General features: G+C 58.6%; 40 protein-coding genes, 2 tRNA genes and 3 pseudogenes (2 of these 45 cut by a window edge). 17 read left to right on the top strand and 28 right to left on the bottom strand.

Annotated features, from left to right (window positions below):
• Positions 1–38: the 5' end (the start) of a putative Ig domain-containing protein gene (locus AC1RZR_RS24730; protein WP_481826276.1), read on the bottom strand. 4522 nt of this gene lie to the left of the window's left edge; only the first 38 of its 4560 coding nucleotides appear in the window; the start codon lies at positions 36–38; the stop codon falls past the left edge of the window.
• Between the two features lie 471 nt (positions 39–509).
• On the opposite strand from AC1RZR_RS24730, the gene AC1RZR_RS24725 reads away from it, so the two are divergent.
• From AC1RZR_RS24725 to AC1RZR_RS24710, 4 genes are all read left to right on the top strand, one after another.
• A complete protein-coding gene (locus AC1RZR_RS24725; RefSeq protein WP_477275458.1) occupies positions 510–1040 on the top strand; it encodes a phage tail protein in 531 nt (176 codons plus the stop codon).
• A 90-nt stretch (positions 1041–1130) separates the two neighbouring features.
• Positions 1131–1631: a phage tail protein gene (locus AC1RZR_RS24720; RefSeq protein WP_477275456.1), complete on the top strand. Its 501-nt coding sequence runs from the start codon at positions 1131–1133 to the stop codon at positions 1629–1631.
• Positions 1632–1691: 60 nt separating this feature from the next.
• Positions 1692–2225: a phage tail protein gene (locus tag AC1RZR_RS24715; protein ID WP_477275453.1), complete on the top strand. Its 534-nt coding sequence runs from the start codon at positions 1692–1694 to the stop codon at positions 2223–2225.
• A gap of 23 nt (positions 2226–2248) precedes the next feature.
• A complete protein-coding gene (locus AC1RZR_RS24710; protein WP_481826275.1) occupies positions 2249–2764 on the top strand; it encodes a GNAT family N-acetyltransferase in 516 nt (171 codons plus the stop codon).
• Positions 2765–2811: 47 nt separating this feature from the next.
• On the opposite strand, the gene AC1RZR_RS24705 is transcribed toward AC1RZR_RS24710, so the two are convergent.
• The 6 genes from AC1RZR_RS24705 to AC1RZR_RS24680 all read right to left on the bottom strand — a co-directional run bounded on the left by AC1RZR_RS24705 (position 2812) and on the right by AC1RZR_RS24680 (position 7012).
• Positions 2812–3105, bottom strand: a complete 294-nt coding sequence (locus AC1RZR_RS24705) for a DUF6916 family protein (protein WP_477275449.1) — start codon at positions 3103–3105, stop codon at positions 2812–2814.
• Positions 3106–3683: 578 nt separating this feature from the next.
• Positions 3684–4019, bottom strand: coding sequence for a hypothetical protein (locus AC1RZR_RS24700; protein WP_481826274.1), 336 nt, complete (start codon positions 4017–4019; stop codon positions 3684–3686).
• Positions 4020–4284: 265 nt separating this feature from the next.
• The gene (locus tag AC1RZR_RS24695) at positions 4285–5010 is read right to left on the bottom strand and encodes an NAD(P)H-binding protein (protein ID WP_481826273.1); all 726 of its coding nucleotides are present in this window, start codon (positions 5008–5010) and stop codon (positions 4285–4287) included.
• Between the two features lie 113 nt (positions 5011–5123).
• Positions 5124–5522, bottom strand: a complete 399-nt coding sequence (locus AC1RZR_RS24690; protein WP_481826272.1) for a nuclear transport factor 2 family protein — start codon at positions 5520–5522, stop codon at positions 5124–5126.
• Between the two features lies 1 nt (position 5523).
• Positions 5524–6420 carry an MBL fold metallo-hydrolase gene (locus tag AC1RZR_RS24685; RefSeq protein ID WP_481826271.1) on the bottom strand — a complete coding sequence of 299 codons (897 nt, stop codon included), beginning with the start codon at positions 6418–6420 and terminating at the stop codon, positions 5524–5526.
• Positions 6421–6520: 100 nt separating this feature from the next.
• Positions 6521–7012: a GlcG/HbpS family heme-binding protein gene (locus tag AC1RZR_RS24680; RefSeq protein WP_481826270.1), complete on the bottom strand. Its 492-nt coding sequence runs from the start codon at positions 7010–7012 to the stop codon at positions 6521–6523.
• Positions 7013–7166: 154 nt separating this feature from the next.
• Between AC1RZR_RS24680 and AC1RZR_RS24675 the strand changes: the two genes are divergently transcribed.
• Positions 7167–8084 (top strand): LysR family transcriptional regulator, encoded by a 918-nt coding sequence (locus tag AC1RZR_RS24675; RefSeq protein ID WP_481826269.1) that lies wholly within the window; start codon positions 7167–7169, stop codon positions 8082–8084.
• A 496-nt stretch (positions 8085–8580) separates the two neighbouring features.
• Here the strand turns inward: AC1RZR_RS24675 and AC1RZR_RS24670 are convergent, their stop codons facing one another.
• From AC1RZR_RS24670 to AC1RZR_RS24650, 5 genes are all read right to left on the bottom strand, one after another.
• The gene (locus AC1RZR_RS24670; protein WP_477275435.1) at positions 8581–8787 is read right to left on the bottom strand and encodes a hypothetical protein; all 207 of its coding nucleotides are present in this window, start codon (positions 8785–8787) and stop codon (positions 8581–8583) included.
• 105 nt (positions 8788–8892) lie between these two features.
• Positions 8893–9051 (bottom strand): hypothetical protein, encoded by a 159-nt coding sequence (locus tag AC1RZR_RS24665; RefSeq protein WP_477275433.1) that lies wholly within the window; start codon positions 9049–9051, stop codon positions 8893–8895.
• A 381-nt stretch (positions 9052–9432) separates the two neighbouring features.
• Entirely contained in the window at positions 9433–9729 is a 297-nt protein-coding gene (locus AC1RZR_RS24660) for a hypothetical protein (protein ID WP_481826268.1), read from the bottom strand.
• Between the two features lie 428 nt (positions 9730–10157).
• Positions 10158–11225: a cyclic nucleotide-gated potassium channel gene (locus AC1RZR_RS24655; protein WP_481826267.1), complete on the bottom strand. Its 1068-nt coding sequence runs from the start codon at positions 11223–11225 to the stop codon at positions 10158–10160.
• A gap of 216 nt (positions 11226–11441) precedes the next feature.
• Entirely contained in the window at positions 11442–11849 is a 408-nt protein-coding gene (locus tag AC1RZR_RS24650; RefSeq protein ID WP_477275427.1) for a nuclear transport factor 2 family protein, read from the bottom strand.
• Positions 11850–11990: 141 nt separating this feature from the next.
• Between AC1RZR_RS24650 and AC1RZR_RS24645 the strand changes: the two are divergent.
• Together AC1RZR_RS24645 and AC1RZR_RS24640 are read left to right on the top strand one after the other, a co-directional pair.
• Positions 11991–12092 (top strand): annotated as a pseudogene (locus AC1RZR_RS24645) (ATP-dependent DNA ligase); the annotation flags it as partial.
• 341 nt (positions 12093–12433) lie between these two features.
• Entirely contained in the window at positions 12434–12703 is a 270-nt protein-coding gene (locus tag AC1RZR_RS24640) for a hypothetical protein (protein WP_481826266.1), read from the top strand.
• A 63-nt stretch (positions 12704–12766) separates the two neighbouring features.
• On the opposite strand, the gene AC1RZR_RS24635 is transcribed toward AC1RZR_RS24640, so the two are convergent.
• Both AC1RZR_RS24635 and AC1RZR_RS24630 read right to left on the bottom strand, forming a co-directional pair.
• The gene (locus tag AC1RZR_RS24635) at positions 12767–12994 is read right to left on the bottom strand and encodes a hypothetical protein (protein WP_477275423.1); all 228 of its coding nucleotides are present in this window, start codon (positions 12992–12994) and stop codon (positions 12767–12769) included.
• A gap of 248 nt (positions 12995–13242) precedes the next feature.
• On the bottom strand, positions 13243–13710 hold the full coding sequence (locus AC1RZR_RS24630) for a hypothetical protein (protein WP_481826265.1): 468 nt from the start codon (positions 13708–13710) through the stop codon (positions 13243–13245).
• A gap of 196 nt (positions 13711–13906) precedes the next feature.
• Between AC1RZR_RS24630 and AC1RZR_RS24625 the strand changes: the two genes are divergently transcribed.
• Positions 13907–14128: a hypothetical protein gene (locus tag AC1RZR_RS24625; RefSeq protein ID WP_481826264.1), complete on the top strand. Its 222-nt coding sequence runs from the start codon at positions 13907–13909 to the stop codon at positions 14126–14128.
• Here AC1RZR_RS24625 and AC1RZR_RS24620 read toward each other — a convergent pair.
• Positions 14117–14193: transfer RNA gene (locus AC1RZR_RS24620), tRNA-Asp, on the bottom strand. The genes AC1RZR_RS24625 and AC1RZR_RS24620 overlap by 12 nt on opposite strands.
• 217 nt (positions 14194–14410) lie before the next feature.
• Here AC1RZR_RS24620 and AC1RZR_RS24615 point away from each other — a divergent pair.
• A tRNA-Val gene (locus AC1RZR_RS24615) sits at positions 14411–14486 on the top strand.
• Positions 14487–14571: 85 nt separating this feature from the next.
• Here AC1RZR_RS24615 and AC1RZR_RS24610 read toward each other — a convergent pair.
• From AC1RZR_RS24610 to AC1RZR_RS24600, 3 genes are all read right to left on the bottom strand, one after another.
• Entirely contained in the window at positions 14572–15330 is a 759-nt protein-coding gene (locus tag AC1RZR_RS24610) for a tyrosine-type recombinase/integrase (protein ID WP_481826263.1), read from the bottom strand.
• Positions 15287–15688 (bottom strand): helix-turn-helix domain-containing protein, encoded by a 402-nt coding sequence (locus tag AC1RZR_RS24605; protein ID WP_481829112.1) that lies wholly within the window; start codon positions 15686–15688, stop codon positions 15287–15289. The genes AC1RZR_RS24610 and AC1RZR_RS24605 overlap by 44 nt, the downstream gene beginning before the upstream one ends.
• Before the next feature lie 1166 nt (positions 15689–16854).
• Complete coding sequence (locus AC1RZR_RS24600) at positions 16855–17172, bottom strand: hypothetical protein (protein WP_481826262.1); 318 nt, start codon at positions 17170–17172, stop codon at positions 16855–16857.
• Between the two features lie 1428 nt (positions 17173–18600).
• On the opposite strand from AC1RZR_RS24600, the gene tnpA reads away from it, so the two are divergent.
• The 4 genes from tnpA (at position 18601) to AC1RZR_RS24580 (ending at position 21243) form a co-directional block, all read left to right on the top strand.
• On the top strand, positions 18601–18939 hold the full coding sequence (tnpA, locus tag AC1RZR_RS24595) for an IS66-like element accessory protein TnpA (protein ID WP_481826261.1): 339 nt from the start codon (positions 18601–18603) through the stop codon (positions 18937–18939).
• Positions 18940–18956: 17 nt separating this feature from the next.
• A complete protein-coding gene (gene tnpB, locus AC1RZR_RS24590; protein ID WP_352619655.1) occupies positions 18957–19283 on the top strand; it encodes an IS66 family insertion sequence element accessory protein TnpB in 327 nt (108 codons plus the stop codon).
• Between the two features lie 66 nt (positions 19284–19349).
• Positions 19350–21020, top strand: coding sequence for an IS66 family transposase (gene tnpC, locus AC1RZR_RS24585; protein ID WP_481826260.1), 1671 nt, complete (start codon positions 19350–19352; stop codon positions 21018–21020).
• 1 nt (position 21021) lies between these two features.
• Positions 21022–21243, top strand: coding sequence for a hypothetical protein (locus tag AC1RZR_RS24580; protein ID WP_481826259.1), 222 nt, complete (start codon positions 21022–21024; stop codon positions 21241–21243).
• 119 nt (positions 21244–21362) lie between these two features.
• On the opposite strand, the gene AC1RZR_RS24575 is transcribed toward AC1RZR_RS24580, so the two are convergent.
• From AC1RZR_RS24575 to AC1RZR_RS24565, 3 genes are all read right to left on the bottom strand, one after another.
• Positions 21363–21545, bottom strand: coding sequence for a hypothetical protein (locus AC1RZR_RS24575; protein ID WP_481826258.1), 183 nt, complete (start codon positions 21543–21545; stop codon positions 21363–21365).
• Positions 21546–21649: 104 nt separating this feature from the next.
• The gene (locus tag AC1RZR_RS24570) at positions 21650–22501 is read right to left on the bottom strand and encodes a helix-turn-helix transcriptional regulator (RefSeq protein WP_481826257.1); all 852 of its coding nucleotides are present in this window, start codon (positions 22499–22501) and stop codon (positions 21650–21652) included.
• A gap of 17 nt (positions 22502–22518) precedes the next feature.
• The gene (locus tag AC1RZR_RS24565; RefSeq protein WP_481826256.1) at positions 22519–22785 is read right to left on the bottom strand and encodes a hypothetical protein; all 267 of its coding nucleotides are present in this window, start codon (positions 22783–22785) and stop codon (positions 22519–22521) included.
• A gap of 400 nt (positions 22786–23185) precedes the next feature.
• Between AC1RZR_RS24565 and AC1RZR_RS24560 the strand changes: the two genes are divergently transcribed.
• On the top strand, positions 23186–31918 hold the full coding sequence (locus tag AC1RZR_RS24560; protein WP_481826255.1) for a LamG-like jellyroll fold domain-containing protein: 8733 nt from the start codon (positions 23186–23188) through the stop codon (positions 31916–31918).
• Between the two features lie 90 nt (positions 31919–32008).
• Here the strand turns inward: AC1RZR_RS24560 and AC1RZR_RS24555 are convergent.
• From AC1RZR_RS24555 to AC1RZR_RS24540, 4 genes and pseudogenes are all read right to left on the bottom strand, one after another.
• Positions 32009–32205: pseudogene (locus AC1RZR_RS24555) on the bottom strand (IS66 family transposase); the annotation flags it as partial.
• Positions 32206–34816: 2611 nt separating this feature from the next.
• Positions 34817–35050, bottom strand: a complete 234-nt coding sequence (locus AC1RZR_RS24550; RefSeq protein WP_481826254.1) for a hypothetical protein — start codon at positions 35048–35050, stop codon at positions 34817–34819.
• A 1-nt stretch (position 35051) separates the two neighbouring features.
• Positions 35052–35204 (bottom strand): annotated as a pseudogene (locus AC1RZR_RS24545) (SMR family transporter); the annotation flags it as partial.
• Positions 35205–35244: 40 nt separating this feature from the next.
• Positions 35245–36426, bottom strand: coding sequence for a helix-turn-helix transcriptional regulator (locus AC1RZR_RS24540; RefSeq protein ID WP_481826253.1), 1182 nt, complete (start codon positions 36424–36426; stop codon positions 35245–35247).
• Between the two features lie 398 nt (positions 36427–36824).
• Here AC1RZR_RS24540 and AC1RZR_RS24535 point away from each other — a divergent pair, with 398 nt between their 5' ends.
• From AC1RZR_RS24535 to AC1RZR_RS24520, 3 genes are all read left to right on the top strand, one after another.
• A complete protein-coding gene (locus tag AC1RZR_RS24535; RefSeq protein ID WP_481826252.1) occupies positions 36825–51041 on the top strand; it encodes a cadherin-like domain-containing protein in 14217 nt (4738 codons plus the stop codon).
• A gap of 52 nt (positions 51042–51093) precedes the next feature.
• On the top strand, positions 51094–52476 hold the full coding sequence (locus tag AC1RZR_RS24525; RefSeq protein ID WP_488657412.1) for a DUF8370 family protein: 1383 nt from the start codon (positions 51094–51096) through the stop codon (positions 52474–52476).
• A gap of 84 nt (positions 52477–52560) precedes the next feature.
• On the top strand, positions 52561–53601 hold the full coding sequence (locus AC1RZR_RS24520) for a hypothetical protein (protein WP_481826249.1): 1041 nt from the start codon (positions 52561–52563) through the stop codon (positions 53599–53601).
• Positions 53602–53697: 96 nt separating this feature from the next.
• On the opposite strand, the gene AC1RZR_RS24515 is transcribed toward AC1RZR_RS24520, so the two are convergent.
• The 3 genes from AC1RZR_RS24515 to AC1RZR_RS24505 form a co-directional block, all read right to left on the bottom strand.
• Positions 53698–54225 carry a hypothetical protein gene (locus tag AC1RZR_RS24515; protein WP_481826248.1) on the bottom strand — a complete coding sequence of 176 codons (528 nt, stop codon included), beginning with the start codon at positions 54223–54225 and terminating at the stop codon, positions 53698–53700.
• A 695-nt stretch (positions 54226–54920) separates the two neighbouring features.
• A complete protein-coding gene (locus tag AC1RZR_RS24510) occupies positions 54921–55148 on the bottom strand; it encodes a hypothetical protein (protein WP_481826247.1) in 228 nt (75 codons plus the stop codon).
• A 290-nt stretch (positions 55149–55438) separates the two neighbouring features.
• Positions 55439–57671 carry the 3' portion of a beta strand repeat-containing protein gene (locus AC1RZR_RS24505; protein WP_481826246.1) on the bottom strand. 41 nt of this gene lie beyond the right edge of the window, so 2233 of the gene's 2274 nt are visible here — the last part of the coding sequence; its start codon lies beyond the right edge, outside the window; the stop codon is at positions 55439–55441.

Here is a 57671-nt window from a genome sequence, read left to right as displayed (position 1 = left end):
TTGTCGATGGTGACGGTGCCGTGTGCGGGCTGCACCACTTGGCTCTGCGGGTTTGTTCCGAAAGGATCGCATGATGACGCGTCGATCTGGTGGGATCCGCCAGATGCCACGGTAAACGTTATCGGGGCGGGGCAGCCTACGGATGGCGCGGCCTGCGCCCGGGATGGCGCCAAGGCAGTCATGCCAACAAATGCGAGCATCGCAACCCATAGCAGGAACCTGCTGGCAAGCGCGTCCGAACCCCCGGCGCAATACTTTACAGTCCGACTCAATGCACGCCCCCATGCCGCCAATCGATACGCTTTAGTGCCGAAGCGAAAAATATCGACCAATCAAATCTTTAATCTGTCTAAGAATCCGGGTACGATCACCTTCTTTGGATTCGAAATCAAGTAAATCATACAGTCTTCACCATGTCTACCTCAGGTAGAAGACTCCACTTGCAGAATCCATGGTTTATGAGCAATGATGAATTCAACGAACTACCTGTCGAATATTAGGGGAGTCTAATGGCGGAAGTTTTTCTCGGCCAGATCATGATGACGGGGTTCGGGTTCGCGCCAAAGGGCTTCGCCCTTTGCAACGGCTCGATAATCGCCATCGCTCAGAACCAGGCGCTGTTTTCGCTGCTCGGCACCACTTACGGTGGCAATGGCACCACGACCTTTGGCCTACCCAATCTGCAGAGCCGCACCCCGGTCGGATTTGGCCCATCCGCTGATCCGAACTGGAACCCGTCCCCCTATCAGTGGGGTGAAACGGGCGGCGTTGAAAACGTCACGCTGCTTTCTCAGCAACTGCCTGCCCACAACCATGTGGGTAACGCGACCACGGCAGCGGGTGCGGTGCGCAATCCCAGCAGTGCGCTCTATGGCACCACCACAAACGCCATCTATACCGCGCCGAATGGCCGCGTGGTTCCCTTGGCGGCTCCCACCGTCACCTATGTCGGCGGCAACCAGCCGCACCCGAACATACAGCCTTACGAGACCATCAACTACAACATCGCGATGAGCGGGATTTTTCCGTCACGCAGTTGACGCCGCCAGCCACCACCCAGACCACTGCACGCCAAATCACTGCCCGGAGGAGGTCCATCGATGAGCACGCCCTTTGTCGGAGAGATCCGCATGTTCGGTTTTTCGCGCGTGCCGAATGGTTGGTTCGCCTGCGACGGGAGGCTGTATCCCATCTCGGAATATGAGGTGTTGTTTACACTGATCGGCACCACCTATGGCGGCGATGGCCAGTCTACGTTCGCCGTGCCCAGTCTTTCCAGTCGTGTGCCCATCCATCAGGGCACCGGGCCGGGCCTTTCGAGCTATGTCCTGGGCCAGGCGGCCGGCAGCGAGAACGTCACATTGCTCCCTCAGCAGATGCCGCAGCACAACCATTCGATGACCGCGACCCCGGCGAGCGCCGATGGCAAATCGGTCAACACGACGGTCGAACTTGCTGCCGTCTCAAACGACACAATGTATGTGACCGACATTGCCGGCGCGACGCCTTATATCACCGCTCCACAATCGACGCAGACTGTCGGCGGGAACACGGCTCACGAAAACACGATGCCGACGCTGACAGTGCAGTTCTGCATTGCCTGGGCGGGAATTTACCCATCGCAGGGCTGAGCCCTGCGCTCGGGATTTTTATGGAAACCGGTTCGCCATCCAGATCGCAAGGACACTCCAATGACTGAACCCTTCCTCGGTGAGATACAGGTCTTCGGCTTCAACTTTGCTCCCAACGGGTGGGCGTCCTGCAATGGCGCCGTTGTTCCGATCCAGCAGTATTCGGCGCTGTTCTCGTTGCTTGGCGTCAACTTTGGCGGAAATGGCACCACCACCTTTCAGCTGCCCAATTTTGCCAACCGTGCCGGCTGCAATCAGGGCCAGGGTCCGGGTCTCTCAAGTCGCTTCATCGGTGAGACGTTTGGTGCAAGCAGCGAGACGCTGACGGTGGCGCAAATGCCGGCGCACATGCATCAGTTCACAATATACAATCAGCCGGATCTGGCCAAGAAATCGGGCTCGCCTTCTGCCGGCAACTCATTGAGCCCGCCGGGAAGCACCAGTCCTTTTGTGGCCAATGCGCAGCCGAACGCTCAATTCCCGCCAACCATGCTCGGCTCCACCGGGAGCAGTCAGCCGCATGAGAATCGTCAGCCTTATCTCGCGCTGAATTACAGTATAGCGATGGTGGGGGTCTATCCGTCCTTCGGTTGATGATACCCATCGAAGCAGAAGGGTTGCCGGCATTTCCAGCCGGCGAAAACTCACGGTTGAATTTTTCACGTGGCGCATCCCGCCGCGCGACGCTCACGGACATTCCGTTTCTGCGCCGGCTTTACTGGTCATTCCGCATGGAGGAAATGGAACCGGTGCCTTGGCTGCAGGAGATGAAGCGGGCGTTCATCGACGGGCAATTCAATCATCAGCATCGCCACTATATCAGCGTGTTTTCACACGCCGATTTCCTGATCCTTCAGGCCAAGGGTGAGCCGATCGGCAGACTCTATGTCGATACCACCGCACAGCGTTGGCATATTATCGATATAGGTTTCCTGCCGCAGTGGCGCGATCGCGGCCGAGGGATCGCACTGCTGAAGGCAATTCAATTTCAGGCGCAATGCCACGCAGCATCGAGCGTCTTCCTACATGTCGAGCGGCGCAACGTCCGCGCTCAGGCGCTCTACCACCGCCTTCAGTTTCGGCAAGTCGAGTCCAGCGATACCCATATCGGGATGCAGTGGTCTACGGCCTGAGCGCCTTCCGCCTGCTCGGCTCCTATATCCAACCCCGGCCGAAGCGCTCAGTTGAAGATCGCCTGATAAACGATGCCTTCCTTGTCCTTGGCGACAGGGACGAGGAATATTTCGAGGCTGCCCAAGGTCGCATTCTTCAACTTGTAGAGCTTTTGCGGCAGCACGATCGGCGAGCCGCTTCGAAACATCAGGGAAAAGGGCGATCGCTTCATGCCGGGAAAGCCGGTCTCCGGCAGTGGTCTGGCCTCCGACAGCGTCAGCGCCATCGAGCTCTGCCCCATGTCGATGTCGAACGCACTGCCGACACAGCTGGCGAAATGATTCAGCGTCACAAGTCCCATAAGTCCTCCGCTTCACCTCAAATCGCGTGCGCACGCGCATGGCTCCGATCACGCGTTCCACCAGAAAGTCTAGCCAGATGTGTTCTCTCGGATAGCGCCCAGCACGGACTCTTGATATCACCTTTTTGCAGACCACGAAATTCTTCCGAACCGAGAAGACTTGCAGACCCGATCGGAGCACTGAGCGTCGACTGTTCAGCAAAGCAACGTCGAGGGGAGCTGGTCTTTCACAGGATCGGCAACAAGCGAATAAGCCGGATCACATGCGAAAGCGCGACCGAGACCGCACAGAGGCACTACGCCTCGTTGATGACCCTCTGCCTTCGCTTCGGGATCAAGCTGTGCCTCTCGCTCGCAACAGAGAGGCGAACCCGTGAACTCACGGACATAGGCATTCCGCAGTGCTATCTTTCCAAGATGTGCGAGGAGGAATTGCCGTGAAGGTCAGTTATGGGCGGTGCCGATCTCCGGTGGTGAAAGTGGCCTGACCGCTAGACCCAAACCCTACTCGCCATAGGGTTTGACGTTGGAAACCAAGGGTATCGCTGACGCTACCCAGCACTTCGGCCTCATTAGCTTCAGCCAGCCAACGTCAAAAGGCCGCTCATTAACTTCGTCCTATCCTTGCCGATCATCAGCACGCCGCTGTCGGGGGCCAGCAGTGCCGAGAATGGCAACATGGCAGCGCCGATCGGCGAAGCCTCGGAGCCGAATTGTCCAGAGACGATTTCCGGCGCGACGATGCCGATGGCGCTGATCCGGTTGAACTGCGTCTGCACCCTTGCCAGCAGTTCGAGATGGATCGGCCGCGGCAGGATGCTGTCGAGAACGATCGCTTCGATGTCGATGACGGAGGTGATGGCGATGATCGCCTCGACAAGCGCGTTCGCACAATCGTCGATCCATTCGAACAACGGCTCGCGCGCCCCCGGCGGCAGGGGATCCAGTTCCGCACCCGATTGATCTCGATGCCGCGCGACTTGAGATGATTGACCAGCACATAAATCGACGCGCGATGTAGCAGGCTCTGATAGCGGGCCGGCTTGGCTGCCACCGAATCGAGGCTTGAAGGCGAGACCGGCAATGGGCCGAGCGCAGCGCTGTTGCCGTGTGGTCCGGTATGGACCTTGCCGCTCTCGCTGGGCCTCACCATTGTCCGCAGCGGCACAAGCCGGCTGATCAGCATATCCCGTCGAATTGTGTAGCTATTTCCCGTTCATCGCTGGCTCCGCCCGGCTCTCCGAATACGTCACAAACCTTTCCCGGGGCGGCCGCCAGTTCCGAGGCGACGATCAGGACGCGTGCGAAGTCAGCCCGTGCAATCTTGTATCGGAAATCAAGTCCGTGGGTCGGCGCCGTAACCCGGATGCGTTGCCGCCCACCCGGTTCATCAGTCAGGATGGCACCTCTGCATATCGTGTACTCGAGACCGCAAGTTTTCAGATATTGCTCGCGATCCAACTGGTTTTTCTGCAGGTTTCCCTTGAGGGTGTTGAGTATCGCGCCTGCCAGCGAGGGTCGATCAGCTCCCATTCCTGACAGCAGGACGATGCGCCCGCTGAATCCGTTCTTGCGTGCCGCCTCGACGACGTTGACGAGGCCCTGATAGGTCACATCCCGATTCTTGCTCACGGAACCAAAAAACGATCGCCCGCCAATGCCGCCGGTAATGTCGGCCGCAAAGAAGATGGCACGGCAATCGGCGTCCAGGGCCGCAAGAAGCGAACTCGGAACCGTCACGTCGCCGCCGACCACTTGTGCCCGATCGCCCAAAAGCTGCCGCGCCTTGTCGGGGTCGCGAGCGACGACACGCACAGGGTCTCCCCGTTGCAGCAACTGGGTGGCAATCTGCAAGCCGGTCCCGCGGGTTGCGCCAACGACACAAAATACACTGCTTTTGGGCAACGATGCCTCCTAAACAGGCGCGGCTAGGTTACCACCGCTCGGATCTGGCGCAATCGCTTGCGCCAGATCCGAGCCAGAGGTCTCGAACTTTTGCAGTAGTGGGAGCAGCCACTTCAAGCGTCCGGGGTTAGCGCCTGCTGGACCAGGAATGTGTCCACGTACTGCGTCATGCGCGCGATCTTGCCACCTCTCACCTCGTAGAGATGGGCAAAGGCGGCGTGCATCGACTTGCCCGTCGCCTTGTAGGTGCCGGAGTAAACTCCGAAGGCGGCGACACGGTCGCCGTCTTCGAGATAGGTGTGAACGTCGGCACGGTAGCCGATCCATTCCGTGGCCAGGCGCCGGAAGACGCCGGCGATGATAGCTTCCGCGCCGACATAGGTCCCGGCGTATGGGAAACCTTCGGCTTCGGTCCACCGTGCATCGGGGGCGAGAGCGGCCAGCAGGTTGCGGCCGTTGTCCTCCGACGCTCCTTCATAGGTGGCGCGGATCAGATCGAGATTGGCGCCCATCTCAGCCCCACTTCATTTCGCCGGTGGCAACCTTGGAGCCGATGTCGAGCGCGACCCCCATGCCGAGGCCGGGGAAGCGGGATTCCATGGCGCTCTTGAGCGCGGCCGCGTCCTTGGCCTTGGCCAGCTCTTCCTCGAAAGCAATGAGATAGGCCTTGGTGTGCTCGACGCCCGAGAGGTCGGTAGGGGACTGCGGCGTCATGTGGCCGGCAACCACGATCGCCGGCTTGCGGGCCGCGATCTTCTCGAGATTGGCAATCCATGCCGCGCGCAGTTCCTTGGTCGGCGTGTCGGCGGTCCAGACATGCACGCCCGCAAAGATCATCACGCCGCCGAACACCGCGTTCAGCGACGGCACGAACAGATAGCGCCGGTTGGCGAGGCCTTCGGCACTGACGATCTCAATGGTCTCGCCGTCGATGGTGAGCGTCTTGTCGTCGAAGACCTCCGGGATGACGACATCGGCGAGCGTCTGCGGACCGTTCTCCTTGAGCTGCGGCCCCCATACGGCGAGCTTCTTGTCGACACTGGCTTTGATGGCGGCCACCGTCTCGGAGGCGGCGATCACACGTGCATCGGGGAAAGCGTCCTTGATCGGCTTGAGGCCGAAGTAATAGTCCGGGTCGGACTGGCTGACATAGATGGTGGTGAGCTTCTTGCCCGTCGCCTTGATCGCGTCGGCCAGGGCCTTGCCATCGGGGAATGTGAAGCCGCCGTCGATCAGCACGGCTTCAGTGGCCCCTGAGACCAGTACGGGGGCTCGGAAGAAGCCATTTTCCCCGGCGGGAAAATGTTTCCAGGAAAGTCCTGCGGCAGCATGGCCAAGCCCTGCGGGAGCAAAGACGGCAGCGACACCGGCGGCGAGGGTCGTTTTCATGATGGTTCTCCTGGTAAACATGGATGTCTCCTTGGTGTTGGTTAAGCACGCGAGTTCAGGTGTGATGGTTCGTGTTCCCGCCGAGCTCGGGAAGCCTTTGGTCGGATGGCACATTGGCCCTCTAGGGGAGCAGGCCTTTTGCTCCGGCATTAACAACCGCGCCGTCATCCGGCAGCATGCCGCCGCTGGCGCCGATCGCTCCGACGACCTTGTTGTCGACGATCAGAGGCACGCCGCCTTCGACCGGAAAGGCGCCCGGCACCCCAAGCAAACGGATCTGGTTTTGCGTGACGATCAGATCCTGGATGGCCTTGGTCGGTGACTTGATTCCGTTGGCGGCCTTGGCCTTTCCGATCGCCGCTTCGATCGTGCCGATGCCGGCCTGATAGGCGCGTTCCAGATAGACAAGGTTGCTCCCGGAATCGACGATCGCAATGGTCATGTCGAGATTGCGCTTGCGCATCTCCGTCGTGGCGGCTTGTGCCGCCTGCTTGGCCTGCTCGATGCTGATAGGAGCGCCATATTGCACGTTCTGGGCAAAGCCGGGAGTGGCCACTCCGGTCAGCAGAAACGACAGGGCAAGAATTACGCAGGGGATCAGTGTGATTGTCATCTCAAGGCCCTGTGTTGGTCGGGGGTAACGCGAGCGAACGTTTCGACGGGCGAAAATATGTCACGCGCGGATCGATTGATAAGACCAACAAAACAGACATAATGTATGCTGCTTACATACAATAAGGTGGGAGCCGAGCTGCTATGGGCTATGCATGAATCTCAACCGACTGGCCTACTTCGCGGCGGTCGTCGATGCCGGCTCCTTCACGCGTGCCGCCGAGCGGCTGGGCATCACCAAGGCGGTTGTGAGCCAGCAGGTAGCGCGGCTGGAGCGCGATGTGGGAACGACGCTGCTGATCCGCACAACGCGGCGGGTCCAACCGACAGAGGCGGGCTGGGCATTGCATGCCCGTTGCCTGCTGATCCTGCGCGAGGCGGAGGATGCCTTTGGCGAGCTTGAGCAGGCCGCCGCCGAGCCGGCTGGCACCCTGCGGATCGCAGCACCGAACGACTACGGCACGTGTGCGGTCGTCCCGGTGGTGACCGCCTTCAGCGCGCGTTACCCCGCCTGTCGCGTGGAATTGGCACTTGGTGACGAGATGATCGACCTCGTTTCCGGCAGGATGGACGTAGCGATCCGCGTCGGCTGGCTTGCCGATTCCAGCCTCCAGGCGCGACGGATCGGTACCTTCCGGCAACTCTTGGTATGCGGCGCGGGCTTCGCTGGGCAGATGACGGCTACCGAACCAGAAGGTCTTGCCCGGCTGCCCTTCGTCGCCAACACGGCGCTGCGTGAGCCGCTGCTGTGGCAATTTTCGCGTGGCGACCTCGAACATCACGCCGTGCATATGCAGGCAACAATCTCGATCAATGCCACACCGGCAGTGCTGTTGGCCGTCCGCACTGGCGGTGGCCTGTCGGTTCTGCCGGATTTCCTGGTGAGCGACGACCTCGCCACGGGGCGGCTCGTCCACGTGTTGCCCGAATGGCGGCTTCCCTCAGGGGGAATCTATACAGTCTATCCCGCCGCACGGTTCCGCCCGCCTAAGGTAACCACTTTCGTCGAGATGCTCATTGCGGCTGAGCGGCAGAAGGGTTCAGACCCGCAGGGTCGGGCACGCGCGCCCTAGCGGGCTGTTTAAGAATCCCTTTGCAGACAATGGATCATCGTTGCAGATCTGTGGCGAGATCCTTTCTCAACAGCCTGCTAACTTCACCGGTTCGGCCAAAGTAAGATATGCGAGCGCCCGCTTTTGCCCATCGACATCTAGAAGCCGACCTTCCGCTTCCGGCCCAAATCGTGCCGTTGTGCGCGTCTATTCGTCATATTAGGCGCCGAACTATGCGGGCTTTTCTGGCCAGGCGGGGCAGGGCGCTACGCAAAACAAATTGAATTTCGATCAGCTTCATCGCCGTTTGCTAGCCACCTGCTGCAGCGAAGCGGATCGAAGCGCGGGGACAATCGCAGGGCCTATGCAGGTGCCGACGAGAACACGGTGCGTGGGCTCGGCGATACCGGTGTGACGCCGGCCTGGCGATCCTGCTGGTCAAACTTCATCGGCGGTCTTCTGGCGGCGGAATGAGATCGGCCGAACAAAGGCGCGAGGCCGCCGCCGGACTGGGTGTTCAACTGGGGGGATCAATCCTCACCAAGTGGTCTGCGGCCTCGACCAGACACCGCATCTTGCCGCACAGGCCTACATTCTCGGCCAGCATTTCTGCTGTGCGTTCGAGTGCGATCTCGGCCCGAATGATGCGCTGCCTGGCATTGGCAACTTCCGACGTTAAAATATCGGCCGCCATCCCGTGGCCGTGGGGTTCCATGGTGTCCATCCGTTTCTAACACCTGGGTGGCGAAATCGTTCCCTGATGGCCGAGTCTTGCCTCGTGGCGCATCGTCTGGCAGGAGGTCACCCCTACAAATCCAGCCCGTAAAGTTTAGCCGGCCAAAGCGTATCCAATCGCGATGCCAAGGCCGATGGCGAGGCCGCCAGCGAGCTTGCAGGCCAGATCGAGGGCGAAGGCGCGGACGGAACCCCAGACATCGGTGCGGGGCTCTCTCAGGGCGTGGGAAAGGTCGTCAAAGATCGCTTCCATGCCCAAGATTCTAGATCGGATTCAGCTAAATGGGAATCCCTTCAACGATGGCGTTATCGCACCAGTGCTTAGCGATTGCTAATTCAAGGCGGAGACCATTCTCGCGCGACCGCCTTCAAGCGCGATGCCAAAAAAGGCACTGGGCCGAATGATGGACAAATGTGCCGTGGTCGTCTGGGGTCGCGTACTCAATCCTTAAAGTACGCGTGGCGAAATCGTCTTCGGCGTATAGGAACCGATAGCCGAAATACGGGTGAACGATCCCGACTTGACCCTGACTGTCATCGTGACTGCCGATTCGCACGCCGCCACCATGCTCAAGCGCACATCGGCGTGAGCAGATAGACGCCATTACGAATAGTGCTGCCAGGCAAACGCGGTTCATCGCCTGGCGCTGCGGGATCTCTCGATAAGCCTGACCATATCGATTTCGACCGTCACCAGCGGCCCCAGGTCGATTGTCACTGTCTCGCCATCGATCCGGGTGACCTCGCCAGCAAGCTCGATCTGATCTCCCCGCTGCACCTTGGTACGGATCGAAAGCGCAAAGTCATAGCTCCGTATCGACTGCGGGCAATCATAGTTCGCGACTGACACGCTGACGCGCTCGTCATCAATCCGCCTGCGCACCGTGGCCGTGACCGCCACCAGATCTCCAACGCCAATTGCCAAGGTCATGCAGCGTACCGGCCCACTCTTGGTGGGTTGTTCCTGCCGCACTGATTAATCTATCGGCATATTAGCAACTGCGCAATTACGTCTATCGGCGGTACCACCGGCAAGAACGCGCGCTAGTGGGCGTGAGAGCACGAGCCTTGCGAAGCAGTAAAAGCCGGCGGGCATTTAGTTTTAGATGCAACTAATGTTTTGAAGCCACGTTTTCACGTTGGCCAGCTAAAGTCCCTACTGGCCACAACCGGCCTCCGGACTGGTAACAGCGTCTGCTTTTTGAGGCGCAAAGCCGCCAATCAACAGTATTTCTGCGCCGTAGCCGCCAATTCTGCGTCTGCGGCTTGCCAGGAATCGATGTGGGCGGGCGAGGCTGCTCTTGTCCGCTTGATTTCATCGGTCCTCGATGCTCCCCATGCAGCTTGCTGACAGTACGGTTAAGCCATCGGTGCCGCGCCGCGCCGCTCGAGCGCGGTCTTGCGGATGATTTCCGCGATCTCCGGGCTGCTGCTGCACAGCATCTGGAAATCCGCCGCATGCAGCGATAGGAGCGAGACCGCCGTTGCGGCGCTGACGGTCGCCGAACGCGGTTCGCCGCTGATCAGCGCCATCTCGCCAAAGAAGGCGCCAGGGCCAAGCTCCACCGGGGTCGGCGTCGCGACGCTAACGCGCCCCTCCACGACGAAGAACATCTGATCACCGGGCTCGCCATTGCGGCAGATCACGGCGCCTGCCGGCACAGTGCGAGGTCTTAGCGCGCGCACGATCTCAACTAGTACGGCCGGGCCGAGCTTCTGAAACAACGGTACGGCCGCGACCAATTGCCAATTACGGACGAATTCCCCGCGACGGACTTCTTGATAGAAGCCCGTGGCAAGAATGCCGGCCCACAGCGCGAAGATGCCGATGCCACTCATCATGACCACCCCGGCGAGAACACGGCCGGCGAAGCTTTGCGGAATAGCATCGCCATAGCCGGTGGTGGACAGCGTGACCACCGCCCACCACATTGCCTGGGGGATGCTGCCGAACTCTTCCGGTTGGATGTCGCGCTCAATGACATAGGCCGCAAGCGCGACACCGAACAGAACGACGCCGAAGAGCGTGGTGACGCCGATCAGGTTGCGCGCTTCGTTGGCCAGCACCCTGCCCAGCACCGGGAAGAAAGTCGAGTCGCGCAGCGGTTTCAGCAGCCAGACAGCACAGTAGAGGCTCCGGTCGGGCGTGCGGACGAGCAGAAATGCGGCGAGTGGAACCAAAACCGCGAGCACATCAATGGCGATTGCCGGCGTCCTGTTCCGTACGTCTCCAGCCCGGCGCTTGAGCAGCGTCGCGGCCATCTGCAGAAGATAGGCGCTCCAAATGACAGCGAGCAGGGCAGCCAGAGCCAGTCTGCTTCGTCCGGACATGTTCGGTGTCGTGAGCGCTGCCACCGCCAGAAGCCCAGGCGCAGCCAGCACCGCGTTGAGCGGGGCGTAGATTCTTAGGAAAGGCAGTACCGACATTCTATGCCCACGAGCGGCTACTACCATCCAGAATAGGATGCCTTCACGGCAAGCGCAAAGGTGCTTACCGCCGCTGCGATGCGCACCGAGACCGAAAGGCGGACCGGCCGCGCGCCGGCGTGCCTTACACCAAGGATTCTTTGGTCGACGACTTTGCCGATCTGCGCACGCTGCTTGATAGGCGCCGGCTAAACTCGGCGCCGCCCGACACTAGGCTTAACCCCAAAATGTGTCCCAGGCGTAGAGGTCGTGGATAAACTCCCGGCCGTCTATCACCTTGCCGTTCTTGATTTCGTAGACGATGCAAGTGAGTACATCCAGCCGTTTGCCGTTCCGCTCCCCGGTATCACGATGGACGGCGACGACTGATCCGTCCTCGCTCTCCGTTACGTGCAAAAGATGGGATTTAAACGTCCCGTGAGTTTCGCTGCCCATCCGGCCGAAGTAGCCAAAAATCTGTTCGTGGCCCTTGTAGTCTCCGGCGAGCGAACTCTTCCCCGGACTATGCCACGTGCAGGACACGTCGTTCGTTTGCTTGAGAGTGTCCATGTCTCCTGCTTCGAACGCCGCATAACCGCGCCGTACGAGGTCGGCGTTCTGATTTCTAGGCATCACGTCTGTCATAACTTCCTCCCTAAACGGCGAACGGGGTAGGTTTGCCGACTGGCAAATTATAGGCCGTTCATTCGAATATTCAATTTTGCTAAAATACTTCGGAACTAAGATCAGGCGCCACGCCTTGAATCGCGTTCCGTGAGTCTGTGCATGCGCTTGAAGTTTGTCCTGCCCTTGATGCCGACCCTCGTGGAGAAGCCTCCCGAGGGCGACGGTTGGATTCACGAGGTCAAGTTCGACGGCTACCGTTCGCATGGCGGCGACATCAACGACGAGGCGCAAGGCGGTCAGCTTGGCGAAACATGGGAGGATAGCGAGCCATCGCTTGGCTGGACGAACCATATTGACCAGCGATTGAGCATGAAGGTCGCATCTGTGTGGTTCGAAGACGGCGAGCAAGACGCAGGGGAGATGGCAGAGCACCGGACCACTACTGAGGGAGAGAGGAAAACTTTTCCACTCTAGCCCGCCGCCTCATGGTGGCGGGCTCTATTTACTGGCACTGTTCGCCGTCGTTGCGGGCAAAATGTGGTTTGACGTTACGTTAACTAGGCGCAATATTTCGGATTGTTGTGCAGCGTGAGGGCGTTTCAATGAAACTCGTTGTCTTTGGCGTAGCAATGGTATTGGCCGCCACCGGAGCAGCTGTTGCGAAAGAGAAGAAAAAGGTGGCCACCGCTCAGGCTGCAACCTCGTGTTCTGCAGCTCATATGAAGGCTGGCAGAAAGCCGACCTCGAAACTCGATTGCAAATCGACAGGCACACTGGTTGCGCGACCGTCAAATGGGGCCGCAAACTTCCTGGATCATTACAATCCGCGCTTAGGATATGACACCAGTCCGTGGTTTTCGAACTGGCAATAATTTGACGGCGGCTTCGGCTTCCGGGCCTTTCTCCGCTGCCTCAAGGTGGCGGGCTTTTCTATTTTATTTGGCAGGCGCCAGAACTCTCGCCGCCACCCGTTCGAGGCAATGTTGGGGGATATCGGGCCAGGTGGCCGTGGTGCATTCCTTGTCGGTGACAACTACAACGGCTTTCACGACCGGTTGCACGTTTGCAGCCTGGGTAGGGGTGGAAAGCAACGTCTGGGCAATGAGAGCCGATATCACGGCGATTTGGGCAAGCACGGCAGCGAAGGGGATGTTCTTGAGCATATTGCGGTAACGCAACCCCACTGCAATCGTTCCATGCTCCTCACCGTGGCGGGGGCTTCCATTTATCTTGTGGCAGAAAAGTCACGCAGCTTGAATATGCAGACCTTCAACCGGAGCGAGCTTATTATCCAGCCAAGCGAAGCGTACCGTTTTTCACCGGGCAAAGGGGGACGCCCGACTCCTCCCGAACTAGTGCCCGCTACCCTCACGGTGGCGGGCTTATCATTGCGTGCTCCAATACGCTCCTGTCACTCCCCGCCTGCAGCAGCGTATTTTTTCGATACTAAATCGCCGTCCTTAAGTTTCTTAACGGTAGTCGTAACATACCCGCTCTTCAGATCCGGTTTTGATCCATCATAGTGGACAGACCAAAGGTCCCAAATCTTTTTTCCAGAACGCCAAAATTTGTTGCAGTCAGTGTAAGTTTTCGGATCACCCTTTGCCTTGTTCTTGGCGCAAATCTCATTGCCACTTACGCTCCAAGTGCCCTTAAAGGTTGCCGTTATCTTAGGTTTACCAAAGATTCCTTTGGTTGTGCCGTCAGGCGCATAGTATTCGCTAGAGACGTCATAAATCCCGGTCTTGCCTGAATATATCGCCTTGACCTCGTCCGCTGTTAATTCGACAGCGTCCTTTGGCAGTTTGCCTGCCCACGCAGCCCCCCAAACAACACTCGTCAAAATGCCCCCGAGCAAAATAATTGGAAATGCACGCATAGAAACCTCCCTCTATCTTTGCGTTGGCGCTACTAATTTAGCATCCTTCTTGGAAGCGAATCGAGGCGCGAAATCGCGGACGGGATGCAACCGCCCCGGCACCGCTGCCTCACGGTGGCGGGCCTTGTCACTTCACCGCTGCCCAGGAACCTTCGACGCGGCTGACCGTTGATTTTCACAAAAGACGACAGGTCGCATGAGCATCCTCTGGACCGCCATCACCGTTTGGCTTCTCGGCTCTCTCCCAGCCTCCATAGTCGTCGGCAAATGCCTCAAGAGGCTCGATGCGCCTCACGGCGGCGGACTTTTTCGTTCCCGCTGCTTACATGGTGCTTACACGGCAGATTTGCCTGACATGGCCGAAGCCTACTTAGCGCGAAAACCATTTAACTATCAACAAGTTAAATGGCGCGAGTGACGGGGCTCGAACCCGCGACCTCCGGCGTGACAGGCCGGCACTCTAACCAACTGAGCTACACCCGCGCATTGACGAGCACGTGTCAGCCGTGTTCGTCGTTGGGGCGCTGGATAAGGGGTTCGCCACCGGGTGTCAAGCGCGGCAAGACAGCATAACGGCAAACAGGAGAAGGTTTTTTGACAGCCGGCGTTTTGTTGGCAAAACCAGCCTCCAACCAGGGCATCCTCAGCTCATTTGGCCTTGCGAAGCCGACCCCGACCGCTTAAAGGTCCGGCCCGGAGCGGGCGATTAGCTCAGTTGGTAGAGCGCTTCGTTTACACCGAAGATGTCGGCGGTTCGAGCCCGTCATCGCCCACCATCCAACTTATTGCATTTCTTATATATTTTCATAGATGCACCCTGTTTTACGAAGTGGTCTGTCGGTTCACTGAACCGAATGGAACCTAAATTTCCAGCGAAGCAGTCAATTTTCGCAGGTATTCCGGGCTGTAGCGGGCATAAACCCGATACGTCATTGCGGTGTTGGAGTGACCCACGAACTGGGCAACAGCCTCCATTGAATGGCCATCTTCGACGAGCCAGACGGCAGCCGAATGCCTCAGCATGTGGGGCGAAGCATCGGGCCTTCCGATCTTGGTTCCGGCCGTCTTGATGCCCTTCTTGATCGACAGGATCTTGTCGCCGGCCCACTCCAGAACGTAGGGAGTCAATGCGCCTTCCTGAGCCTCTTGCAGGGCAGCATAGAGGCTGTCGTTGATTGGCACCGTGGCCCGTCCCTTACGGTGCGCCTTATCGAATGGATTGCGCAGCTGGATCATGCGCCGGTCGAAGTCGACACGATCCCAGGTTAGCTGGAGGGCAGCGCCCACTCTGGCTCCTGTGGCGATCATCAGCTGGATGGCCAGCTTGACGTGCGCCGAGTTTGCGGCGGCCAGGAGCTGGGTGATCTCGGGCCGGGTGAGATATCCCTCCTTTGGATCCGGCTTCGCCGGGCGCTCGATGTCGGGAGCAAAAGCGATCAGCCGCTGCTTGCGCGCCCAGACCAAGACCGAGCGAAGGCGGCCGAGCTCGGTGTGGATCGAGCCATCCTTCTTGTTGTCGTTGCGCCGTGCCGCGGTATAGGCGCGGCAGTCGGCGAGCATCACCGCTTCGCCGTCCTTATCGGCAAAGAATGGAGCCAGGGCCTTCCAAGTGTAGCCCATCGTCGTGACGACTGATCGGCCCGCCTTGTCTAGGCAGTAGGCTGCCCAGAGATCCTTGACGGTGGAGCCCTTCGGACGTGTCAGTTCCGCATATCGAGCCGGGGCGCGGCGGGCCGCCTCCTTCGGATCGTTGGTTCCAAGTCGATAACGTCGGCGGATGTCGCCTTCGTACCAGGAGATGCAAGCTCACCTCTGAGCTTGGTGATTGTCCATTCGGGTTCGTTTGACATTCGAAATTCTCCACGTCCTCCCCTCTGATGCGCAATAGCTTGCCGGCCAATCTAAAGGCAGGCAGTTCGCCCGACGCAATCATGTTGCGAACATGGCGCTCCGAACATGCCCACCGATCGGCAAGCATCGCGGGTGTATAGACCTTGGGAAAGTTCATGGGTTTCGTATTCGTGGTCGACTCGAGTGCTTTCAGCCAGAGCCAGGAAGTCAGGATTGCGTGGATATTCCGGCCCGGTGAAGTGCTCGATGAGGGTCTCCAGGGTCGGGATGATCTTGGTGACTCAGCGGCCTTTTCCTTGAGACGAGCATGCTCACGAGCAAACGCTTCGGTGTGCGGCGCCGACTTCATACGGGGGCCGCCACGCCAGGCGTAGTAGTAGATTTCCTTGGATCCGTCAGCGAGCGTCATGTTGACTTCGTGGATGCCCTTAATTTTTGCCAATGTCCGATCTCCTCCTCCAGCGCGGCTGGAGCTTTCACAGCTCTCAGAACCAAGTCGCCGTTGCCCCGGAATACAGATTGATGCTGTAGCTCAGTGGGCCTCTTGGTTCGTGAAAAATGTATTCCCCAAATATTTGTCAGGCAAGGTGATATTACTGCCATAATGCCACAATATATTGTGGGCTGCAGCGATTAACTTCGATATTATTAAGAGATAAAGGTCAGAAAAGCGCCGAATATATTATCCATTAATTGGAAGAGGTCTCTGCGATGAACGCCAAGGATCATTCGGCTCCGGTGCTTGTCTTTCTCAATTAGCTGGGCGCTCTGCGGCCTAGTTACCGTTGGCGCAGGTTGGCCGGTACCCTTTAGACGCCCCATCGCCTTTTGAGGTGGGAAGTCGAAAATAGCATTTAGAGGGTGCCAGCCAATGTCGCGGTGGGCTCACTTTTCCAACTTCCAATCGACCATACGGGACGCGTTGCTAAGGCCAGTTCACATGCTCGATTCGAAGGCGGGCGAGGTAGGGTCCTCGCCCGCCTTCGCTTCCAACTCACGCTGCGGCGCGTAGCGCTGAGGAAGATCTATGGCAACTACGTCGGACGCGCGCGGAAGCGTGACGTGCTTGCCGGTGAGTAAGGCTGCGATCTCATAGGCCTCAGCCGCTGATGGCCTGCCGATGGACGACGTGCTCGCTGACGAGGCGCCAGTTTGTCCTCGCTAAGAGTAGGTCCGCTTTGCCGACGGTTCTCTTATGTAGACCTTAATTGCAACCGTTTCCGAGTTTGCATTGTCTGGCGCCGCCACTCTAGGCAGGGGCGGTATTGCTTCATGAGCTCCTCAGAAAAGCTCTCAGTGGAAAACGACCTTGCCAATCGGCAGGCCGAGATCGGGGACAGCTTCGAAGAAGCCGAGGTAGAATGGATCGTCGCTGAGGCGCCTTAAGATCGCCTTCATCTCTTCCACCTCCTTCTCGGCAGCATTCAGCTCCTGGATGCAACGCAAGCGGGCCTGGTCGTGGATGTCCTGGCGAGCGCTGGTTTTGTCGGGGAACTCCCCGGTAATGCAGCCGCTCTTCCAGACGCTGAAACCGGTGTCGGTCTTGGCGATGCCGTAGGTGATGGTGTCGATCAGGTAGGTCTCATCGTAGGTGGTTTGGATGTAGCTCATGGGGTCCTCTGTTGATACCTTTTTGTATTGTCTCTGTTGGGCTTGGCGCAAACTGCAGGCTTATGCGGACATCCCTTGAGTCTCTGAACCAAGGTGCTCCTTGCTCGTATTGAGTCTGATCCCGCGTATCAGTCGGGGCGCTCTTGGCTTCTTAAACTGTATTTTCGACAGGCTTTGCAAGAAAGGTGCCTGTTGTACGAGAGGCCCACAGAATATTGTGGGCGTTTGGGCAGTTATCTCCCGTATTATTCAGAGATAGCGGCTAGAAAATCGCAGATAATGGAAGCGCCGTCATTCGGCTCTATCGCTTCTTTTCATTTGACTGCGTGCGCGGGTCCCAACCAATCACCAATGTCGGTGCCCTGCAGCTACCCTTTAGACGCTCTATCGCCTATCCGGCGGAGCAGTCGGAATAGTAGCCTTGCCAAGGCCAGTTCATGTGTTCGCTTAGAAGGCGGGCGAGCCAAGGGTCCTCGCCGCCTTCGCTTCCATTCACGCTGCGGCGCGTAGCGCTGTGGAAGATTTGTGCCTACTCCGTCGGACGCGCACGGAAGCGTCACGTGCTTGCCGGTGAGCAAGGCTGCGATCTCAGAGGTCCCAACCGCCGATGGCCGATTGATGACGTGCTCGCTGACGAGGCGCAAGGTTGCGTCGTCGCTAAGAGGCGGTCCGCTTGTCGAATGGGTTCCTCAGCTGCAAGGTGATCTTGCTGCCAGCGTTAAACAATATCTTGTGGTGCTTCAGCGATTAACTTCGATCTTATCAAGAGATAATGGTCAGAAAATCACAGAATATATTATCAAGGGAAATTTTACCTTCGATATATACGCGTCGCTACGGTGGCGCCAAGCATCGTTCAGTTCCAACGCCTGTTTCTTGTCATCTGGCTGGGGCGCGCTTCGTTGGTCCGCGGCCTAACCACCGATCTCGAGGCGCGGCGGTCACCCCTTAGATGCCCTATCGCCAATTCCGGCGGGAAAGTCGTAACAGCTTTTAGAATGTTGAAGCCAGAAGTGGAGACATACCCGACGCGCTGCTAAGGGCAGTCCATCGTGTGCGCTTCGAAAGCGGGCAAGGAAGTTGTCCTCGCTCGCCCTTCGTTGTCCGCTCAGCCCTCAGCGAGTGGTGCTGTTAAGGATTGCGGCAACTCCTTCGGACAGGCACGACCGTGAGCACAGGGTAGATCCGCTTCATGCCGCAGTGCCGTAAAGAGCTCGTCGGAACGAGTAGCCGGTCTTCCCGAACGGCTCGGCATTGATACGGCGCATAAGATCAATGATCGGACGGTTATGTGTCGGATGCTGCGGGCTAGCTTCTCGCCAGTCTGTAGGTCGTACGCCTCCGGCTAAGGCCGCCTTGCGCGAGCATGGCACGGTAGCGAAGCTGCGCTCTTAAGGTCGTCCTTACGAGCGTAGTTAGCAGCACAGCATGAGCCATGTGACGTTATTGACCGGGCCGGAGCGTCGTCGTCGTTGGAGTGAAGAGGATCAGTGCCGGATACTGGCCGCGGCATTCGCGCCCGGGGCCACAGTGGCGGCGGTGGCGCGTCAGTACGATGTCGCGACCAGCCTGATCTATAAGTGGCGCCGCACGGTGAGAGCCCGCGAGACGGGCTTTGCCGAAGTTGTCGTGGTTCCCGATGAGGTGCCGGCGGCATCCCCAGCGGTGATCGAGCTGGAGATCGCTGGCAAGGTGCGGCTGCGGATTCCGCTGACCACGCCGCCGACACTGGCGGCGGCGATGGTGAAGGCGCTGGGCGTTTCATGATCCCGGTTCCGAGCCAGGTGCGGATCTGGCTGGCGGTCGGCCGGACCGATATGCGTCGCGGGATGCAAGGCCTCGCTCTGCAGGTTCAGGAGACGTTGGGCCGGGATCCGCATGCCGGCGATCTTTATGTCTTCCGCGGCCGCAGCGGCAATCTGATCAAGATTATCTGGCATGATGGGCTCGGCATGTCGCTGTATGCAAAACGGCTCGAGAAGGGCCGGTTTCTATGGCCCTCGCCGGCGGACGGTACGGTTTCCATATCACCGGCGCAGCTCGCCTACATGCTCGACGGGATCGATTGGCGCAACCCGCGTCACACGTTCCGCCCCCAGCGCGCGGGCTGAGTTTTTCTTTGAGTTTGCGCCATTTTCCGCGAGTCAGCGGACGCGTTTTATGATTCACTCCAGAGCATGGTTGCCACCGCCCTGGATGCTGTTCCGGACGATATCGGCGCGCTGAGAGCAGCGCTGACCGCGGCGCTGGCCAGAGCCGAAGACGAGGCCGCGCGCGCTGCCTTGGTCGAGGCCGAACTGGCGGTCGCCAGGGCCAAGGCATCGGATGATGCGGCGCTGATCGCACATCAGGATCTGACGATCCGCAAGCTGCAGCGGGCGCTGCATGGTCAGAGTTCTGAACGTTCCGCCCGCCTGCACGACCAGATGGAGCTCACCTTCGAGGAACTCGAGAGCACGGCGACGGAAGACGAGATCGCCGCCGAACAGGCAGCGGCCCGGACCACCGAGGTGGCGCCTTATGTGCGCAAACGACCGGCGCGCCAGCCATTTCCTGAGCACCTGCCGCGCGAACGCGTGGTCGAGGCGGCGCCGACCGCTTGCCACTGCTGCGGCGGTCATCGGCTGCGCAAGCTGGGTGAGGATATCACCGAGACGCTGGAGGTGGTGCCGCGGCAATGGAAGGTGATCCAGCACGTGCGGGAGAAGTTCACCTGCCGCGACTGCGAGGCGATCAGCCAGGCTCCGGCGCCGTTCCACGCCACCCCGCGCGGCTGGGCCGGTCCTGGCCTGCTGGCGATGATCCTGTTCGAGAAGTTCGGACAGCATCAGCCGCTCAACCGCCAGGCTGAACGCTATGCCCGCGAAGGCGTGCCGCTCAGCCTGTCGACGCTCGCCGACCAGGTCGGCGCCGGCGCCGCGGCGCTGATGCCGCTGTTCAAGCGCCTCGAAGCCCATGTGCTGGCCGCTTCACGTCTGCACGGCGACGATACGACGGTTCCGGTCCTGGCCAAGGGCAAGACCGATACCGGCCGATTATGGACTTATGTGCGCGATGACCGACCGTTCGGCGGCGCCGATCCGCCGGCGGTGGTGTTCTACTATTCCCGCGATCGCCGAGGCGAACATCCCGCAGCGCATCTCGCCGGCTGGAGCGGCATTTTGCAGGCCGATGCCTATGGCGGTTATGGCGATCTCTATGCGACGGGCCGTCAGCCGGCGCCTGTTCTGGAAGCCAGCTGCTGGGCCCACAGCCGGCGCAAAGTGTTCGAGCTGGCCGATATCGAAGCGGCGGCGCGCAAGACGGCGCGCGGCGAGAAGCCCAACCTGGTCTATCCGTTAGCGGTTGAAGCCGTGAAGCGCATCGATGCCCTGTTCGATATCGAACGCGAGATCAATGGCCTGTCGCCAGGCCAACGCCACGCCGTGCGCCAAGAGCGGAGCGCGCCGCTGGTCACCGAGCTCGAGCGCTGGATGATCGAGACGCGCGACAAGCTCTCGCGCGGACACGATCTGACCAAGGCCTTCAACTACATGCTGCGCCGCTGGTCATCCTTCACCCGGTTCCTCGGCGATGGGCGCATTTGCCTATCGAACAATGCAGCCGAGCGAGCCCTGCGCGGCATCGCTCTCGGCAGAAAGTCCTGGCTGTTCTGCGGTTCCGATCGCGGCGGACAGCGCGCTGCCGTTCTCTACAGCCTGATCGTCAGCGCCAAGTTGAATGACGTCGACCCTCAGGCCTGGCTCGCCGATGTCCTGGCGCGCATCGCAGCCCACCCAGCACAGCGGATCGATGAGCTCCTCCCTTGGAACTGGCGCCGCGAGGGCCTCGACGCCGCGGCCGCCTGATATGCACATCAATAAAGTCTGCCGCGTCACCACGATCGCCCGCGTTGCCGCGGAGCTCGGCGAAGACGAAAAATGGCTCTCGGATATCGCCGGCGAGATGGAGCCCGAAGACGGATTAATCTGGGTCTATGGTCCGGGCGACGAAGAGACGATTGCCTTCACCGACTTCGGCATCGAGCAGTTGCAGGAACTCATCGCAATCCATCGCGATCAGACCGACTGATCATTATTCCCGGTGAAGCCAAAACCTCTGCGGTGTTCACCGGATGGCTACTGTAGGTCCTATGACCGGCTAGCAGCTCAGTGCCTATGACGATATTGACCGCCACACACTTCTTGGACTTAGCGTATTTGAAAATCTGGCCCCAATATCTTGAGGCGCTCGTTACCGGCATTCGGATTGTCGGCTTTTCGGTCGCGCAGGATCTCGATGTATTCCTGGATCAGCGCCTTGGCTCGCTCGGCGCCGAACTTGTCGTCTGGTGTTCTGGATCCAATGGCTCGTTGACCATCGTCTTTGATCACTCGCCGGCGCCGGCCTATATGCTTTCCAATAGTAAAGGTCGGGTGCATCCATCATTGCGCAATCTCTGTGTTCTAATCGGGGGGCGCCAACTTCTTCCGTTTTGTCATTTCAACAAAAGATCAACACTTTGGTCGTTTGTGAGGAGTCCCATGGTGGCAAGTAGGGCCACTAATTGACCTTGCCGGTGCGTTTCCGTTTTGGAGAAGATAGACTTTAGATAGGACCGAGCGGATTCTTCAGTGATACGAACGAGATTTGCTGCATCTTCAAGCGAATAACCCTCGGCAAGAATCTTGGCAAGCTTAGCCTCAGATGCCGTCAAGCCAAACTGTGTACGCAGAACCTCTGTGCTCGGTCTGCGCCGTTGTGCGGGGTCAACAATAAGAATAAGTGCACGTGCATCGCCAAAAATATCGATGGAACGCGCGCTCAAGGGGCAGGCCGATATCTGATAAGCATGTTTCCCCGACGGTCGCCGAACCACAACAATTTGAGGAGGCGATAGCTGAGTAGTATTTGAGCTTGAAGCGCAAGCGTGCAACATGGCATTTAGCGCAGCTGCATCGATGGTGTTGGTGGCCTCCAGCTTATTTTGGCGAATTTGCAGACCATCACCCAATAGCGCGTACGCGATCTTGTTGATGAGAATTGCGCGCCCACTGTCATCGATTACGATGGCGCCGATCGACATGCGCTCGAAAGCATCCACCGCACCCTCAGCATGGGCGAAGTGGAGGGCAGCGGCAGTGGTGGCGGCGCGAGACAAATGACTTGCCAAGAGGTCAAGACGTCTACGATTTGATTCCTCGAACGGCCCTTGCTTGTTGCTGCGCTGGATTGATGCCGTCCACGGCTTGCCGCCGACACTGATGCTGATGCCAGCAAACCACCTGAGGCCGCAGGGACGAAGGAAGTCGTTATAGAACGGCGAACTTGCTATTTGTTCCGAGGTCATAACGTCCTGGTCGAACACTACGCGGGCGTGCCCGTGGACGGCTCTTCCGTGGTAACGTTCATCTTGGAAATACCAACCGTCCCGCTGATAGACTTCGACAACTCCTTTAGCGCATCTGAGTGAGGCAGCCCGAACCTTCGCAACTCGGTTACGTCGGGCATCAACAATGCACCGACCCCGTTTTCCAGCCGGGCCAAGCCATCGCATACTTCGATCCATTTATGAGGCAATACGACCGCCTCATAAATGGTATCCAGCAAAGCCTCGTAAGGTTTATCGAACATTGGGTGATCGCCTGACCAGAATACAAGTCAGTAAATCTATGCCAGGGGCAAAGGAGGGTCTCTTGGAGCGGTTTTCGGGAAGCTTTGAGGGGGATGAAACCTCGACACATAGCTGAGCGCTACGCCGCCGCCTAGGCACGGTTGGACCCCATCGAGCAGGGTCGCGATGCACTAGAGTCTCCAAGCGTCTCCCACTACCCAGGCAAATTGGGCCAAAGCGATTGACTGCAACGTGGGATCATAAGGCGGTAGCCCCACTCCCCACCGATGAACTTATCTTACCTGACGTTAAAACTCCAGGGTTTTGATCCCAAATACCCCCATATGGGAGGTCCGCCGTTCTCTGAATGCGCTTAGATTTTCGTCTGCTTCTTGAGAACAAGTGCTGTGGGAGACGACGATGGGCGGCTCTACAAGTGAAATAGCTTTTATTGATTGCGGCTTAGCCGGCGTTGGGGCGTTGCCGATCGAGTTGGCTATCAAGGCTGTCGGCCAAAGTGTCTGTGCGGGTGCCGGTAACGACGAGGTCCATGCCAGAAGCGAAACAAATCTTTGGAGTAGCGGCCGTGTGAGCGTTCATGACCAACCCCAGTTACACCCCGAGTCAGACTTTTCAAATGGCGTAGAAGGAGTGTTATTTTTCGATCCTGCTATCGATGATTTGGAGACGTTGGTGAGAGGCGTAAGTCCCGGAACCAACGTCGTCGTATTAGACGGCGGAGAAGATGCTATTCCCCAGATTGTGCGGCACTTAGCCAGCCTTGCACTGGCGGATTTGAACTCGATTCACATAATTTCGCATGGGCGAATAGGGGAAATCAGCTTCTCATCGGGGGCATTGAGAGCCGACAATCTCACTCACTGGTCATTGGATTTTGCGAGACTACGCACAGTTGTGCCTTCCGACGTCAGCTTGCTCCTGTGGAGCTGCTATACTGGAGCCGGTGAAATTGGAGGAGCATTTGTCGAAAAGCTCGGTGTCATAACAGGACTGCGAGTTGCAGCTCATAGTATGCGGACCGGCTCAGTCATCCGGGGCGCTTCTTGGAACCTGGATGTTGGCTCGGCTGGCTGGACTGGCACCCCACCTATCGCCACCTCGGTACTGAACAGCTACCGCGGCACCCTTGCCAACGCAAATGCAACCACCGGCACTGACACTATCAACCAGACATCCGGCGCCGACACAATAACAATTACCAATTCCAACCAGATACAGGCCCTGGACTTGTTCGATGGCAAGAGCGGGAATGATACCATTGTTATCAGCTCAACGACCGGCGACAGTTTCGACCTCAGCATCGCCGGAATTGGGCCCGGCAGGGGATTTCGGAATTACGAAGGATTGCTATTCAACAACGCTTCCGGCACAACCACTGTCACGCTCGATGCGGCCCAGTTGGGCGCCGGCCTCATCGCGACGAATCTCGTGGTCACCGGTACGGCCGCGGCTCAGGCGATCATCATCAACAACGCCTCGAATTTCTCCGCTGCTTCGTGGACATTCCCCGTCTGGACCAACGGCGTTGACAAGATCACGATTAACGGCACCTCCGGCGCAGACACCATCACCGGCAGCGGCAGTGGCGACATCATCACCGGTGGCAATGGCGCGGATACCATCAATGCAGGCGGGGGCAACGATACGATCAATATGGCCACCGGCCAGTTCGTCGCGGGTGAATCTATCGATGGCGGCACCGGCGCCGGTGACAGCCTGAATTTCACCTCCACCGGAGACGGCACCAGCGTTGATTTGTCCGTCGGTGCCGTCAGCAATGTCGAGAGCTTGACAGCCGTCAATCAGGGAAGCGGCAACGGCTACGATCAGACTTTCACCGTCAGTGCTACCCAATGGGACGGCTTCACAAACATCAACATGAATGACGGTGGTGACACGCTGAACACGTTGGTCGCCGGCTTGATGACTATTTCTGCTGGCGGAGTTACGACCATCACCGGTGTCGAAACCGGCAACCTCACCGGCAGTTCCGGCAATGATGCGCTCACGCTCACCGGTGCCCAACTCGATGCAATCATCATCGGCTCCGGCACGATCAATCTGGGACTTGGCGTCGGTGATACGATCAATCTTACATCGACATCGGCCGATCTGAACGCATTTAGCACATTGGGAGCAGCGACCGACGCTTCAATCCAAGGCGTCGAGGCAATCTCAGCGGCCACGGCGGCGGCTGGCGTCACCATCAATTTGAGTGGCCAGTCCGAAGGCTTCACCATCACCGGCAGCGGCAGTGGCGACATCATCACCGGTGGCAATGGCGCGGATACCATCAATGCAGGCGGGGGCAACGATACGATCAATATGGCCACCGGCCAGTTCGTCGCGGGTGAATCTATCGATGGCGGCACCGGCGCCGGTGACAGCCTGAATTTCACCTCCACCGGAGACGGCACCAGCGTTGATTTGTCCGTCGGTGCCGTCAGCAATGTCGAGAGCTTGACAGCCGTCAATCAGGGAAGCGGCAACGGCTACGATCAGACTTTCACCGTCAGTGCTACCCAATGGGACGGCTTCACAAACATCAACATGAATGACGGTGGTGACACGCTGAACACGTTGGTCGCCGGCTTGATGACTATTTCTGCTGGCGGAGTTACGACCATCACCGGTGTCGAAACCGGCAACCTCACCGGCAGTTCCGGCAATGATGCGCTCACGCTCACCGGTGCCCAACTCGATGCAATCATCATCGGCTCCGGCACGATCAATCTGAGACTTGGCGTCGGTGATACGATCAATCTTACATCGACATCGGCCGATCTGAACGCATTTAGCACATTGGGAGCAGCGACCGACGCTTCAATCCAAGGCGTCGAGGCAATCTCAGCGGCCACGGCGGCTGGCGTCACCATCAATTTGAGTGGCCAGTCCGAAGGCTTCACCATCACCGGCAGCGGCAGTGGCGACATCATCACCGGTGGCAATGGCGCGGATACCATCAATGCAGGCGGGGGCAACGATACGATCAATATGGCCACCGGCCAGTTCGTCGCGGGTGAATCTATCGATGGCGGCACCGGCGCCGGTGACAGCCTGAATTTCACCTCCACCGGAGACGGCACCAGCGTTGATTTGTCCGTCGGTGCCGTCAGCAATGTCGAGAGCTTGACAGCCGTCAATCAGGGAAGCGGCAACGGCTACGATCAGACTTTCACCGTCAGTGCTACCCAATGGGACGGCTTCACAAACATCAACATGAATGACGGTGGTGACACGCTGAACACGTTGGTCGCCGGCTTGATGACTATTTCTGCTGGCGGAGTTACGACCATCACCGGTGTCGAAACCGGCAACCTCACCGGCAGTTCCGGCAATGATGCGCTCACGCTCACCGGTGCCCAACTCGATGCAATCATCATCGGCTCCGGCACGATCAATCTGGGACTTGGCGTCGGTGATACGATCAATCTTACATCGACATCGGCCGATCTGAACGCATTTAGCACATTGGGAGCAGCGACCGACGCTTCAATCCAAGGCGTCGAGGCAATCTCAGCGGCCACGGCGGCGGCTGGCGTCACCATCAATTTGAGTGGCCAGTCCGAAGGCTTCACCATCACCGGCAGCGGCAGTGGCGACATCATCACCGGTGGCAATGGCGCGGATACCATCAATGCAGGCGGGGGCAACGATACGATCAATATGGCCACCGGCCAGTTCGTCGCGGGTGAATCTATCGATGGCGGCACCGGCGCCGGTGACAGCCTGAATTTCACCTCCACCGGAGACGGCACCAGCGTTGATTTGTCCGTCGGTGCCGTCAGCAATGTCGAGAGCTTGACAGCCGTCAATCAGGGAAGCGGCAACGGCTACGATCAGACTTTCACCGTCAGTGCTACCCAATGGGACGGCTTCACAAACATCAACATGAATGACGGTGGTGACACGCTGAACACGTTGGTCGCCGGCTTGATGACTATTTCTGCTGGCGGAGTTACGACCATCACCGGTGTCGAAACCGGCAACCTCACCGGCAGTTCCGGCAATGATGCGCTCACGCTCACCGGTGCCCAACTCGATGCAATCATCATCGGCTCCGGCACGATCAATCTGAGACTTGGCGTCGGTGATACGATCAATCTTACATCGACATCGGCCGATCTGAACGCATTTAGCACATTGGGAGCAGCGACCGACGCTTCAATCCAAGGCGTCGAGGCAATCTCAGCGGCCACGGCGGCGGCTGGCGTCACCATCAATTTGAGTGGCCAGTCCGAAGGCTTCACCATCACCGGCAGCGGCAGTGGCGACATCATCACTGGATCGTCCTATGGAGACGTGATTGGTGGGGGTGTCGGTAACGACTATCTTACTGGTGGTGGCGGCGATGATGTCATCGATGGTGGTGATGGCACTGGTGATACCGCCATCTACACTGGCGCCTGGTTAGACTATACGGTGACCGATAATGGCGCTGGCTCGTACACTATTGCCGACAACCGGCCGCTCTCGCCCGACGGCACCGACACGGTGAGCAATGTCGAGAATTTCACCTTCTCTAATGGGATTTTTACAGCAAGACAGATTGCCAATGACCAGCCGACACTGGCCATTGCCGACACTTCGGGTGATCTGACCGAGGGCGACGGCACGGCGAGCCTGAGCGATAGCGGGATTTTGAGCTTTGCCGATCTCGATACCAACGACAACATGACGGTATCGGAGACCTCCAACGCCGACATCGTCTGGAGCGGCGGCACGCTGAGTCCGGCGCTGGCAGCCACGCTGGTTGCGGGATTCAGCGTGGACCAGGACAGCTGGGACTATACCACCAACGCCAACCTCGATTTTCTCGGTGCGGGCGAAACCATCACCTTCTCCTACAACCTAGTAGCCACCGACGACAGCGGTGCACCCAATGCCGTATCTGCTGCCAAGACGGTGACCATCACTATCAATGGCACCAATGACGGGCCGGTTGCCACGAGTGACATCGGGGTGGGCGATCCCCTCTCTCTACCGTCCAACCTCATTGCTCGATGGTCAGCTGATGGGACCACCGACGATGTTGTGGGCGATAACGATGGCGTACTGCAGAATGGTGCCTCATTTGCGACCGGCAAGTTCGGGCAGGCATTTAGTTTTGACGGTGTTGATGACGTTTTCCAGGCACCAACCACAGGATTGCCAGTTGGAAATAGTGACAGAACGCTTTCACTTTGGGTGAACGCAGATGCGTTCGTGAACAGTGAGTCGCTTCTGGCAGGCTATGGAAACTTCGGAAGTGGTGGTCAAACCTACCAGCTGGGCACATCCGGCAACACGCTCTTCTTTTCGCAATGGGGCGGCGCGGTGTTCGGCCCATCTCTGCAAACCGGACAATGGTACAATGTTGCTGTCACTAATGTCGGCGACTTGGTTACCCTGTATTTGGATGGAGTCGCCGTCGGCTCAGGCTCGCTGACTATCGATACCCCAGCAGGTACGGAGTTTTTGGTTGGGGCCCGTCCATCGTTCAATATCCCCGGCTTATTGCAGGGACAGGTGGATGACATTCAGCTCTACGATCGCGCTCTCACTGCCCAAGAAATCCAGTCCATCCACAATGCCGCTTCGCCCACTGGCAACGTGCTCGACAATGATACCGACGTTGACCACGGCGACAGCATGTCGGTGATTGGTGTTGCCGCAGGCACGTCGGCCGAAGATGTTTCGGGCCAGGTCGGATCGGCTGTTGTCGGCACCTATGGGGCTCTGACCCTCGGTTCGGACGGCGCCTGGAGCTACGAACGCGACAACAATGATCCCGATACACAACAGCTCGGCCAAGGCCAAGCCGCCTCCGACGTATTCACCTACACGATGACGGATACCCACGACGCTACGGCCACCACTACCTTGACCATCACCATCCACGGCACCAATGACGGGCCAGTTGCCACGAGTGACATCGGGGCGGGCGATCCCCTCTCTCTACCGTCCAACCTCATTGCTCGATGGTCAGCTGATGGGACCACCGACGATGTTGTGGGCGATAATGATGGCGCACTGCAGAATGGCGCCTCATTTGCGACCGGCAAGTTCGGGCAGGCATTTAGTTTTGACGGCATCGATGATTACTTCGCAGCACCAACCACAGGATTTCCAGTTGGAAACAGTGACCGAACGCTTTCAGTTTGGGTGAAGCCCGATGCATTTGTAAGCAGCGAGGCCTTTTTTGCAAGTTATGGAAACTTTGGATCATATGGGCAACTCTACGGACTAGGCGTAGGTGCGTCCGGCAGTCCGCTTTTCTTTACGCAATGGGGCAGCGCGGTGTTCGGCCCCACCCTTGAAGCCGGACAATGGTATAATGTTGCTGTCACCAACGTCGGCAACTCGGTGACCTTGTATTTGGATGGAGTCGCCGTCGGCTCAGGCTCGCTGACTATCGATACCCCAGCGGGTACAGAGCTTTATGCAGGTACGATCCCTGGGGGCTTCGGGGATAGCCGAAAATTGCAGGGCCAGGTGGATGACATTCAGCTCTACGATCGTGCTCTCACTGCCCAAGAAATCCAGTCCATCCACAATGCCGCTTCGCCCACTGGCAACGTGCTAGACAATGATACCGACGTTGATCACGGCGACAGCATGTCGGTGATTGGTGTTGCCGCAGGCACGTCGGCCGAAGATGTTTCGGGCCAGGTCGGATCGGCTGTTGTCGGCACCTATGGCGCTCTGACCCTCGGTTCGGACGGCGCCTGGAGCTACGAACGCGACAACAATGATCCCGATACACAACAGCTCGGCCAAGGCCAAGCCGCCTCCGACGTATTCACCTACACGATAACGGATACCCACGACGCTACGGCCACCACTACCTTGACCATCACCATCCACGGCACCAATGATCAGCCGACTCTGGCCATTGCCGACACTTCGGGTGATGTGACCGAGGGCGACGGCACGGCGAGCCTGAGCGACAGCGGGATTTTGAGCTTTGCCGATCTCGATGCCACCGACGTGGTGACGGTATTGGAGACCTACAACAACGACATTGCCTGGAGCGGGGGCACGCTGAGTGCAGCGCAGCAGGCGGCGGTGATTACGGGCTTCAGCGTGGACCAGGACAGCTGGGACTATGCCACCAATGCCAACCTTGATTTTCTGGGTGCGGGCGAGACCATCATCTTCTCGTACAACGTTGTGGCTACCGACGACAGCGGGGCGCCCAATGCCGTATCTGCTGCCAAGACCGTGACCATCACCATCCACGGCACCAATGATCAGCCGACTCTGGCCATTGCCGACACTTCGGGTGATCTGACCGAGGGCGACGGCACGGCGAGCCTGAGCGATAGCGGGATTTTGAGCTTTGCCGATCTCGATACCAACGACAACATGACGGTATCGGAGACCTCCAACGCCGACATCGTCTGGAGCGGCGGCACGCTGAGTCCGGCGCTGGCAGCCACGCTGGTTGCGGGATTCAGCGTGGACCAGGACAGCTGGGACTATACCACCAACGCCAACCTCGATTTTCTCGGTGCGGGCGAAACCATCACCTTCTCCTACAACCTAGTAGCCACCGACGACAGCGGTGCACCCAATGCCGTATCTGCTGCCAAGACGGTGACCATCACTATCAATGGCACCAATGACGGGCCGGTTGCCACGAGTGACATCGGGGTGGGCGATCCCCTCTCTCTACCGTCCAACCTCATTGCTCGATGGTCAGCTGATGGGACCACCGACGATGTTGTGGGCGATAACGATGGCGTACTGCAGAATGGTGCCTCATTTGCGACCGGCAAGTTCGGGCAGGCATTTAGTTTTGACGGTGTTGATGACGTTTTCCAGGCACCAACCACAGGATTGCCAGTTGGAAATAGTGACAGAACGCTTTCACTTTGGGTGAACGCAGATGCGTTCGTGAACAGTGAGTCGCTTCTGGCAGGCTATGGAAACTTCGGAAGTGGTGGTCAAACCTACCAGCTGGGCACATCCGGCAACACGCTCTTCTTTTCGCAATGGGGCGGCGCGGTGTTCGGCCCATCTCTGCAAACCGGACAATGGTACAATGTTGCTGTCACTAATGTCGGCGACTTGGTTACCCTGTATTTGGATGGAGTCGCCGTCGGCTCAGGCTCGCTGACTATCGATACCCCAGCAGGTACGGAGTTTTTGGTTGGGGCCCGTCCATCGTTCAATATCCCCGGCTTATTGCAGGGACAGGTGGATGACATTCAGCTCTACGATCGCGCTCTCACTGCCCAAGAAATCCAGTCCATTTACAATGCCGATTTTTCGGGCGGCTCGTTGCCCGCTGGCAACGTGCTCGACAATGATACCGACGTTGACCACGGCGGCAGCATGTCGGTGATTGGTGTTGCCGCAGGCACGTCGGCCGAAGATGTTTCGGGCCAGGTCGGATCGGCTGTTGTCGGCACCTATGGGGCTCTGACCCTCGGTTCGGACGGCGCCTGGAGCTACGAACGCGACAACAATGATCCCGATACACAACAGCTCGGCCAAGGCCAAGCCGCCTCCGACGTATTCACCTACACGATGACGGATACCCACGACGCTACGGCCACCACTACCTTGACCATCACCATCCACGGCAGCGCATCGTCTTCGTCCGGCACCTTGGCCTTTGCCAACTTAGCGGACACCGGTTCCTCCAATAATAACGAGATCACCAGCGATGACAGCTTTGATCTGAGCCTGGCTGGCGATGACGCTGGCACGGTCAGCCATGAAGTCTCGATCAATGGCGGCTCGACCTGGAGTCCGACCACGGTGAGCCAGACCAGCACCGCCGGCAACGCTACGACCTACACCGGCCCGATTAGCGCTGACGCCGACAGCTTCGATTTCTCGGCCCTCACAGATGGTCTGCATACAATCACCGATTTCTCATCCGGAATAGATTCGTTGAGAGTATCTGCGGCGGGGTTTGGCGGCGGATTGGTGGCGGGTGGCGCAGTCACTCTTGTCACCGCAGCCGATGCGGCTTCTGCATCGAATGGCGATACAGAGGGCTATTTCATTTTCGATGATGATGGAGCCAGCGCTGGAACACTTTACTTCGATGCGACTGGTGAGACAGGAGAGGACGCGATAGCAATTGCCCAGTTCACGGGTCTTCCTTATTTCCTCTCCTCAGACATAGGCATATTTTAACCACCGCCATCCGACGGCGACACAACAGTGAACAGTAGCCCTCATGCCGTTTCTGCTTGGGAGCTGGTTCCGGAGGTGCAACTGGCTCCTGGCGCGCTGGGCGGGAGCAGACTGATCCTTCTCTTCCTCGCCCGCGGCCAGTTGCTCGGCTTCCTCAAGACCCAACGGCAGTTGATCCTCGGGAAGAGTCTCAGCCCGTCGGCCGAAGGCCGAAGGCCGAAGCGGTGGCGCTGCGATTCCTTGCTGACCTGGATCAGCCGGAATTCTCGACATCGCGCCAGGAACATCGCCTTCAGCGCATCCGGATAGCCGGAAAGTGGTCAGCCGACCTTTTTATCGCGCCGAGGGAGTTCTCAGATGCTCTTTTGGAGGCGACGCGGACGAACTGGTCGCAGTGGCGGGCGACAAAGACGCCCTGACCGGCAAGGCTTCCGACGTAGCTGACCTGTTGACTTCTGGACTGGGCACTTTTCGGTCGACCGGATCCACACTGTGGGTGCCATTGCACATGTCATGCTTGGCGATCGCTCATCTGGATCTCGACCGGTTCGACGAGGCCTAGGACTGCAACGGCCAGGCGATGACGGCAATCGAGACCACCGGGGAACGATGGTACGAAGCGGAGGTCCTCCGGGTCGCCGGCAGGGCGAAAGCGGAAATGTTTTTCGATAGGTCGACACGCTCGATCCGAAGGATGCCAAGGCGCTGCTCGACGATTTACATGTCTGACAATCAATTTCGACACAGCCTCTTAGTTCGACCGAACGTAGTCCCAGGTGAGCTTACAACGCAAAGGCTAGCTCATGGGCGTAAAGCTGCCTGTGGCCCGTGCATTAGCGATTTCCGCTTTTGGTGAATGGACGGGACCGTAGGAATGACTGACATGAGGCGCATAGCTGTCGTTCGCAACGAGCATTTCGCAGTCATTTGAGCTGGTGAAAGGCGGGGTCTCGTTTGTGAGAAAACCCTCCCATCGGAGCGAGCAGCGAACTGATGTTTGGGCAGGCCACGATGATCCCGATGTAAATCGTATTACATTTCTTAAGATTTGCGAAAGTTGGGTGAGAACCGGGGAAGCGAGCACAACGCAGGGGTCGTTGGCTTTAGGTTCCCTGACGCCGATGTTGGAGAAAAAGTCAGAATAGCATTTAGAAAGTTGGAACCAAGGTTGGAAACGAGTTCAACTTTTCCAACTTTCGCGATCAGCGATCTCGAAGATATTTTTAGGATTTCTCTATCGTGTGAGCACTTAAAAAGGGAGCAAGGATTCTTTCCCTGCCCCCTCTCTGGATCCACTCAGCCTTCCGAGGATGGTCGTGTGCAGGATGCTGTGCGGTCAGTCCTTCGGATGCGGACGAGAGACTGACGAACGTACCGGTGAGCAGCGTGACGAGATCTATGCTGTATTCGTTGATATCCTGCGGGACGTTGGCGTCCTCGTTGACGCGGCGCAGCTGGATACAGAACCAGGTATATCCATTTCATCGCCCGGCCGAAGTTTCGGATAGAGGCTTTGCAAGGTTGAGCAGGTCTTTGCGTGCCGTCTCGGAATTCACGCTGTCGACGTTCTGGCCACCGACTTGACGGACGCTCCATCGTGTTGACGGGCGTACCGATCGGCAGGTTGAGGCTGCAGAAAAGGATCCACGGCAGGCCGGTAATGGAACTCGGGTCTGAGAACTGACGTCGTGCAAGGATTCTCATGGTGAGAATACTCCTATTGGTTCATGGGTGATGGTGGTTGGTTGGTTGCGCTATCGTTTGAGCGATCCGCAAACCGAGGAAAGCGATATAGATCAGCTGCCGATCAGATCACTGCCTTTGAGGCAGGCTGCCGTCGTTCAATCGCGTTGGGGAGCCCTCCCGAAATTGAACGGTGCAGGACGTGGCCTTGAGCAGTCCAGCTTGAGCAACGTCGTCCGGCTTCTGAAGGGAGATGACGAAGAAGTTAGCAATCTTGGGTGCCATTGCCGGAAATATAGACCCTCGCCATATTTTGAGCTGTCTCACTGAACCCAGGATGTGATGGCAACTCGGATTTCCCAGGAGCGGATCCGGTAGGTTTTAGGAGCGCTTTAGGGGGAACGAAAATCTGGTTCGGCTTAGGTTTGGTCGAAATGGATTGAGGATCGGATGGCTGGAGAGTTCCCCGTTGATCAGACTTTCCTGCGGCGGTTGGCTGGAAATTCGGTCAGCAGGTTCCAACGATAAGTGTGCATTTATTGAAGGCGCCTGCGACGGGGCATGATGATGCCTCCAATGGTTTTGCTGATGATCCAAGAATTGGAAAGGTTGAAAGGCGCGAAGCGCTTGGAACCAAGAGGACCACAGATAGAACCGAGAAGCCGATACGCCCTAGTCCAAGTTGGTTAGATTGATCGCTGACCGGAGCTCTTGAGCAGGGACGGCTCCTTTGGTGACTTCACGCTTGGCATCACGACTGCCGCAGTGTCGGATAATTCTCCTCGATCGAGCCTCGGAAGCGTCGTGCCGAACCAGAAGGGTAGGGCCGACTTCACTTGCATTGACCGCCGAAGGATGCAGTGCGCCCCCGCGTTCGCTTGGGCGGTGCAGGCCGAGGCCGGCATGTGCTGCCCGTTGAACCAAGAAGGTCGACCGGCTGGGCGTCCAATATCCATAGGTTAGATAGCGCCGGGCCCGATGTGCCCGATTGATTCGAGCGCTTACGACGCTCGGCGGAGGCGCTCGACACTGGCTATCTGCGCAAAAATTGAGTGCGAGGAGGGAGCTATCTACCCTCTGCTGCGTATCTTAAAGCTGGCAGCAAAGCCTTGCTGCCGTGTCGGTTTTTATGATGGTTCATGGCCTTGTCGAGAGGATAGCTCGACGTGAATGGCGAACATCAAGACCGTAGCCATGAGTGGTCAGAGCAGGCGGTCAGTGCTTGAGGCACTTCCGGCCCACGTCGCGCTTGAACTTCGGGTCGTCGGTCAAGATGTAGTCGCCAGAATATCCGCCCTTGAGTTCGCCGCTCGTGCTCGTGGCCACACCCTTATAGAGATGGCCGTCCATGGAGACGAAGATGTCCGAGTCGGTCCCGTTCTGAAGGCCGATATCCACCTTCGGTAACACGCCAAGATACCCGACCCTGATGTCGGCTTCGAGGTGCATTTCAGACATGCAGTCCCAACGACACCGAGGATCGTGACGCCGCGAATGTTAGCCGAACGGGGTAGTCGTTGCTTTCTCTCAGCAAGATCATGCCCACCAACAGTGAGCCTACCGCGCCGATGCCCGTCCAGACTGCGTAGGCGGTGCCAAGAGGACCTGGCAAAGGGACTGAGCCTGTGAGCCTCCATGGCGCATTAGATTGAGACGCCAAGCATCGCCACAAGCTGGCCTTGTCGATGCGTTCCAGTCTTGTGGAATATCGATTTGACCCTATCGCGTGCGGTTTCAACCTTGATCCCGAGAACGCCGGCCGTCTCGGCAAGCGAATCCCCTTGGGCCAACCGCTCGCAAAACATGATTTCGGCTCTGGTCAGTCCGTACTGCAGGGCAAATGCCGACAAATCACCATGGCGGCGGAGGCGCGCGTCCAGATCGCGGATAAGGACAAGAACCATCGATCTAGTGAGAAATAGGGACAGGACGCCGGAAGCCAACATGGCCGGAAGCGGCGCAAACGAAACTTGCCAGTTGCGTCCTTCGATGCAGAAAGGAATTTGGTACAAGTCCGGGAGCGATCCTTTGGAGAGCGCGACAATCCCATCGCGGAACAGGTTGTCGGCGCGAGCATTTGAGAGGCACACGCCGCCGTGGCGGACTACAGCCACGGAACCTGCGGAAAACATGTCAACAGCCTGCTGGTTCGCATCGCGGAGATGTCTGTCTCTATCTATGACGAATGCCGCGCAGCAGGCGCGTTCGACCAAGGCGGCACCCGCCATAGCGTCCTCGGTCCTTTGCCTGAGTAAATGTCCAAGATCGACCGACCTTCGCAGATTGCTTCGTATCCGCGTGAGAACTTCGGCCGCAGCTCGGTCGTAAGAGCTGGCCTTGGAAAGCGGATAGTGCACTGGGAGATGAATGACTTCCCGTGGCCCGCCATCTATTTTTATGCCGACCGCTGCCTCGATGTCTTTCTGCGGACGGAGCCAGTCATTGTAGAATTCCGTATCCGCGAACGTACGTGCCGGACAGTCTTCCTCGGCGATCAGAACCGTTCCACTTTCGACCGCCTGCCACAACGGTATCCACGGATTTAACCTTGCATAGTAATCTGCATACAATTTCAGGTAATCTGGATCCATGTTGTGGACGGCCTGAAAATTTAGTTTGTTTTCGGCAACATTGTGATTCAGGAGGGAGCACAACGATCCGGGGAATGCTTCCCCCATTGCGCGCGGCACCTCATCCCAGGAAACCACCCCGAACGTCGCGGCATCAATTGCTTCAGCAACCGTGTTACTTATTGAGGCAACACGATTCTCATCATAGCCGCCAATCCTTTCTCCCGACCCAAAAGCTGGGCGACCCTTTCCCATGGGCACGCCTCCCCAAATCCACACGTAAGAATCCCTAGATGAGGATATTCTAATATACTGAAGTTGTATAGCTAGATGTTGTCAGTCGAGCACAAGCCCGCGACGGGATGCGGGAAGTCAAGAGCGCGTTTCGTTTTGGCGGCAGACTTTGGCTTGCTGGTCTAAATGCGAGACTTGATGCAGTGCTGAAGGCCGCCACGCATCCCACATCCAGCCAAGAAGTCGCTACGAAGTTCCGGGATCCCGTCTGCAAAACGCTGAGAACAACTATGAACTAGGCCGACTCCACCCAAATGGGGGTTTCGTAGCGCAACTGACCGCCGGAATATGAGGATTCAAACGGCAATTTGGCCGGACAACAGTGGCGAATGCCAGCTCGGTAATTGGGGGAGGCGGGAATGGCAAATATCATTAACTTTGCAGACGCTGCTGGGACGACGGTTTCGTTCTCCTTTTCAGAGGATCAGCTCGCATTCGATGGAGGTTTCTCCGCAAGTGAGCTGACGTTCTTGCAGCTTGGGTCGGATGTGGTTGTGACGTGCAACGGCACCACAGTCACACTCGCTACTGTCACCATAGATGAACTTCTGGATGCTAATTTCGCATTCGCCGACGGCAGCGTCGTTCGTTTCGATACTTCTAACCAGCTGACTGGGTCTGACCAAGCCGACTATTTCTATTTTCGCAACACCGGTTCTGACACTGTAACCGCTGGCGCTGCGGACGACACAATCGTCGTGGGTGATCACCTAGATCCGACTGATGCCATAGATGGCGGCGGCGGCAACGATACGGTGATCGTTTCTGGCAGTCTCTCGGTCCCGCTTTTGCCAACAACGATCACTGAGGTCGAAAATATCGTCTATCAGGGCGGGGGAACATTCAATCTAACGCTCAGCAACGAGGCGGTCTCAAGCGCATTGGGCGGAGCTCTCGCCGTTGATGGCTCGGCTGAAGGTCAGAACGACCATCTAATCGTTGATGGCAGTTTGGTTTCCTCGGGTAGTCTGCGCCTGATTGGAGGCGACGGATCGGATACATTTACTGGAGGTACGGGTGCTGACACCCTCGTGGGTGGTGATGGCAGCGACATAATCTTTGGAGGTGGTGGCGCCGACACAATCGAAGGCGGTCTTGGCGCTGACACGATGACGGGCGGCGGCGGTAACGACGTCTACAAGTTTGGGTTCGGTATCCCGCGCAGCGAATCCTCGCCCTCGACAGTCGACACCATCACCGATTTCGAGGGAATGGGCGGGGTCGGTGGCGACCTCATCGACTTGCCCAGTTTCTACGGCAATCTACCTCTGGCCTTCAACTTGGCGCAGCTCGACTTCAGCTATACGCAGGGCGTTCCATCAGGATCGTTCTTGTCGCCCGACGGCTTCGCTGACATCTCCTGGCACTACACGACCATCGGAAACTGGGCCGGCATCGAAATCTGGGTCGATGCCGACGATGACGGCCAGTTTGGCGAGCAGGACATGCTCATTCATCTGACGAATAGCAATCCCGCCGCCACACTCGTCGCCGCCGACTTTTCCGACTCTCTCATAGTGTACCGAGGCACAGATCAGGCTGACCCTACTTATGAGGGCTCGGAAGTTGGCAACATTGGCTTCGGCCAGGGTGGTGACGACGTCCTGAACGGCAATGGTGGCAATGACCAACTCCATGGCGGCGACGGGATTGACACGCTGAACGGCGGTAGCGGCGACGATCAGCTCTTCGGCGATGACGGCATCGACACGCTGAATGGCGGGCTAAATAACGATACGCTCGCGGGAGGATTGGGCGACGACATCCTGAACGGGGACGAAGGCAACGACACCCTCATCGGCGGACTTGGCGCCGATGATCTGCACGGCGGCGACAATGATGACACGCTCATCGGCGGGCTTGACGTTAGCGGCAACGGCGACCTGTCTGCCAACACGCTTGATGGCGGCATTGGCAACGACTCTCTTTACGGAGATGCCGGTCACGATGAACTTCACGGTGGCGACGGCAACGATACTCTCTCTGGCAATGACGGTGTTGATCACCTCTTCGGTGATGCCAATGATGACACGCTGCAGGGTGGTACGGGCGACGACACGCTTGAGGGCGGCGCTGGCACCGACGTGCTCGACGGCGGAGATGGAACAGACATCCTCACTGGTGATGGTGACGCGGATGTTTTCCGCTTCTTTAGTGCGAGCTCCTCGACGCTGGCGGGAATCGATCACGTCACCGATTTCAGACAGTCCGAGGGCGACAAGCTCGATCTCTCCGTCGGGCGTGGCACTCCCGGCTCGTATGACGGCGGGCCACTGGTGTTCATGGGGCAACTCGGAGCCACTTTTACCGGAACGCTTGGGGACCAGTTCATCGGGGCTGTCACCCCTGATGGTGTCTTGCAGGGAAGCGATCTCGGGACAGGGTTTTCACAAATTTGGTGGAAAGAACTCAACGGCCACACGTATCTTTATGGAGACACCAACGGCAATTTCGAACTCGACGGAACCGACCTGGTCGTCCAGTTGGATGGCCCTAACATTCAGCTCACCAAACTGGATTTCCTGCCCGAAAATTTCAAGGTGATTGTCGGAACGCAGGGTCCGGATCTGATTCCGGGCACTTCCGGTGATGATGTCATCTACTCGGTCGGTGGCGACGACACCGTGAACGGCCTCGCCGGCAATGACGTCATCTACGGTGGCGATGGCATCGACACGCTGAATGGTGGGTTGGATAACGACCAGCTCGACGGCCAAGCCGGCGACGATTTCCTGAACGGCGACGAAGGCAGCGACACTCTCGTTGGCGGGCTCGGCGCCGATACGCTGCACGGCGGTGATGACGCCGACACGCTCATCGGTGGCCTTGCCAACCTAACTGGCGACACTGCGGTCAATAAGCTGTTTGGTGAGCTTGGCAATGACAATCTCTACGGTGACGCCGGCCACGACGAACTCCATGGTGGTGGCGACAATGACACGATCTTTGGCAACGATGGGGGTGATGAGCTCGCCGGCGAGGATGGCGCAGACACGCTCTACGGCGGAGCTGGCATCGATCAACTCGACGGCGGGTCCGGTACGGATACGCTCGACGGTGGCGATGGTGCCGATACCCTGACCGGCGACACGGAAGCCGACATCTTCAGGGTCTTGTCGGCCTCGCAATCGACGTTTGCCGCGCATGACACGATCACCGACTTCAAAGTTGAAGACGGCGACAAGCTCGATCTCTCCGTCGGGCGTGGCACTCCCGGCTCGTATGACGGCGGGCCACTGGTGTTCATGGGGCAACTCGGAGCCACTTTTACCGGAACGCTTGGGGACCAGTTCATCGGGGCTGTCACCCCTGATGGTGTCTTGCAGGGAAGCGATCTCGGGACAGGGTTTTCACAAATTTGGTGGAAAGAACTCAACGGCCACACGTATCTTTATGGAGACACCAACGGCAATTTCGAACTCGACGGAACCGACCTGGTCGTCCAGTTGGATGGCCCTAACATTCAGCTCACCAAACTGGATTTCCTGCCCGAAAATTTCAAGGTGATTGTCGGAACGCAGGGTCCGGATCTGATTCCGGGCACTTCCGGTGATGATGTCATCTACTCGGTCGGTGGCGACGACACCGTGAACGGCCTCGCCGGCAATGACGTCATCTACGGTGGCGATGGCATCGACACGCTGAATGGTGGGTTGGATAACGACCAGCTCGACGGCCAAGCCGGCGACGATTTCCTGAACGGCGACGAAGGCAGCGACACTCTCGTTGGCGGGCTCGGCGCCGATACGCTGCACGGCGGTGATGACGCCGACACGCTCATCGGTGGCCTTGCCAACCTAACTGGCGACACTGCGGTCAATAAGCTGTTTGGTGAGCTTGGCAATGACAATCTCTACGGTGACGCCGGCCACGACGAACTCCATGGTGGTGGCGACAATGACACGATCTTTGGCAACGATGGGGGTGATGAGCTCGCCGGCGAGGATGGCGCAGACACGCTCTACGGCGGAGCTGGCATCGATCAACTCGACGGCGGGTCCGGTACGGATACGCTCGACGGTGGCGATGGTGCCGATACCCTGACCGGCGACACGGAAGCCGACATCTTCAGGGTCTTGTCGGCCTCGCAATCGACGTTTGCCGCGCATGACACGATCACCGACTTCAAAGTTGAAGACGGCGACAAGCTCGATCTCTCCGTCGGGCGTGGCACTCCCGGCTCGTATGACGGCGGGCCACTGGTGTTCATGGGGCAACTCGGAGCCACTTTTACCGGAACGCTTGGGGACCAGTTCATCGGGGCTGTCACCCCTGATGGTGTCTTGCAGGGAAGCGATCTCGGGACAGGGTTTTCACAAATTTGGTGGAAAGAACTCAACGGCCACACGTATCTTTATGGAGACACCAACGGCAATTTCGAACTCGACGGAACCGACCTGGTCGTCCAGTTGGATGGCCCTAACATTCAGCTCACCAAACTGGATTTCCTGCCCGAAAATTTCAAGGTGATTGTCGGAACGCAGGGTCCGGATCTGATTCCGGGCACTTCCGGTGATGATGTCATCTACTCGGTCGGTGGCGACGACACCGTGAACGGCCTCGCCGGCAATGACGTCATCTACGGTGGCGATGGCATCGACACGCTGAATGGTGGGTTGGATAACGACCAGCTCGACGGCCAAGCCGGCGACGATTTCCTGAACGGCGACGAAGGCAGCGACACTCTCGTTGGCGGGCTCGGCGCCGATACGCTGCACGGCGGTGATGACGCCGACACGCTCATCGGTGGCCTTGCCAACCTAACTGGCGACACTGCGGTCAATAAGCTGTTTGGTGAGCTTGGCAATGACAATCTCTACGGTGACGCCGGCCACGACGAACTCCATGGTGGTGGCGACAATGACACGATCTTTGGCAACGATGGGGGTGATGAGCTCGCCGGCGAGGATGGCGCAGACACGCTCTACGGCGGAGCTGGCATCGATCAACTCGACGGCGGGTCCGGTACGGATACGCTCGACGGTGGCGATGGTGCCGATACCCTGACCGGCGACACGGAAGCCGACATCTTCAGGGTCTTGTCGGCCTCGCAATCGACGTTTGCCGCGCATGACACGATCACCGACTTCAAAGTTGAAGACGGCGACAAGCTCGATCTCTCCGTCGGGCGTGGCACTCCCGGCTCGTATGACGGCGGGCCACTGGTGTTTCGTGGCGAGATCGCGCTCGCTAATTTCGATCCCGCAGTCGACACCCTTTCGATAGGCACAGCGCTCGGAGGAGCCGATATCGGTGACGGATTTACCCAGATCTGGTGGACGCATGTCGGTGCCGACACGATTCTCATCGGCGACATCAACAACAACTTCGTGCTCGATGCTGATGATCTCTTCGTTGAACTCACCGGCACGTCAACCGACCTATCAGAAGCCGACTTCCTGCCCGACAATTTCATTGCGCTGGTTGGTCGCAACATCGATGAAGTGATCCCAGGCACCCCAAAAGACGACATCATCTACGCGGTCGGTGGCGACGACACGGTGAACGGCCTCGCCGGCAATGACGTCATCTACGGTGGCGATGGCATCGACACGCTGAATGGTGGGTTGGGTAACGACCAGCTCGACGGCCAAGCCGGCGACGACATCTTGAACGGCGACGAAGGCAGCGACATGCTTATCGGTGGACTCGGCGCCGATACGCTCCACGGCGGCGACGACGCCGACACGCTCATCGGTGGCCTTGCCAACCTAACTGGCGACACTGCGGTCAATAGGCTGTTTGGCGAACTCGGCGATGACACTCTCTATGGCGATTCCGGTGCCGACGAACTCCACGGCGGCGGCGACAATGACACGATATATGGCAACGACGGCAACGACCAGATCTTCGGAGACCAGGGCGTCGACGCCATTTATGGCGGCAACGGCAATGACATCGTCGTCATCGAGCGAGCTACACATTACGCGCTGGGGGAGACAATTGACGGCGGCGTGGGCTTTGACACGATCCGTTTCGCCAGCACCATAGCCAACGATACACTTGCGCTACGTGCAGGGGTCGCCTCCATTGAGGAAGTTGTCATTTCTGACGTGTTTGGCAGCACCACTGGGACAACTGCGCTCAATCTTGACGCGAGCAGCCTCACATATGGCCTCAGCCTGACGGGCAATGCCGGAGCGAACACAATCGTCGGAACGGCTTTCGACGACGTCATCAATGGTGGCCGCGGGGTCGACGTTCTGGACGGCGGAGGTGGCAATGATGTCGTCAGCTACAGTGATCGGGTTGACGCCGTAATCATAACACTGAACGGCACCTCGGACGCCGTCGCGATCGTGGGCGGCGTGTCGGAGGACACAATTCGCAATTTCGAGGGTGTGACGGGAGGTGGCGGCAACGACTCGCTTACCGGCGACGCACTGGCGAACGTCCTCTCTGGTTCAGCCGGCAATGACGCAATCGATGGTGGCGGGGGTGACGACACGGTTGTGTATGCGGGCCCCTGGAGGAACTACACGATCAGCGTTTCGTCTGGTGTTTACACGATCGCTGACAACGTGGGTGCGGATGGCACTGACACCGTGTCGAACATCGAGAACTTCGCTTTCTCCAACGGCACCTTCTTGGCCGCCGAGATTATCAACGACGCCCCTGCTGGCGTGATTGATGACAATGCTTCAGACAGCGTGGCCGAAGCGGGAGGTGTGGCCAACAGCACGACGGGCGATGCCATAGCCTCAGGAAACGTCCTCGGCAACGACACAGATGCCGACTTGAGTTTAGGCGACACGTTGGCCGTCAGTGGCGCGCGCGCAGGACCTGAAGCCTCAGGCGCTGCGTTCACGTCCGTTTCTGGTCCAACCACCCTCATCGGAACCTACGGCACACTGCTGATAGGTGTAGATGGCAGCTACGTTTATTCGCTCGACGACAACGACCTAGACACCCAAGCCCTCGCGGGCGGAGCGGCGGTGACCGATTCGTTCACCTATCGGGTCATCGATGTCAAAGGTGGGACCGACACTTCCCAGATCGACATCGCCATCACTGGCAGCAACGATGCGCCAACCACCACGACGGTGACCTTGACAGGGGTTGCGGAGGATTCCAGTGCCCGGCTCATCACTCGGAGCGAGCTGTTGGCAAACGCCACCGATGCCGAGGGTGACAGCCTCGCGGTCACCAGCCTGGCCATCGTTTCCGGCACCGGCTCGTTGATCGACAATGGCGACGGCACCTGGAACTACACGCCGGCCGCCAATGACGACACGGATGTGTCCTTCTCCTACACGGTCAGCGACGGCAACGGCGGCAGTGTCGCCGGCTCCGCCAGCCTCGACATCACCCCCGTCAACGACGCACCGACCACCGCGGCGGTGACCCTGGCACCCATCGCCGAGGATTCCGGTGCCCGGCTCATCACTCAGAGCGAGTTGTTGGCCAACGCCACTGATGCTGAGGGCGACGGCCTCGGGGCCACCAGCCTGGCCATCGCTTCCGGCACCGGCTCGTTGGTCGACAATGGCGACGGCACCTGGAACTACACGCCGGCAGCAAATGACGACACGGATGTGTCCTTCTCCTACACGGTCAGCGACGGCCACGGCGGGAGCGTCGCCGGCTCTGCGAGCCTTGACATCACGCCAGGCGTCAACGTTGCGCCGACCACCACGGCGGTGACCCTGGCATCGATCGCCGAGGATTCCGGCATCCTGGTCATCACACAGGCAGAGCTTCTGGCTAATGCCACCGATGCCGACGGCGATAGCCTCACGGCCACCAGCCTGGCCATCGCCTCCGGCAACGGTTCGTTGATCGACAATGGCGACGGCACCTGGAACTACACGCCGGCCGCCAATGACGACACGGATGTGGCCTTCTCCTACACGGTCAGCGACGGTAACGGCGGCGGCGTCGCCGGTTCCGCCAGCCTCGACATCACCCCGGTCAACGACGCGCCGGATCTAACGCCGAACACGCCGACTCGGGTTACCTATACCGGAGGCGCAGTTGGCTTGCTTCCGACAGCGCACATCACCGATCCGGACAGTCCGGCCAATTTCGTTGGCGGGCAGATTACCGTCTCGCTGTCCGGTGGAGATCCGGGCGACCGCTTCAGCATCATGAACAACCTGCCTACGGGCAACGTGCAAGTTGGGTACGTCAACGGCATTCTGCATTTTACAGTCGATGGCGTCGACGTCGGAACAGTGTCCGGACTTGGCACCACAAATATGTACTTTACCCTTAACAGCAATGCGACGGCAGCTGCAGTTGACGGACTGCTAAAGTCGCTCGTTCTGGATAACTTCTATCAAATCATTACAGATGCGCCGCGTACGGCTACCATCACGTTTAGTGATGGAGGAAACACTGGTTCTGGCGGAGCTTTGACTGACAGTGTTTTGATTGAAATCTCGCCTGTTGCTACAAATCATCCTCCTTCGATTGTCTCTAACGGCGGCGGAGACGATGCATCAATCAACATTGCCGAGAACACGACCGCGGTGACCACTGTCACAGCAACAGATCCGGATGCTGGTGATACGCTTATCCACTCCATCGTCGGAGGGTTTGACGCCAACCTGTTTTCGATTGACGGCCAGTCGGGCGCATTGTCTTTCGTGACGGCGCCAGATTTTGAGAACCCGAATCTCAACGGCGGGATCTTCGATCAGTTCTATCAGGTCGTCGTGCAGGCTGGAGATGGCCATGGCGGCCTGGACACCCAGACCATTACGGTCACCGTGACCAACGTCAATGACAATGCTCCGGTGTTCAGTTCGGGCACGACCGCCAGCTTCGCCGAGAACGGCACGGGCGTGGCCTATGACGCGAACGCCAACGATGCCGACAATCTCGGTGCGCTGACCTATTCGCTGGACGGCACGGACGCTGCGCTGTTTGACATCAACGCCTCCACAGGTGAGATCACCTTCAAGGCGGCGCCCGACTTCGAGACCCCGCTCGATCAAGATGCCAGCAACGTCTACGACATCACCGTCACCGCCTCCGACGGCACGCTGAGCACGGGCCAGGGGGTCGCAATTACGGTGATCGATGCACCGAATACGATCATCGGTGACGAATTTGACAACGTGCTTGTTGGGACCAGCGAAGACGAAACTATTCTTGGACTCGGCGGAAACGACACGATCTCAGGCGGGGGTGGCGACGACAACTTGCGCGGCGGGTCAGGATCAGATGTCCTCGATGGCGGCGAAGGAAATGATATCATCCATTACAGCATCCTTGACAGTGCTTTGGGTGACACGATCGACGGTGGAGCAGGATTCGACACCGTCTCGGTCGAAGGGAACAACAGCGACCTCTACCGGACAAGCATCACAGGCATAGAGCGCCTGGCGTTCGATACCATTTCTGCCGCAACGGTATGGCTCAGCAGCGACAATGTCGGAGCGGGTCAGATAAATACCTTCGTGGGCAGCTCATTTTTCGACCAGGTATCCGTGCGCGTCACCTCCCTTTCGGGAGGAACGGCTGACCTTAGTGCCGCTGTATTCCAGAACTGGGGCCCGAATGACAGTATCGAGCTGATAGGCTCCAACGCCAACGACGTTTTGATTGGCTCCGCGGTCAATGATGTTATTTTCGGCAGTCTTGGCGCTGACATCATCCAGGGTGGGGCAGGCAACGACCGGTTCAGCTTCAATACCGGGGATGTTGCAAGCGGTGAATCGATTGACGGCGGGGGCGGCGCGGATGATCTGCTCATCTTCGGCAACAACGACTTCCGCCTGGCCACCCTCGGGTCGATTGAATCTTTGAGCTTCGGTGGAGCAGCCATTCCTGCGATCGTCACTTTTTCCTCGACGCAGATTGGATCGGGATTGTCTCAGAATGCGTCCGTCGGGGGCAATGGCGGAGCCAACGCAATCAACATTTTGATGGATGCACCGGGAACTCTCGATATCGGAGCATGGACCTTTTCGAACTGGAGTTCCAACGACTCAATTTATATGGGCGGGTCGTTATCGGCAGACACGCTTATTGGGTCATCCCAAGCAGACGAGATCCAAGGGAACTTCGGCAACGACATACTAATCGGCGGGGATGGGGATGACCAACTCGCCGGGCAATATGACGTCGACACCCTTACCGGCGGCGGCGGCGTCGATACATTTGCCGGAAGTGTCACCGATTGGAATGGAGATCGGATCACCGACTACGGATACGGTGAGAAAATCATGGTCGCCTTCGGATCCGCCTCCCCAAGCGACTATCGTCTTCGCACGACAGCAACGGATACATTCATCGACATCGATGGGAACGGCGACGGGGTTTTTGACAGTACCATCGTGCTCTCCGGCGAAATCAATGGCGTTTTGACCGTGACACCGGCGGCCGATCCTGATTATGCCCAACTTGTGATCACGCAAAATACCGCTCCGGTCATCACCTCGAATGGCGGAGGTGATACCGCTCAGATCTCGATTGCGGAGAACACCACGGCGGTGACCAGCGTCACGGCGACCGATCCGGATGCGGGAGCTACGCTCACCTATTCGATCATCGGCGGCCCCGATGCCGCGCTGTTCCAGATTGATCCCGGCAATGGTGCGCTGAATTTCCAGACGGCACCCGACTTTGAGGCTCCCGGAGATGCTGGCGGCGACAACGTCTACGACGTGACGATCGCGGTTTCCGATGGCAATCTTGTCGACAATCAGTCGCTTTCAATAACTGTTACAGATGTTGCGGGACAGACGATAACGGGTACCAACGCCGGCCAGACCCACACCGGGACACCAGAGTCCGACACGATCTTGGGACTTGGCGGGAACGACATTCTCAATGGGCTTGGCGGCGACGACATGCTGAATGGCGGGACGGGTGCCGACACCATGATCGGCGGCGCAGGCACCGACACTTACGTTGTCGACAACATGGGAGACATCGTCGACGAGACGGGCGGTGACGGCACCGACCTGGTTCGCTCTTCGATTGCTTTCAACCTTTCGGATGCCCTCCACGTCTTGGGGGACGTCGAGAACCTGACGCTGACCGGCACGGCCAACCTGGCCGGCACTGGCAATGCGCTTGCCAACGTGATCACCGGCAACACCGGCAACAACACCTTGGCGGGGCTTGGCGGTGCCGACACTCTGATCGGTGACGTGGGCACCGACACGGCCAGCTATGCGGCGTCGGCGGCTGGTGTGAACATCAGCCTCATGACCGGTCTGGCTCAAGGCGGCGATGCCGAAGGCGACGCCTTCTCCAGCATCGAGGGCCTTCTGGGCTCCGCACAGAACGACACGCTCGAGGGCGATGGCGGCAACAACGTGCTGAACGGCGGCGCCGGCATCGATACGCTGAGCTACGAGCACGCGATTGCGGCCATCACGGCGAGCCTTGCGACGGCGGCGGCCCAGAACACTATTGGCGCGGGCAGCGATACCCTCTCCGGCTTCGAGAACCTGATCGGCTCGGCATTCGGCGACACGCTGACGGGCAGCACGGCAGCCAACGTGATCTCCGGCCTGGGCGGCGACGACGTGCTGAATGGCGGGACGGGTGCCGACACCATGATCGGCGGCGCAGGCACCGACACTTACGTTGTCGACAACATGGGAGACATCGTCGACGAGACGGGCGGTGACGGCACCGACCTGGTTCGCTCGTCGATTGCTTTCAACCTTTCGGATGCCCTCCACGTCTTGGGGGACGTCGAGAACCTGACGCTGACCGGCACGGCCAACCTGGCCGGCACTGGCAATGCGCTTGCCAACGTGATCACCGGCAACACCGGCAACAACACCTTGGCCGGTCTTGGCGGCGCCGACACTCTGATCGGTGACGTGGGCACCGACACGGCCAGTTATGCGGCGTCGGCGGCTGGTGTGAATGTCAGCCTGATGACCGGTCTGGCTCAAGGCGGCGATGCCGAAGGCGACGCCTTCTCCAGCATCGAGGGCCTTCTGGGCTCCGCACAGAACGACACGCTCGAGGGCGATGGCGGCAACAACGTGCTGAACGGCGGCGCTGGCATCGATACGCTGAGCTACGAGCACGCGACCGCGGCCATCACGGCGAGCCTTGCGACGGCGGCGGCCCAGAACACTATTGGCGCGGGCAGCGATACCCTCTCCGGCTTCGAGAACCTGATCGGCTCGGCATTCGGCGACACGCTGACGGGCAGCACGGCAGCCAACGTGATCTCCGGCCTGGGCGGCGACGACGTGCTGAATGGCGGGACGGGTGCCGACACCATGATCGGCGGCGCAGGCACCGACACTTACGTTGTCGACAACATGGGAGACATCGTCGACGAGACGGGCGGTGACGGCACCGACCTGGTTCGCTCGTCGATTGCTTTCAACCTTTCGGATGCCCTCCACGTCTTGGGGGACGTCGAGAACCTGACGCTGACCGGCACGGCCAACCTGGCCGGCACTGGCAATGCGCTTGCCAACGTGATCACCGGCAACACCGGCAACAACACCTTGGCCGGTCTTGGCGGCGCCGACACTCTGATCGGTGACGTGGGCACCGACACGGCCAGTTATGCGGCGTCGGCGGCTGGTGTGAATGTCAGCCTCATGACCGGTCTGGCTCAAGGCGGCGATGCCGAAGGCGACGCCTTCTCCAGCATCGAGGGCCTTCTGGGCTCCGCACAGAACGACACGCTCGAGGGCGATGGCGGCAACAACGTGCTGAACGGCGGCGCTGGCATCGATACGCTGAGCTACGAGCACGCGATCGCGGCCATCACGGCGAGCCTTGCGACGACGGCGGCCCAGAACACTATTGGCGCGGGCAGCGATACCCTCTCCGGCTTCGAGAACCTGATCGGCTCGGCATTCGGCGACACGCTGACGGGCAGCACGGCAGCCAATGTGATCGCCGGCCTGGACGGCGACGACCTGATCAATGGCGGTGCTGGCGCTGACCGTATGCTCGGCGGCGCAGGCAGCGACACTTACGTTGTCGACAACACCGGAGACATCGTGGACGAGACGGGCGGTGACGGCATCGATCTGGTTCGCTCTTCGATTGCTTTCAATCTCTCCGATGCCCTGCACGTCTTTGGAAGCGTCGAGAACCTGACGCTGACAGGGACGGCCAATTTGGCTGGCACCGGCAATGCGCTCGCCAACGTGATCACCGGCAACACCGGCAACAACACCCTGGCCGGTCTTGGCGGTGCCGATACGCTCATCGGTGACGCAGGGACCGACACGGCCAGCTATGCGGCGTCGGCGGCTGGTGTGAATGTCAGCCTGATGACCGGCCTGGCTCAAGGCGGCGATGCCGAAGGCGACACCTTCTCCGGCATTGAGGGGCTTGTGGGCTCTGCACAGAACGATACGCTCGAGGGCGATGGCGGCAACAACGTGCTGAACGGCGGCGCCGGCATCGATACGCTGAGCTACGAGCACGCGATCGCGGCCATCACGGCGAGCCTTGCGACGACGGCGGCCCAAAACACCATTGGCGCCGGCAGCGACACACTCTCAGCCTTCGAGAACCTGATCGGCTCGGCATTCGGCGACACGCTGACGGGCAGCACGGCAGCCAATGTGATCGCCGGCCTGGACGGCGACGACCTGATCAATGGCGGAACGGGCGCTGACACCATGCTCGGCGGCGCCGGCAGCGACACTTACGTTGTCGACAACGCTGGAGATATCGTCGACGAGACCGGCGGTGACGGCATCGATCTGGTTCGCTCGTCGATTGCTTTCAACCTTTCGGATGCCCTCCACGTCTTGGGGGACGTCGAGAACCTGACGCTGACCGGCACGGCCAACCTGGCCGGCACTGGCAACGCGCTTGCCAACGTGATCACCGGCAACACCGGCAACAACACCCTGGCCGGTCTTGGCGGCGCCGACACTCTGATCGGTGACGTGGGCATCGACACGGCCAGCTATGCGGCGTCGGCGGCTGGTGTGAACGTCAGCCTGATGACCGGCATAAGCCATGGCGGCGATGCCGAAGGCGACACCTTTTCCAGCATCGAGGGCCTTCTGGGCTCTGCGCAGAACGATACGCTCGAGGGCGATGGCGGCAACAACGTGCTGAACGGCGGCGCCGGCATCGATACGCTGAGCTACGAGCACGCGACCGCGGCCATCACGGCGAGCCTTGCCACAACGGTCGCCCAGAACACCATTGGCGCTGGAAGCGACACACTCTCAGCATTCGAGAACCTGACCGGCTCGGCATTCGGCGACACGCTGACGGGCAACGGTTCTAACAACAACATATCCGGACTTGCAGGAAACGATGCAATCAACGGCGGAGCAGGCACAGACATCCTTATCGGAGGTATTGGAAACGACCGATTTGTCTTCAGCGCAGTTGCAGATAGCAATCCATCGACCTGGGATACGCTGAACGACTTCCAGCATGGGTCCGACAGCATCGATGTGTCGGCAATTGACGCCAACAGCTCTGTGGGAGGCAATCAAGCTTTTGGGTTCGGAGGTCAGAACAATAGTATTGTCGCCCATGCGTTAACGTGGTTTGAGTCTGGCGGCAACACGATCGTCCAGGCTGATGCAAATGGAGATGCTGTAGCAGATATACTTATTGTGCTATCTGGAAATAATTTGAGTATTAGTTCATCTGATTTTATTTTGTAGTGCTAAAATGCAAAATAAAAAAGTATAATGTGCAGATGTCGGTAATAATTCTCTGTGGATCTTCAGGGCTGATCGCGATAAGTGTCTGCTACAGAGACGAGTCACGAGATGGGCAAGGGCGGCCAAGGTCGATGAAACCTTCCGCCAGGAAAGCCTGATCGGCACCGTATTTGAGGCCGCATCGTTCTCAGAAACAGGCAATGAAGGTGCCGGCCTTGGAATCGATTTCGCCAGGAATCTGCATGCCAACCTGCATGTTATCTTTTCCGATTTTGGCGCAGAGAGGATCAGTGAAAGTAGTCACCTCGAAAAGGTTTGCCTGGTTTCGGATGGAGTTGGCCGCGACAACATCAGCGACTTCACCACGAACCTGATCAAAGATTTCCTGTGCCGTTATACCGAGAAGTTTGCCACAGACCATCTGCCGGTCGACGCGGTGCGGGAGGTATGGGTCGATCGCGCGATGTTCAATTACAAGACGCAGAGTTGGTCTCGGGCCCGCTACAAGCTGCCTTGGGTCAATGGCGACTTAGTGATCCTCACCCCGAGGGACATACTCACCCGCGACGAAAACTGGATCAATCGGGGCGATCTGATCACTGGCTTCGAAGAAATCCCTGAGGCCATATCTGACACCGAGCTAAGGGCGTCAGTTTTCAATTATTTCGAGTTAGAGCTTCATCGAAGGAGAAAAGCGGAGGAGGCTCCCGACCCGAGAATGAGTCGGCGTGCGAAAGTGGGGAGAAGACCTACTAAAAAAGAACGCTCAGCTGCCGTGGTTGCAACCATGCAGAAATTTCCTCAGATCATCGACTACTACATCCGCCTCAAGGAGATCCGCGGCGATGAGGCGAAGGATGTCAGTGAGGAAAAGGTTCTCGCGATCGAATATCTGTTCATCCGGCAGCTGCAGGAGCTCCAATCAGTCCTGTTAGCGGAAACAGATTTTTATAAGGTCGGCAAGACGACGCACGACGAAGCGCACGCGCGCCTGGCCTACCTCAAGGATGTCATCGAGCACAAAGGCGGGCACCGCTTTTTCTACGATGATAAAGGCGAGCCAATCGAACGCGAAAAGGATCTCCATGTCCTCTATCGCCTGGTGTGGTTTGGCACGCCTTCTGACGCCGGCGCGGAAGCGAATGACGGCCGAGGGCCGGTGAACTTTAAGATTAGCCCGGGCCGAGACAAGACCCTGGTCGAGATGAAGCTGGCGAAGAATACCAGGCTCGAGCAGAACCTGGCCAACCAAGCAGAGATTTACCAGGCGGCGAGCGATGCGATGCTGGCCATCAAGGCGATCATCTACTTTACCGCAGCTGAGCTGGTGCGGGTGAAGGGTATTCTCAAGAAGCTCGGGTTGGAGGAGAGCAAGGACGTGGTTCTGATCGATGCGCGGCGTGACAATAAGCCTTCGGCATCAAAGGCCGCATGACAGTCGCCGCGCCAGAGTCCCTAGAACGAAACAACTGGTTGCAAGTGGGCACCACGCGCCCCGTGCCTACGACGGAGGAGGAATATGTTCGAGTTGGTAACTGACCGAAGCACGCTTGAGCAGGCGAGGGAGACGTTGGGCCGCGCCATAAGCAGCGATGCGCTCGCGTCCACGCAGACCATCTCCACGCCGGGAGGCAAAATCGTCGACGCGCCGGTCTACTATCGTCCTGACCTCGAAATGTGGGGCAGTATCGCGGACCACCTATGGAGCGGCAACAGATATTTCTGCGGATTCGGCGTCGGCGCGCCCACCTGGCAGCCTGCCATAGAGATCAATATTCCGGTGAGGCGGCTGCTTAGCTGCAACGGACAGGTGGTCAAGGACGAAAAAGGTGATCTCTACTTCGCTCACAAAGGGGGGCTTGGAGGCGGTAAATATTCGGTTCCGGCCAGCGCCTTCTCAGACCTTATTCGAGGTTTCGAGCGCGAGGAAATCAAAGACGCAAGCAAGTTGGTGCTTCTCTTCGTCCTCGGTCGGATAGAGCCGACCCGATTACCAATCAAGCTTCCGAATTTTGTGCGAGAGGCTGCCCGGATCCGTGAACTACGCCGCAATTTGCCCGCCTATCGGACGGCACTGATTGCCTCGGGCGTACCCCCGGAAGAGGCGGGTAAGGCTGGTACTCACGACTACCGGCCCGAAAACGACCAGGACGGCTTCTATTCTGTCCAGCGCCAGATAGCCTTTAAACGGATCCACGGGAAAGTCCAAAAGGGTCTTGCGACAGAACTTAGACGGCTAGGGCTATCTTACGGGAACAAGCGTCTCTCCGGAAACATTGCCCCTGATCTGTTCCTCCAGGACAAGAATGGGAAAGCGACAGTTGTGTTCGAGATCAAAGTACCGCCGGGGGCACAGAGCACGTTCACGGCGATTGGGCAGCTCATCGTCTATACGGTTGATCAGGGCACCGATGTCCGCCGGGTGTTGGTCTCCCGTGGTCTGCCTGCGAGTCCATTGTTCTCGGAGGCATTGGAAAAGACGAAGATCGAGCATCTTCGCTTTGAGATCGACGGCAACAGGATAGAATTCCCTGACCTGCAGAAACTGCTCAACGCCTAGCGAATCACCTCCTGAGATATCGAGCGCAGGTCGCTCAAAGAGGATTTTCCGACGGGGAGGTGGTCTCTCGGTGTAAAATACCCATTTCACACTGAATCAGTTTAGCCCAGACTGAAGCCACGTTGCTGTTTTCGGTGGGAAAGTCGTTATGATTACGGCGCCGCCCCATGAAAACAGAATTCCTAGTGCGCCTCGACTGTCAATCCGGTCCAGACTTGGCGCAAACGGGTCGCGGCCTCCAGTGCCATTGCTGTAACGAAATTTCAGGCTGGACAACGCGCATCGATCGCTCTGCTGTTCGAACAGAACCAGCACATCGGACTGCGAAATAGTGCAGCATCGCCGGTTTGCTCGATAGCGGGCCATCGCCCAAAGATACTTCGCCCAATGGCGCCGGTATCCGTCTGCTGCCCGCTCAGTTTGGGCGATGTTGGCGCAATCAGAGTCGGCCAGCTTTTCAGCGTAGGCCGTATCGAACAGCGGCGATGTTGGGTCAGGCCAACGAGCCAGCGGCGATGTTGGGTCAGGCAAACGAGCCAGCGGCGATCCACGCCGTTTGAAATAATACCGGACCGTTCCGTCTCTGTTTTGGCGGGAGGTCAAATGGGGAACGACGTTGCACATAACTATCTGCACCGGCACGCTTATGGGATGACATTACGCACACCGGAATGCTGCATCCGTTTGAAATCCTCCGATCTGCCGAAAAGGTGGAATTCCGAGGCGAGGCTTCCAGATGCCTGGGCTCCAGCGCCGGGCCGGAGTTCCAGTCGAATCGACCAGCTGATCTGATGCGGGAAGCGGATTTTGGGACATAAGTGCTGATTTCTCCGAACGCCGCGTGAAGATGGTCGATGGCCAGGTCCGCAAAACCGGCGTGAGCACCCCCAGCCGCGGCTACTCCTAGGATTATCCCTAGGACTTCCTCGTGCACTCAGCCGACAAGAGGCCCTCACTCGCGGAGTATCTTCCGCTGACGGAGTAGGGGCCCTGTCGGTGTAAACAGCCATTTCACACTCAAAGCGCCTCAAACGAATTTCGGTGCTTTTAACCGTGGTTGCTAACCGCCCCCGGTGTGCGGCAGTTGCAAATTGTCTGACATTTGAGCGGTAGGCGTGAGATTTACGAAGTGCTCTTCGGTTCAATGAACCTGAAAAGTCGAACACAGGCAGAACAACATGCCTAAAACGGCATATTGCGAAGTGCTCTTTTCCCGGATTTCCAAGGGTTTCAGTGGGGAGCCCACCGTTTACACCGAAGATGTCGGCGGTTCGAGCCCGTCATCGCCCACCATTCCACAGAATCCTTCCGCTGCCGCGTCAATGGCGAAGCGTGCGACAGGGTGCGGCTGGCCGCCCGTTGGCGGCGGCTTCACAGACGCGGCTGAGGTCGGCGCGGATATTGTCGGAGTTCAACAGTTCGGTCGCCTCCGGATAGCCCTCGGCAACCAATGTGGCGATGATGATGGCCGGACTGCCATGGGTACCGCTTTCCGTCAGCACATGCGCCCGCTGAAAGATGTGATCGGTTCTGAGTGGATTCATCATTTCCAGCCCCTCTGCCGGTTGTTGCCTGATCAACAACCTTTGAGAGGTGCTTGCGTTCCGTACTGTTTTCGCAGGTGAGGCTTGTCACACAGGGAGTGGAACCGCTGGATCGGTAGGGGATACTGCACGATCCTTGTAATTCTGCCACTGGGCAGATCCGTTGAACCGAGAGTTGTGCGTTTTGGCCGGCTGAAGCCACCGGCCCATGCGCAAAAGGCGGCGCGATGTAAAATGCGCTCGATCGCGCCGGCCGCTCCGAAAGCAGAGCGGCCAGGCGTAACCGCTCTCCCTCACACCACGACGAAATCGGCGTTGGTCAGCGCCAGGTTTGCGGCCAGTGTGGCGAAGTGGGTGGAACCACCCGCCGCACTGCCGTTGCTGTCATAGGTGAGCCAGCCGGTGTCGGTCTCGTAGATGATGTGATCGTCGCCGTCGCCGGCAAGACCTGTGGTGTTCTTGACGAACTGGTTGGCCGTCAGCGTGCCGTTGCCGCCAAGCGCTGCAAAGATCAAATTGTCGACCTGGACGGTGTCGTCGGCGACTGAGAAGTCGGTGATGGTATCGACATTGGTCGAGGCATTGAGCGCCGTGGTGAAGACGAAGCTGTCCTGACCCTGCGCGCCGGACAGCGTGTCGTTGCCGCTGAGCCCGTTGATGATGTTGTTGCCGGAATTGCCGCCGATGACGTTGGCGATGGAATTGCCGGTGCCGTTGATGTTCCCTGTGCTGCGCAGCTGCAGGTTTTCCAGCTCCTGGCCGGAGAGATTGAAGCTGACATAGGCCTGCACATTGTCGGTGCCTTGACCAATCACATCGACCACGTGATCGCCGGCATTGTCGACATAATAGGTGTCGTTGCCCTGAGCGCCGCTCATCGTGTCGGCGCCGCCAAGGCCGTTGATGATGTTGTTGCCACTGTTGCCATTGATGATGTTGGCAATCGAATTGCCGGTGCCGTTGATGGATGCGGCGCCGCGCAATTGCAGGTTCTCCAGCTCCTGACCGGAGAGGTTGAAGCTGACATAGGCCTGCACATTGTCGGTGCCCTGGCCGACGGTTTCGATGACCTGATCGCCGGCATTGTCGACATAGTAGGTGTCGTTTTCGCCACCTCCACGCATGGTATCGACGCCTGTGCCACCATCCAGAAGATCGGCTCCCCGGCCGCCGTTCAACGTGTCGTTTCCAGCTTCGCCGTAAATTGAGTCATTGCCGTAGTGCGTGTCGCTGGAACCATCACGTTCATCGCCCCAGAGCGTGTCGTTACCGTCGTGTCCCATCAGAACATCGTTGCCGCCACGGCCACGCATCTTATTGTCAGCCGCGTTGCCATAAAGCGCGTCGTTGAACGTGGTTCCACGCGCGTCATTCACGCCGACCAATGTGTCGTAGCCGATGAAGAGGTTGCTCTCATCCATGTCGTGGGCATAGCCGCCCTGCAGATCGACCAGAACCGCGCCGTCCGCCTGGTTGTAGTTGACCCGGCCTCCCGCCCCGGCGAGGAATTTTACAACGTCGTTCCCGGCCGTGAGATAGAAATCCATGTAGCCGCCGAACGTGTTGGTAAAGGAGGCATCGACGATGAAAGTGTCTCCAAAGGATGTGTCGTCGATGGCATGAATGCCGGATACGCGATCGACACCACCTTGCCCATCTGCGATGGCAAAACCAATGGCATTGGATCCGGCCGCAAGGCCGGCGCGGGCCTGTGCCGTGAGGTTGGCCACGACGGCAGTCGCCGCGTCGTCATAGCGGGTCTCGACATAATCGATGTCGGTGTTTCCGGATGTCTGTGCAATGATTCTGTCATTGCCCTGGTCCCCCGACACGGTACCGGAAACCACCGTCACGGTGTCGTTGCCGTTGCCGCCGCGCAAGAAATCGTAAACGTCCACAGTGGCCGACACGCCGCCATTGATTGTATCGGCGCCATCGCCGCCCGCAAGATAGTTGCTGCCGGTTGTGCCTGTAATGGTGTCGGCGAACTGGGTGCCTTCAGCATCCTCGATGCCGCTCAGGGTGTCCGTGAAGCCCCAGCCGTCGACGGCAATGCCGGTCGCCAAATTGATCGTTGCACCATGTGTGATGATGCCACCACCGTCGACGTCGACTCCATAGTCAAGACCGTCGTCCCTGTACGAAACCATATCTTCGCCGGCGCCGCCAATTATGGTGTCGGTGCCGCTTCCCGCAAACACTGTGCCACCGTTTGATCCCATATGGATGATGTCGTTGCCCGCCCTCGCAAACGCCCAAAAGGCGACATTTGCCATCGTGATGTTGTCTGCGAAGTAGCTGGCGTTCAGCCCCTCGACGCTGTTGAGCGTATCGGTGTTGCCCAGGCCGTCGGTGACGACACCGGTCTGCATGTTGATGGTCAGGCCGTTCGTGTAGTTCTCGTAGATGACGTCATCGATTCCATCCCCTCCATTCACCTGGTCATTGCCGCCAATCGCCATGATAATGTAGTCGTCGCCGGCCAATGCGTTGATGGTGTCGTCGCCGACCAGGTCCTGAACGCCG

It is taken from the genome of Mesorhizobium bavaricum, assembly GCF_056781655.1.
Note: the sequence above shows the minus strand (reverse complement) of the source record. Positions and strands in the feature narration are given on the sequence as shown.

Excerpts from the sequence above, each read along its gene's own strand:
- AC1RZR_RS24680 (WP_481826270.1), bottom strand. The coding sequence starts at position 7,012 with ATGACAATCACACTGATCCCCTGCGTAATTCTTGCCCTGTCGTTTCTG.
- AC1RZR_RS24715 (WP_477275453.1), top strand. The coding sequence starts at position 1,692 with ATGACTGAACCCTTCCTCGGTGAGATACAGGTCTTCGGCTTCAACTTT.
- AC1RZR_RS24670 (WP_477275435.1), bottom strand. The coding sequence starts at position 8,787 with ATGGACACCATGGAACCCCACGGCCACGGGATGGCGGCCGATATTTTA.
- AC1RZR_RS24720 (WP_477275456.1), top strand. The coding sequence starts at position 1,131 with ATGTTCGGTTTTTCGCGCGTGCCGAATGGTTGGTTCGCCTGCGACGGG.
- AC1RZR_RS24675 (WP_481826269.1), top strand. The coding sequence starts at position 7,167 with ATGAATCTCAACCGACTGGCCTACTTCGCGGCGGTCGTCGATGCCGGC.
- AC1RZR_RS24725 (WP_477275458.1), top strand. The coding sequence starts at position 510 with ATGGCGGAAGTTTTTCTCGGCCAGATCATGATGACGGGGTTCGGGTTC.
- AC1RZR_RS24705 (WP_477275449.1), bottom strand. The coding sequence starts at position 3,105 with ATGGGACTTGTGACGCTGAATCATTTCGCCAGCTGTGTCGGCAGTGCG.
- AC1RZR_RS24600 (WP_481826262.1), bottom strand. The coding sequence starts at position 17,172 with ATGAGCTACATCCAAACCACCTACGATGAGACCTACCTGATCGACACC.
- AC1RZR_RS24665 (WP_477275433.1), bottom strand. The coding sequence starts at position 9,051 with ATGGAAGCGATCTTTGACGACCTTTCCCACGCCCTGAGAGAGCCCCGC.
- AC1RZR_RS24610 (WP_481826263.1), bottom strand. The coding sequence starts at position 15,330 with ATGGGCTACACTTGGAAGGCCCTGGCTCCATTCTTTGCCGATAAGGAC.
- AC1RZR_RS24655 (WP_481826267.1), bottom strand. The coding sequence starts at position 11,225 with ATGTCGGTACTGCCTTTCCTAAGAATCTACGCCCCGCTCAACGCGGTG.
- AC1RZR_RS24550 (WP_481826254.1), bottom strand. The coding sequence starts at position 35,050 with ATGCACCTCGAAGCCGACATCAGGGTCGGGTATCTTGGCGTGTTACCG.
- AC1RZR_RS24565 (WP_481826256.1), bottom strand. The coding sequence starts at position 22,785 with ATGTTCGATAAACCTTACGAGGCTTTGCTGGATACCATTTATGAGGCG.
- AC1RZR_RS24625 (WP_481826264.1), top strand. The coding sequence starts at position 13,907 with ATGAGCATCCTCTGGACCGCCATCACCGTTTGGCTTCTCGGCTCTCTC.
- AC1RZR_RS24535 (WP_481826252.1), top strand. The coding sequence starts at position 36,825 with ATGGCAAATATCATTAACTTTGCAGACGCTGCTGGGACGACGGTTTCG.
- tnpC (WP_481826260.1), top strand. The coding sequence starts at position 19,350 with ATGGTTGCCACCGCCCTGGATGCTGTTCCGGACGATATCGGCGCGCTG.
- AC1RZR_RS24630 (WP_481826265.1), bottom strand. The coding sequence starts at position 13,710 with ATGCGTGCATTTCCAATTATTTTGCTCGGGGGCATTTTGACGAGTGTT.
- AC1RZR_RS24570 (WP_481826257.1), bottom strand. The coding sequence starts at position 22,501 with ATGACCTCGGAACAAATAGCAAGTTCGCCGTTCTATAACGACTTCCTT.
- AC1RZR_RS24520 (WP_481826249.1), top strand. The coding sequence starts at position 52,561 with ATGTTCGAGTTGGTAACTGACCGAAGCACGCTTGAGCAGGCGAGGGAG.
- AC1RZR_RS24540 (WP_481826253.1), bottom strand. The coding sequence starts at position 36,426 with ATGGGAAAGGGTCGCCCAGCTTTTGGGTCGGGAGAAAGGATTGGCGGC.
- tnpA (WP_481826261.1), top strand. The coding sequence starts at position 18,601 with ATGAGCCATGTGACGTTATTGACCGGGCCGGAGCGTCGTCGTCGTTGG.
- AC1RZR_RS24635 (WP_477275423.1), bottom strand. The coding sequence starts at position 12,994 with ATGCTCAAGAACATCCCCTTCGCTGCCGTGCTTGCCCAAATCGCCGTG.
- AC1RZR_RS24640 (WP_481826266.1), top strand. The coding sequence starts at position 12,434 with ATGAAACTCGTTGTCTTTGGCGTAGCAATGGTATTGGCCGCCACCGGA.
- AC1RZR_RS24515 (WP_481826248.1), bottom strand. The coding sequence starts at position 54,225 with ATGTGCAACGTCGTTCCCCATTTGACCTCCCGCCAAAACAGAGACGGA.
- AC1RZR_RS24650 (WP_477275427.1), bottom strand. The coding sequence starts at position 11,849 with ATGACAGACGTGATGCCTAGAAATCAGAACGCCGACCTCGTACGGCGC.
- AC1RZR_RS24685 (WP_481826271.1), bottom strand. The coding sequence starts at position 6,420 with ATGTTTACCAGGAGAACCATCATGAAAACGACCCTCGCCGCCGGTGTC.
- AC1RZR_RS24510 (WP_481826247.1), bottom strand. The coding sequence starts at position 55,148 with ATGATGAATCCACTCAGAACCGATCACATCTTTCAGCGGGCGCATGTG.
- AC1RZR_RS24690 (WP_481826272.1), bottom strand. The coding sequence starts at position 5,522 with ATGGGCGCCAATCTCGATCTGATCCGCGCCACCTATGAAGGAGCGTCG.
- AC1RZR_RS24560 (WP_481826255.1), top strand. The coding sequence starts at position 23,186 with ATGGGCGGCTCTACAAGTGAAATAGCTTTTATTGATTGCGGCTTAGCC.
- AC1RZR_RS24660 (WP_481826268.1), bottom strand. The coding sequence starts at position 9,729 with ATGACCTTGGCAATTGGCGTTGGAGATCTGGTGGCGGTCACGGCCACG.
- AC1RZR_RS24605 (WP_481829112.1), bottom strand. The coding sequence starts at position 15,688 with ATGCTTGCCGATCGGTGGGCATGTTCGGAGCGCCATGTTCGCAACATG.
- AC1RZR_RS24580 (WP_481826259.1), top strand. The coding sequence starts at position 21,022 with ATGCACATCAATAAAGTCTGCCGCGTCACCACGATCGCCCGCGTTGCC.